56 protein-coding genes and 1 pseudogene (1 of these 57 only partly in view) are annotated in these 55,395 nt (G+C 71.7%); 36 read left to right on the forward strand and 21 right to left on the reverse strand.

Annotated features, from left to right (window positions below; genetic code table 11):
• The 3 genes from ccrA to H4N64_RS15865 form a co-directional block, all read right to left on the reverse strand.
• The coding region (gene ccrA / locus H4N64_RS15855; RefSeq protein WP_186283115.1) for a crotonyl-CoA carboxylase/reductase at positions 1 to 1,025 on the reverse strand (1,025 nt) is incomplete at its 3' end.
• 403 nt (positions 1,026 to 1,428) lie between these two features.
• The gene (locus H4N64_RS15860; RefSeq protein ID WP_186282946.1) at positions 1,429 to 2,238 is read right to left on the reverse strand and encodes a TetR family transcriptional regulator; all 810 of its coding nucleotides are present in this window, start codon (positions 2,236 to 2,238) and stop codon (positions 1,429 to 1,431) included.
• A gap of 136 nt (positions 2,239 to 2,374) precedes the next feature.
• Complete coding sequence (locus H4N64_RS15865; RefSeq protein ID WP_186282947.1) at positions 2,375 to 4,180, reverse strand: 3-hydroxyacyl-CoA dehydrogenase family protein; 1,806 nt, start codon at positions 4,178 to 4,180, stop codon at positions 2,375 to 2,377.
• A 380-nt stretch (positions 4,181 to 4,560) separates the two neighbouring features.
• On the opposite strand from H4N64_RS15865, the gene H4N64_RS15870 reads away from it, so the two are divergent.
• Positions 4,561 to 5,136, forward strand: a complete 576-nt coding sequence (locus H4N64_RS15870) for an adenylosuccinate lyase (RefSeq protein WP_186282948.1) — start codon at positions 4,561 to 4,563, stop codon at positions 5,134 to 5,136.
• Here H4N64_RS15870 and H4N64_RS15875 read toward each other — a convergent pair.
• The 4 genes from H4N64_RS15875 to H4N64_RS15890 form a co-directional block, all read right to left on the reverse strand.
• Positions 5,123 to 5,656 (reverse strand): GNAT family N-acetyltransferase, encoded by a 534-nt coding sequence (locus tag H4N64_RS15875; RefSeq protein WP_186282949.1) that lies wholly within the window; start codon positions 5,654 to 5,656, stop codon positions 5,123 to 5,125. The genes H4N64_RS15870 and H4N64_RS15875 overlap by 14 nt on opposite strands.
• A 40-nt stretch (positions 5,657 to 5,696) precedes the next feature.
• The gene (locus tag H4N64_RS15880; RefSeq protein WP_186282950.1) at positions 5,697 to 6,125 is read right to left on the reverse strand and encodes a RidA family protein; all 429 of its coding nucleotides are present in this window, start codon (positions 6,123 to 6,125) and stop codon (positions 5,697 to 5,699) included.
• Positions 6,126 to 6,174: 49 nt separating this feature from the next.
• A complete protein-coding gene (locus H4N64_RS15885) occupies positions 6,175 to 7,731 on the reverse strand; it encodes an alpha/beta hydrolase (RefSeq protein WP_186282951.1) in 1,557 nt (518 codons plus the stop codon).
• Between the two features lie 136 nt (positions 7,732 to 7,867).
• On the reverse strand, positions 7,868 to 8,917 hold the full coding sequence (locus H4N64_RS15890; protein ID WP_186282952.1) for an Rv2578c family radical SAM protein: 1,050 nt from the start codon (positions 8,915 to 8,917) through the stop codon (positions 7,868 to 7,870).
• Positions 8,918 to 9,052: 135 nt separating this feature from the next.
• Here H4N64_RS15890 and H4N64_RS15895 point away from each other — a divergent pair, with 135 nt between their 5' ends.
• The 10 genes from H4N64_RS15895 (at position 9,053) to H4N64_RS15940 (ending at position 21,662) form a co-directional block, all read left to right on the forward strand.
• Positions 9,053 to 9,496, forward strand: coding sequence for an SRPBCC family protein (locus tag H4N64_RS15895; protein WP_186282953.1), 444 nt, complete (start codon positions 9,053 to 9,055; stop codon positions 9,494 to 9,496).
• 148 nt (positions 9,497 to 9,644) lie between these two features.
• The gene (locus H4N64_RS15900) at positions 9,645 to 12,017 is read left to right on the forward strand and encodes a DHA2 family efflux MFS transporter permease subunit (protein ID WP_186282954.1); all 2,373 of its coding nucleotides are present in this window, start codon (positions 9,645 to 9,647) and stop codon (positions 12,015 to 12,017) included.
• Between the two features lie 135 nt (positions 12,018 to 12,152).
• Positions 12,153 to 14,606, forward strand: a complete 2,454-nt coding sequence (locus H4N64_RS15905) for an ATP-binding SpoIIE family protein phosphatase (protein WP_186282955.1) — start codon at positions 12,153 to 12,155, stop codon at positions 14,604 to 14,606.
• A 166-nt stretch (positions 14,607 to 14,772) separates the two neighbouring features.
• On the forward strand, positions 14,773 to 15,495 hold the full coding sequence (locus tag H4N64_RS15910) for a class I SAM-dependent methyltransferase (protein WP_186282956.1): 723 nt from the start codon (positions 14,773 to 14,775) through the stop codon (positions 15,493 to 15,495).
• A 176-nt stretch (positions 15,496 to 15,671) separates the two neighbouring features.
• The gene (locus H4N64_RS15915) at positions 15,672 to 16,505 is read left to right on the forward strand and encodes a M55 family metallopeptidase (RefSeq protein ID WP_186282957.1); all 834 of its coding nucleotides are present in this window, start codon (positions 15,672 to 15,674) and stop codon (positions 16,503 to 16,505) included.
• On the forward strand, positions 16,498 to 17,802 hold the full coding sequence (locus H4N64_RS15920; protein WP_186282958.1) for a M20/M25/M40 family metallo-hydrolase: 1,305 nt from the start codon (positions 16,498 to 16,500) through the stop codon (positions 17,800 to 17,802). Before H4N64_RS15915 ends, H4N64_RS15920 begins: the two co-directional genes overlap by 8 nt.
• A gap of 17 nt (positions 17,803 to 17,819) precedes the next feature.
• Positions 17,820 to 19,802: a S9 family peptidase gene (locus tag H4N64_RS15925; protein WP_336246711.1), complete on the forward strand. Its 1,983-nt coding sequence runs from the start codon at positions 17,820 to 17,822 to the stop codon at positions 19,800 to 19,802.
• Complete coding sequence (locus H4N64_RS15930) at positions 19,799 to 20,722, forward strand: LD-carboxypeptidase (RefSeq protein WP_186282960.1); 924 nt, start codon at positions 19,799 to 19,801, stop codon at positions 20,720 to 20,722. Before H4N64_RS15925 ends, H4N64_RS15930 begins: the two co-directional genes overlap by 4 nt.
• Positions 20,723 to 20,818: 96 nt before the next feature.
• Positions 20,819 to 21,076 carry a LapA family protein gene (locus H4N64_RS15935; protein ID WP_186282961.1) on the forward strand — a complete coding sequence of 86 codons (258 nt, stop codon included), beginning with the start codon at positions 20,819 to 20,821 and terminating at the stop codon, positions 21,074 to 21,076.
• 19 nt (positions 21,077 to 21,095) lie between these two features.
• Positions 21,096 to 21,662, forward strand: a complete 567-nt coding sequence (locus tag H4N64_RS15940; RefSeq protein WP_186282962.1) for a GNAT family N-acetyltransferase — start codon at positions 21,096 to 21,098, stop codon at positions 21,660 to 21,662.
• Here the strand turns inward: H4N64_RS15940 and H4N64_RS15945 are convergent.
• On the reverse strand, positions 21,653 to 22,000 hold the full coding sequence (locus tag H4N64_RS15945) for a VOC family protein (protein ID WP_186282963.1): 348 nt from the start codon (positions 21,998 to 22,000) through the stop codon (positions 21,653 to 21,655). The two genes, H4N64_RS15940 and H4N64_RS15945, sit on opposite strands and share 10 nt — an antisense overlap.
• A 100-nt stretch (positions 22,001 to 22,100) precedes the next feature.
• Here H4N64_RS15945 and H4N64_RS15950 point away from each other — a divergent pair, with 100 nt between their 5' ends.
• A complete protein-coding gene (locus tag H4N64_RS15950; RefSeq protein WP_186282964.1) occupies positions 22,101 to 22,577 on the forward strand; it encodes a phage holin family protein in 477 nt (158 codons plus the stop codon).
• Positions 22,578 to 22,583: 6 nt separating this feature from the next.
• Entirely contained in the window at positions 22,584 to 23,627 is a 1,044-nt protein-coding gene (locus tag H4N64_RS15955; RefSeq protein WP_186282965.1) for an SDR family oxidoreductase, read from the forward strand.
• Here H4N64_RS15955 and H4N64_RS15960 read toward each other — a convergent pair.
• Positions 23,624 to 24,715, reverse strand: coding sequence for an enolase C-terminal domain-like protein (locus H4N64_RS15960; RefSeq protein ID WP_186282966.1), 1,092 nt, complete (start codon positions 24,713 to 24,715; stop codon positions 23,624 to 23,626). The genes H4N64_RS15955 and H4N64_RS15960 overlap by 4 nt on opposite strands.
• 3 nt (positions 24,716 to 24,718) lie before the next feature.
• Positions 24,719 to 25,678, reverse strand: a complete 960-nt coding sequence (locus tag H4N64_RS15965; protein WP_186282967.1) for a TIGR03557 family F420-dependent LLM class oxidoreductase — start codon at positions 25,676 to 25,678, stop codon at positions 24,719 to 24,721.
• A gap of 165 nt (positions 25,679 to 25,843) precedes the next feature.
• Between H4N64_RS15965 and H4N64_RS15970 the strand changes: the two genes are divergently transcribed.
• The 12 genes from H4N64_RS15970 to H4N64_RS16025 are packed head-to-tail and all read left to right on the forward strand — an operon-like array spanning position 25,844 to position 33,750.
• Positions 25,844 to 27,388, forward strand: a complete 1,545-nt coding sequence (locus tag H4N64_RS15970) for an FAD-dependent oxidoreductase (RefSeq protein WP_186282968.1) — start codon at positions 25,844 to 25,846, stop codon at positions 27,386 to 27,388.
• On the forward strand, positions 27,385 to 29,232 hold the full coding sequence (locus H4N64_RS15975; protein WP_186282969.1) for a transketolase: 1,848 nt from the start codon (positions 27,385 to 27,387) through the stop codon (positions 29,230 to 29,232). The genes H4N64_RS15970 and H4N64_RS15975 overlap by 4 nt, the downstream gene beginning before the upstream one ends.
• The gene (ligD, locus tag H4N64_RS15980) at positions 29,229 to 30,167 is read left to right on the forward strand and encodes a non-homologous end-joining DNA ligase (protein ID WP_186282970.1); all 939 of its coding nucleotides are present in this window, start codon (positions 29,229 to 29,231) and stop codon (positions 30,165 to 30,167) included. Before H4N64_RS15975 ends, ligD begins: the two co-directional genes overlap by 4 nt.
• 52 nt (positions 30,168 to 30,219) lie before the next feature.
• Positions 30,220 to 30,552 (forward strand): gas vesicle protein GvpO, encoded by a 333-nt coding sequence (locus H4N64_RS15985; protein ID WP_186282971.1) that lies wholly within the window; start codon positions 30,220 to 30,222, stop codon positions 30,550 to 30,552.
• A 45-nt stretch (positions 30,553 to 30,597) separates the two neighbouring features.
• Positions 30,598 to 31,023: a gas vesicle structural protein GvpA gene (locus tag H4N64_RS15990; RefSeq protein ID WP_186282972.1), complete on the forward strand. Its 426-nt coding sequence runs from the start codon at positions 30,598 to 30,600 to the stop codon at positions 31,021 to 31,023.
• Positions 31,020 to 31,781: a GvpL/GvpF family gas vesicle protein gene (locus tag H4N64_RS15995; RefSeq protein ID WP_186282973.1), complete on the forward strand. Its 762-nt coding sequence runs from the start codon at positions 31,020 to 31,022 to the stop codon at positions 31,779 to 31,781. The genes H4N64_RS15990 and H4N64_RS15995 overlap by 4 nt, the downstream gene beginning before the upstream one ends.
• 3 nt (positions 31,782 to 31,784) lie before the next feature.
• On the forward strand, positions 31,785 to 32,012 hold the full coding sequence (locus H4N64_RS16000; protein WP_186282974.1) for a gas vesicle protein GvpG: 228 nt from the start codon (positions 31,785 to 31,787) through the stop codon (positions 32,010 to 32,012).
• Positions 32,009 to 32,173 (forward strand): hypothetical protein, encoded by a 165-nt coding sequence (locus H4N64_RS16005; RefSeq protein ID WP_186282975.1) that lies wholly within the window; start codon positions 32,009 to 32,011, stop codon positions 32,171 to 32,173. The genes H4N64_RS16000 and H4N64_RS16005 overlap by 4 nt, the downstream gene beginning before the upstream one ends.
• Positions 32,170 to 32,493 carry a gas vesicle protein gene (locus H4N64_RS16010; protein ID WP_186282976.1) on the forward strand — a complete coding sequence of 108 codons (324 nt, stop codon included), beginning with the start codon at positions 32,170 to 32,172 and terminating at the stop codon, positions 32,491 to 32,493. The genes H4N64_RS16005 and H4N64_RS16010 overlap by 4 nt, the downstream gene beginning before the upstream one ends.
• A complete protein-coding gene (locus H4N64_RS16015; RefSeq protein ID WP_186282977.1) occupies positions 32,493 to 33,287 on the forward strand; it encodes a GvpL/GvpF family gas vesicle protein in 795 nt (264 codons plus the stop codon). The genes H4N64_RS16010 and H4N64_RS16015 overlap by 1 nt, the downstream gene beginning before the upstream one ends.
• The gene (locus H4N64_RS16020) at positions 33,284 to 33,472 is read left to right on the forward strand and encodes a gas vesicle protein GvpJ (RefSeq protein WP_186282978.1); all 189 of its coding nucleotides are present in this window, start codon (positions 33,284 to 33,286) and stop codon (positions 33,470 to 33,472) included. The genes H4N64_RS16015 and H4N64_RS16020 overlap by 4 nt, the downstream gene beginning before the upstream one ends.
• Positions 33,469 to 33,750 carry a gas vesicle protein GvpK gene (locus tag H4N64_RS16025; protein WP_186282979.1) on the forward strand — a complete coding sequence of 94 codons (282 nt, stop codon included), beginning with the start codon at positions 33,469 to 33,471 and terminating at the stop codon, positions 33,748 to 33,750. Before H4N64_RS16020 ends, H4N64_RS16025 begins: the two co-directional genes overlap by 4 nt.
• Before the next feature lie 15 nt (positions 33,751 to 33,765).
• Here H4N64_RS16025 and H4N64_RS16030 read toward each other — a convergent pair whose 3' ends face one another.
• From H4N64_RS16030 to H4N64_RS16040, 3 genes are all read right to left on the reverse strand, one after another.
• Positions 33,766 to 33,936 carry a hydrophobic protein gene (locus H4N64_RS16030; RefSeq protein WP_186282980.1) on the reverse strand — a complete coding sequence of 57 codons (171 nt, stop codon included), beginning with the start codon at positions 33,934 to 33,936 and terminating at the stop codon, positions 33,766 to 33,768.
• A 43-nt stretch (positions 33,937 to 33,979) separates the two neighbouring features.
• Positions 33,980 to 34,801 carry a class I SAM-dependent methyltransferase gene (locus H4N64_RS16035; RefSeq protein WP_186282981.1) on the reverse strand — a complete coding sequence of 274 codons (822 nt, stop codon included), beginning with the start codon at positions 34,799 to 34,801 and terminating at the stop codon, positions 33,980 to 33,982.
• A 91-nt stretch (positions 34,802 to 34,892) separates the two neighbouring features.
• Positions 34,893 to 36,386, reverse strand: coding sequence for a bifunctional phosphatase PAP2/diacylglycerol kinase family protein (locus H4N64_RS16040; RefSeq protein WP_186282982.1), 1,494 nt, complete (start codon positions 36,384 to 36,386; stop codon positions 34,893 to 34,895).
• Positions 36,387 to 36,446: 60 nt separating this feature from the next.
• Between H4N64_RS16040 and H4N64_RS16045 the strand changes: the two genes are divergently transcribed.
• Positions 36,447 to 37,103: a histidine phosphatase family protein gene (locus H4N64_RS16045; RefSeq protein ID WP_186282983.1), complete on the forward strand. Its 657-nt coding sequence runs from the start codon at positions 36,447 to 36,449 to the stop codon at positions 37,101 to 37,103.
• Positions 37,104 to 37,145: 42 nt separating this feature from the next.
• The gene (locus H4N64_RS16050) at positions 37,146 to 38,765 is read left to right on the forward strand and encodes an ABC-F family ATP-binding cassette domain-containing protein (RefSeq protein WP_186282984.1); all 1,620 of its coding nucleotides are present in this window, start codon (positions 37,146 to 37,148) and stop codon (positions 38,763 to 38,765) included.
• A 47-nt stretch (positions 38,766 to 38,812) separates the two neighbouring features.
• Here H4N64_RS16050 and H4N64_RS16055 read toward each other — a convergent pair whose 3' ends face one another.
• Positions 38,813 to 39,910 (reverse strand): baeRF2 domain-containing protein, encoded by a 1,098-nt coding sequence (locus H4N64_RS16055; RefSeq protein WP_186282985.1) that lies wholly within the window; start codon positions 39,908 to 39,910, stop codon positions 38,813 to 38,815.
• 64 nt (positions 39,911 to 39,974) lie between these two features.
• Between H4N64_RS16055 and H4N64_RS16060 the strand changes: the two are divergent.
• Positions 39,975 to 40,249, forward strand: a pseudogene (locus H4N64_RS16060) (DUF6158 family protein); the annotation flags it as partial.
• 24 nt (positions 40,250 to 40,273) lie between these two features.
• On the opposite strand, the gene H4N64_RS16065 reads toward H4N64_RS16060, so the two are convergent.
• The 5 genes from H4N64_RS16065 to H4N64_RS16085 all read right to left on the reverse strand — a co-directional run bounded on the left by H4N64_RS16065 (position 40,274) and on the right by H4N64_RS16085 (position 44,291).
• Positions 40,274 to 40,816: a type 1 glutamine amidotransferase domain-containing protein gene (locus tag H4N64_RS16065; protein WP_186282987.1), complete on the reverse strand. Its 543-nt coding sequence runs from the start codon at positions 40,814 to 40,816 to the stop codon at positions 40,274 to 40,276.
• Positions 40,817 to 40,819: 3 nt separating this feature from the next.
• On the reverse strand, positions 40,820 to 41,440 hold the full coding sequence (locus H4N64_RS16070; RefSeq protein WP_186282988.1) for a diguanylate cyclase: 621 nt from the start codon (positions 41,438 to 41,440) through the stop codon (positions 40,820 to 40,822).
• A 4-nt stretch (positions 41,441 to 41,444) separates the two neighbouring features.
• Positions 41,445 to 41,864, reverse strand: a complete 420-nt coding sequence (locus H4N64_RS16075) for a CBS domain-containing protein (RefSeq protein ID WP_186282989.1) — start codon at positions 41,862 to 41,864, stop codon at positions 41,445 to 41,447.
• Positions 41,865 to 41,881: 17 nt separating this feature from the next.
• Positions 41,882 to 42,256, reverse strand: a complete 375-nt coding sequence (locus H4N64_RS16080; protein WP_186282990.1) for a DUF2795 domain-containing protein — start codon at positions 42,254 to 42,256, stop codon at positions 41,882 to 41,884.
• A 241-nt stretch (positions 42,257 to 42,497) separates the two neighbouring features.
• Complete coding sequence (locus H4N64_RS16085) at positions 42,498 to 44,291, reverse strand: thiamine pyrophosphate-requiring protein (RefSeq protein ID WP_186282991.1); 1,794 nt, start codon at positions 44,289 to 44,291, stop codon at positions 42,498 to 42,500.
• 242 nt (positions 44,292 to 44,533) lie between these two features.
• Here H4N64_RS16085 and H4N64_RS16090 point away from each other — a divergent pair, with 242 nt between their 5' ends.
• From H4N64_RS16090 to H4N64_RS16105, 4 genes are all read left to right on the forward strand, one after another.
• Positions 44,534 to 45,325 carry an RNA polymerase sigma factor SigF gene (locus H4N64_RS16090; RefSeq protein WP_186282992.1) on the forward strand — a complete coding sequence of 264 codons (792 nt, stop codon included), beginning with the start codon at positions 44,534 to 44,536 and terminating at the stop codon, positions 45,323 to 45,325.
• Between the two features lie 164 nt (positions 45,326 to 45,489).
• Complete coding sequence (locus H4N64_RS16095) at positions 45,490 to 46,122, forward strand: hypothetical protein (RefSeq protein ID WP_186282993.1); 633 nt, start codon at positions 45,490 to 45,492, stop codon at positions 46,120 to 46,122.
• Between the two features lie 32 nt (positions 46,123 to 46,154).
• Entirely contained in the window at positions 46,155 to 47,402 is a 1,248-nt protein-coding gene (locus H4N64_RS16100; RefSeq protein WP_186282994.1) for an aminotransferase class I/II-fold pyridoxal phosphate-dependent enzyme, read from the forward strand.
• Positions 47,399 to 48,442, forward strand: a complete 1,044-nt coding sequence (locus H4N64_RS16105) for an MBL fold metallo-hydrolase (RefSeq protein WP_186282995.1) — start codon at positions 47,399 to 47,401, stop codon at positions 48,440 to 48,442. Before H4N64_RS16100 ends, H4N64_RS16105 begins: the two co-directional genes overlap by 4 nt.
• Here H4N64_RS16105 and H4N64_RS16110 read toward each other — a convergent pair.
• Both H4N64_RS16110 and H4N64_RS16115 read right to left on the reverse strand, forming a co-directional pair.
• Positions 48,435 to 49,055, reverse strand: coding sequence for a VTT domain-containing protein (locus tag H4N64_RS16110; protein WP_186282996.1), 621 nt, complete (start codon positions 49,053 to 49,055; stop codon positions 48,435 to 48,437). The genes H4N64_RS16105 and H4N64_RS16110 overlap by 8 nt on opposite strands.
• Positions 49,052 to 49,825 (reverse strand): MBL fold metallo-hydrolase, encoded by a 774-nt coding sequence (locus tag H4N64_RS16115; RefSeq protein WP_186282997.1) that lies wholly within the window; start codon positions 49,823 to 49,825, stop codon positions 49,052 to 49,054. Before H4N64_RS16115 ends, H4N64_RS16110 begins: the two co-directional genes overlap by 4 nt.
• A gap of 85 nt (positions 49,826 to 49,910) precedes the next feature.
• Between H4N64_RS16115 and H4N64_RS16120 the strand changes: the two genes are divergently transcribed.
• The 4 genes from H4N64_RS16120 to H4N64_RS16135 form a co-directional block, all read left to right on the forward strand.
• The gene (locus H4N64_RS16120) at positions 49,911 to 50,312 is read left to right on the forward strand and encodes a hypothetical protein (protein WP_186282998.1); all 402 of its coding nucleotides are present in this window, start codon (positions 49,911 to 49,913) and stop codon (positions 50,310 to 50,312) included.
• Positions 50,313 to 50,392: 80 nt separating this feature from the next.
• Entirely contained in the window at positions 50,393 to 52,459 is a 2,067-nt protein-coding gene (locus H4N64_RS16125) for an alkaline phosphatase family protein (protein WP_336246712.1), read from the forward strand.
• Positions 52,460 to 52,568: 109 nt separating this feature from the next.
• Positions 52,569 to 53,630 carry an ATP-binding protein gene (locus H4N64_RS16130; protein ID WP_186283000.1) on the forward strand — a complete coding sequence of 354 codons (1,062 nt, stop codon included), beginning with the start codon at positions 52,569 to 52,571 and terminating at the stop codon, positions 53,628 to 53,630.
• Between the two features lie 53 nt (positions 53,631 to 53,683).
• Positions 53,684 to 55,395, forward strand: the 5' portion of a protein-coding gene (locus H4N64_RS16135; RefSeq protein WP_222109036.1) for a vWA domain-containing protein. It continues 22 nt past the right edge of the window; only the first 1,712 of its 1,734 coding nucleotides appear in the window; the start codon lies at positions 53,684 to 53,686; its stop codon lies off the right edge, out of view.

Below are 55,395 nucleotides of genomic sequence, written 5' to 3' on the forward strand. Positions count from 1 at the left end.
GTCGAGGCGCAGGTGGTGATGGTGCCGCCCTTGCGGGTGACGAAGACGGAGGCGCCGAAGGTCTCGCGGCCGGGGTGCTCGAAGACGATGTCGATGTCCTCGCCGCCGGTGAGTTCGCGGATGCGCTTGCCGAAGCGCTTCCACTCCTTCGGGTCCTGGGTGGTCTCGTCCTTCCAGAACTTGTAGCCCTCGGCGTTGCGGTCGATGATCGCCTCGGCGCCCATCGAGCGGCAGATCTCCGCCTTCTGAGGGCTGCTCACCACACAGATCGGGTTGGCGCCACCGGCCAGCGCGAACTGCGTGGCGTAGCTGCCGAGTCCGCCGCTCGCGCCCCAGATCAGGACGTTGTCGCCCTGCTTCATGCCGGCGCCGTTGCGGGAGACCAGCTGGCGGTAGGCGGTGGAGTTGACCAGGCCCGGGGCCGCGGCCTCCTCCCAGCTGAGGTGCTTGGGCTTCGGCATCAGCTGGTTGGACTTGACGAGCGCGATCTCGGCGAGGCCGCCGAAGTTCGTCTCGAAGCCCCAGATCCGCTGCTCCGGGTCGAGCATCGTGTCGTTGTGGCCGTCCGAGGACTCCAGTTCGACGGAGAGGCAGTGCGCGACGACCTCGTCACCGGGGTTCCAGGCGTTGACGCCCGGTCCGGTGCGCAGGACGACGCCCGCGAGGTCGGAGCCGATGATGTGGTACGGCAGGTCGTGGCGCTTGGTGAGCTCGCTGAGCCGGCCGTAGCGCTCCAGGAATCCGAAGGTCGACAGCGGCTCGAAGATCGAGGTCCAGACCGAGTTGTAGTTCACCGAGGAGGCCATGACGGCCACCAGGGCCTCGCCCGGGCCGAGCTCCGGCACCGGCACGTCGTCCAGGTGGATCGACTTGCGGGGGTCCTTGTCGCGGGTTTCGAGGCCCGCGAACATCTCCGTCTCGTCCTTGTGCACGGTGATCGCGCGGTACGACTCGGGGAGCGGCAGAGCGGCGAAGTCGGCCGGCGTCGAGTCCGGCGACTGGATCGCGTCCAGGATGTCCTTCACGGTCACGGTGTTGCCTCCGGCGATACGCGTCCTGAGGGGGACGCTGAGGGTTACGTCGGTGCTGCTGAGGGTGTGTTGCGGTTGCCGTCGGTTCGGCGTGTGGTGCTGTTCGGCAGCGCTTTGTGGCGCGGAGGGTGCCTGTGACGCAGGCGTCCGGCGCGCGAGCCGTTGGGCTCGTCGGGACAGGCCGGACACCATCAACGTATGACACCGCGTGTCAGGTGACAAGGCACTGAGTGCCAGAAGTTGCTCTCAGGTGAAATCTTTACGTAACAAATGAGCGATGATCGATCGAACGGCTCCTGAAAGATGCCGGAAAACCTGCCCTGACATGCCAAAACGGCCACCCCGTGGGGTGGCCGTCATCACAGTGGCGAAGAGTCTCGGCGGGCCCTTCGGGTCCTCAGCGCTCCTTCAGTGCCTCTTCGATGGTCCGCATCACCTGGTCCAGCGGTGCGTCCGTACGGGCGACCGTCACCAGGACCTCGCCATGGGCGGAGACCGTCGCCGCGGCCGGCTGGGGCGTGGTCGTCCGGCCGGCTCCTATGCCGGTGCCGAACGTCTTGCGGACGATGGCGAAGGCATGGTCCAGCTGCGTCTCCACATCGCCCTGGCCGCCCGCCCGCAGCCAGCGCCGCAGCACATGGTTGTGGGCGGTGACCACGGCGGAGGCGGCGACCTCCGCCAGCAGCGGATCGTCGTTGGCGTCGTCGTCGTGCGCGTGCTCGTCGAAGTGGCCGAGGAGATAACGCGTGAAGAGGCGTTCGTAGCGGGCCACCGACGCGATCTCCGCCTCGCGCAGGGTCGGCACCTCGCGCGTGAGCTTGTAGCGGGCGACCGAGATCTCCGGGCGGGCCGCGTACATCCGCATGACTTCCTTGATACCGCGGCACACCGTGTCGAGCGGATGCTCGTGCGCGGGGGCGGCGTTGAGCACCGCCTCGGCACGGATCAGGGTGTCGTCGTGATCGGGGAAGATCGCCTCTTCCTTGGAGCGGAAGTGGCGGAAGAAGGTGCGGCGGGCGACCCCGGCCGCGGCCGCGATCTCGTCGACGGTGGTCGCCTCGTACCCCTTCGTGGCGAACAGCTCCATCGCCGCGGCCGCCAGTTCTCGGCGCATCTTGAGCCGCTGGGCGGCCGCGCGAGTGCCCGCGGCACTCTCCGGCGCGTCGGGCGTGGCTGGTGTACGTGAGGACTTGGCGGGCTGGGACATGACCCGAACGTACTGCATCTGTGCAGGATGGTGCGCATGTCCCAGGGTTCCCCCGCCCTGGAGGGGCGGGGGTGAGGCCGCGGGGTCGAGCAGTCCGCCCCAGTCCTCGCCTACGCGGAACCAGTCGCCTGGACGGTCACCGCCGGGCATGTTCGCGGAAGCCGCGGCCCGTCTTACGGCCGAGGCAGCCCGCGGCCACCAGGTGCTCCAGCAGGGGCGCCGGAGCCAGGCCCGGGTCACGGAACTCGCGGTGCAGGACCTTCTCGATGGCCAGCGACACATCGAGCCCGACCACGTCCAGCAGCTCGAACGGGCCCATCGGGTAGCCGCCGCCCAGCTTCATCGCCGCGTCGATGTCGTCGAGCGAGGCGTAGTGCTCCTGCACCATCTTGATCGCGTTGTTCAGGTATGGGAACAGTAGGGCGTTGACGATGAATCCGGCCCGGTCGCCGCAGTCCACGGCGTGCTTCTTGACCCGGCCGCAGACCTCACGGACCGTGGCGTGCACGTCGTCCGCGGTCAGGACGGTACGGACGACCTCGACCAGCTTCATGGCCGGGGCCGGGTTGAAGAAGTGCATGCCGATCACGTCCTGCGGACGCGAGGTGGCGCGGGCACAGGCGACGACGGGCAGCGAGGAGGTGGTGGTCGCCAGCACCGCGCCCGGCTTGCAGACCTTGTCCAGCGTGGCGAACAGCTGCTGCTTGATCTCCAGGTCCTCGGCGACGGCCTCGACTGCCAGGTCGACCTCGGCGAAGGAGTCGTAGGAGCCCGCCGGGGTGATCCGCTCCAGGGTCTGGGCCGCGGCCTCCGCGGTCATCCGGCCCTTGTCGACGGAGCGCGCGAGCGACTTGCCGATGCGGGCCTTCGCGGCCTGCGCCTTCTCCTCGCTGCGGGCGGCGAGGACGACCTCGTAGCCGGCCTTGGCGAAGACCTCGGCGATACCGGAGGCCATGGTGCCGGAACCGGCGACGCCGACCGAGCGGACCTCACGGCCCGGGACCGGGACGGAGCCCTCCAGCGGCGTCAGGGCGTCCCGCACGACGACCGCGCTGCCCGGGGCCTCGTAGCTGTAGAAACCACGGCCCGACTTACGGCCCGTCAGGCCCGCCTCGCTGAGCTGCTTGAGGATCGGCGCGGGGGCGTGCAGCCGGTCGTGGGACTCGGCGTACATGGCGTCCAGGACCGTGCGCGCGGTGTCGATGCCGATGAGGTCGAGCAGCGCGAGCGGGCCCATGGGCAGTCCGCAGCCGAGCCGCATCGCGGCGTCGATGTCCTCACGGGATGCGTACTTGGCCTCGTACATCGCGGCGGCCTGGTTGAGGTAGCCGAACAGCAGTCCGTCGGCGACGAATCCGGGCCGGTCGCCCACCGCGACGGGCTCCTTGCCGAGGTCCAGGGCGAGGTCGGTGACGGCGGCGACGGCCGCGGGCGCGGTCAGCACCGAGGAGACGACCTCGACAAGACGCATCGCCGGGGCCGGGTTGAAGAAGTGCAGGCCCAGCACCCGCTCGGGGCGCGCCGAGTCGGCGGCGAGCCGGGTGACGGACAGGGCGTTGGTCCCGGTGGCCAGGATCGCCTCGGGGCGCACGATCCCGTCCAGCGCGCGGAAGATCTGCTGCTTGATCTCGTACGACTCCGGCGCCACCTCGATGACCAGGTCGGCGTCGGCCGCCGCGGCCAGGTCGGTGGTGGTGCGGACCCGGGCGAGGGCCTCGGCGCGCTCCTGCTCGGTGAGCTTGCCGCGCTCCACGGCGCGGGCGGTGGAGGCCTCCAGGGCGGCGACCGACTGGCCTGCCGCGGCCTCGCTGATGTCGATTCCGACGACCTCGCGGCCGGCCTTGGCGAGGACCTCGGTGATGCCGGTGCCCATGGTGCCGAGGCCGATGACGGCGACGGTCCTGATCGGGGACGCGGGAGTGTCGGACAGGGGAGTGGCCATCGCGGGACTCCAGAAATGAGGGTGACGACTGGGAGTGCGCCCGGGTGCGCCTGAGGGGCGCACCGGGTGCCTGAGAAATGCGGGTGTCTGCCGGGCTGCGAGCGCACACGCCCGGTGCCGTCGACGCGGACGTGCACACGTCCGGTGAACGGTGATGGCCGACCGGCCCTGTCCCGTGGCCGAGTCGTACTGCGGTACCTGAGGTACCGAACCGACTGCTCCTGCGATGGCTGCGTCACCAGGCCATCGCGGGTGGATCGCGAGGGGGTACCTCGCTCGTCTGAGCTTAACCCGCGGGTAACGAGCGCGCCAGTCCCCGTCCTTCACCGTCTTTGTGATGTAGGTCCCGAGGCGGCGGGCCCGCCCATAGGCTCCATGCCATGGACGAAGAGTTGCGATCACTCACGGAGCGCTTACGGCGGGAGTCGGGCGGGGGTGCGGGCTTCGAGCGGCTCGTGGGGACCGGGGACCTGGACGAGCTGGCCGATGTCCTCACCGCGCCGGGGCAGTCACTGTGGGCCCGGGAGCTGGCCGCGTTCCGGCTCGGACTCGCGGGGGACCGGCGGGCGTTCGAAGCTCTGGTCCTGCTGCTGAACCACCGTGACCCAGAGCGTTGCGTGTCCGCCGCGTACGCCCTGGCCCGGCTCGGCGATCCTCGTACGGCCCGAGCGGCGGCGGCGCTCGCCACGAACGAACTGCGCGTCGCGTACGCGCTGCACCCGGTCCGGCTGCTGGTCGAACTGCGGGCCCCCGAGGCCGTACCCGCGCTGATCACGACCCTGGAGCGGCGACTGCGCCCGCACGATCCCTACCGCCGGGTCGCGCTCGCCTGTGTCGAGGGGCTCGGCACCCTGGGCGACGCCCGCGCCCGGACCGTGCTGAACGAGGCGCTGGCCCATCCGGCGCTCGCCCAGGCCGCGGTGCGGGCGCTCGCGCGGATCCCTAGGCAGCGATGAGTTCTCTGACGTACCGCACCTCCGGCACCGCCACGCCGTCCACCTCGAAGGGCTCCTCGGCGCCGTCGGGGAGGAAGCCGGCCCGTTCGTAGAAGCGGCGGGCGTCGGCGTTCTCCTTCAGGACCCAGAGCAGCATGCGCGGGTGTCCGTCGGCCGTGCACCGGCGGATCGACTCCTTCAGCAGGGCCCGGCCGATCCCGGCGCCGTACTGCCCGGGGTCCACGTAGATGGCGTACAGCTCGGCGTCCTCGGTGCGGGTGTCGCCCTCGCGGTACGGACCATGGCAGGCCCAGCCGACCGCCTTGCCCTCCCGCTCGGCGATGAGGTCCACCCGCAGGCCGTCGCCCTGGGCGAGACGGGCGCGATGACGGTCGGCGTCCTCGGAGACGCTGAGGCCGTCGAGGTACGGCTGCGGCATCAGCCCCCGGTACGCGGTACGCCAGCCGCCGACGCGGATCTCGGCGACGCGGCCGCAGTCGGCCACCGTCATCTCGCGGATGCGAAGGTGATCGTCGTCCATGACCGCACCCTAGGGCGCGGCCGGCCAGGCGGGCGTCCGATTATTCGGGGAGCAGGATGGGGTGCGCGGGCTGTTCCGGCACCACCGCGAACGCCTCGATCTCCATCCGGAACTCCGGTCGCACCAGCGCCGCCACCTGCACCGCCGACGCGGCCGGCAGGCGGTCGTCCGGTATGTGCTCGGCGCGGGCCGCGCGGATCGCGGGCAGGTCCGCCATGTCCGTGACGAAGTAGGTGAGTTTGACGACGTCGTCGAAGGTCGCCCCGGCCGCGGCGAGGCAGCGCCTCAGGTTCTCGAAGACCTGGCGGGCCTGGGCGGCCGGGTCGTCCTCGCCGACCGGCTCGCCCTTCTCGTCGAGCGGGAGCTGGCCGGCGATGGCCACGAAGCGGCCCGTGCCCAGGACCACATGGCTGTACTGCGCGGCGGCGGCCACGCCGTCGGGGGCGGGAATCCTGGTCAGCTCACTCATGCGTCCATGGTGGACCATGGGTCTGACAACGCCCGCCCCCGAGGGGGGCTCAGCCGCGGAAGCCGAGCAGACCGTGCAGCGTCGCGCCGTGTGAGGACGTCGATGTCGAGCTCAGCGGTTTCGGGTTGGGCAGCGCCTCGCACACCGCGTCGACCTCACCGCCGCTGCGCGGCACCGTGCCGTCGGTCAGATACTTCGCCAGGTGCTTGTCCAGGCAGGCGTTCCCGCTCAGCGAGATGCCGTGGTTCTGACCGCCCTGCTCGACCACCAGGCTGGAGCCGTGCAGCAGACGGTGGACCGTCACGGCGCCGTGGTACGGCGTGGCCGCGTCCTCGGTCGCCTGGAGGAGCAGTACCGGCGGCAGCTCGCCGTTGGCGACGTCCACCGGCTCCAGGGAGTCGGTCGGCCAGAACGCGCAGGGCGCGTTGTACCAGGCGTTGTTCCAGGTCATGAACGGCGCCTTCGCGTACACCGCCCAGTTGTCGTCACGCCACTGCTCCCAGTCGCGCGGCCAGCCCGCGTCCCGGCACTGCACGGACGTATAGATGCTGTAGCCGTTGTCGCCCGCGGCGTCCACGGCGGCGAAGTTGTCGTACGCCTCCACCAGCGGCTCGGTGTTCTTGTCGCCCACGTACGCCGCGAACGCCTCCGCGAGATAGGGCCAGTAGCCGTTGTAGTAGCCGCCGGGCAGGAAGGTGTCCTCCAGTTCGGCGGCGCCCACCTTGCCGCCGGCCGGGTTCTTCGCCAGCGCGGCCCGCATCGCGTACCACTCGTCCTCGATCTTCGCCGGGTCGGTGCCCAGCTTGTAGGTCGCGTCGTGCTTGGCGACCCATGCCATGAAGGCGAGGTGACGGTCGTTGAAGGCGTAGTCCTGCGCGAGGTTGTCCTCGTACCAGACGCCCGTGGGGTCCACGACCGAGTCCAGGACCAGGCGTCGCACCCGCTCCGGGAAGAGTTTGGCGTAGACCGCGCCGAGATAGGTGCCGTACGAGTAACCGAAGTAATTGATCCGCTTCGCGCCCACCGCGTGCCGGATCCGGTCCATGTCCTGCACGGCGCTGATCGTGTTGATGTACGGCAACAGATGCGCGTACTTGTCGCCGCACGCCTTCGCGAACGACTTCGCCCGCAGGAGGTTGGCTCCATCGATCGCCGGGGAGCTCGGCACCGAGTCCGGGCGCACCGGGTTGAAGTACCCGGGCTTGCAGTCGAGCGCGGGCTTGCTCTTGCCGACCCCGCGCGGGTCGAAGCCGATCACGTCGTACTGCGCCGCCACCGACTTGGGCAGCGTGGACGCGACGAAGCCGGCCAGCGTGAGGCCGCTGCCGCCCGGTCCGCCGGGGTTGACCAGCAGCGGGCCCTGGTACTTCTTCGCGGTGTGCGGCACGCGCGAGAGGGCGAGCGTGATCTGCTCCCCGTGCGGATTCGCGTGGTCGAGCGGCACCTTGAGGGAAGCGCACTGGAGCGTCGGATAGGTGGTGGTGCCGCAGTTCTTCCAGGTGAGCTTCGGAGCCGAGTGCGGCGCCCTCGCCTCGGCGGGGACTGCCGTGAACGTTCCGGCCACGACGACGGCGGCAGCGCACAGCACGGCTGCGCGTTTTCTCATCGAGTCCTCCCAGGACGGAGGGGGTTCGGACCGCGAGGGTCACGGTCCACGCCGCATCGTCCCGGAAAGCCCGCCCGGAAGAACGTGTTCTGGCAATACTTGACCCAATTGGGTCGTCTGTTGCGCTCGGATGCTCTCAGATAAGCGAGAGTTGAACCGGCTCGGTCATCTGAGGCTCGGTCAGCTGCTCGGCGGCCTCCGGCTCACGGATCCGGCGCGGCATCCCCGCGCGCGTGGGGCCGATGCCGTACTCCTCGGCCAGCTCGTGCACCTGACGGGTGATCCGGCGCTGGTACCACTTCGGGGCGTAGGCGCCATCGGCGTACAGCCGCTCGTAGCGGCGCACCAGATACGAGTGGTGGCGCTCCAGCCAGGCCATGAACCACTCCCGGGCGCCGGGGCGCAGATGCAGCACCAGCGGGGTCACCGAGGTCGCGCCGGCCGCCGCTATCGCCCGTACCGTGGCCCGCAGTTGGGCCGGGGAGTCGCTCAGGAACGGGATCACCGGCGCCATCAGCACCCCGCACCCGATGCCGTGCTCACCGAGGGTGCGTACGACCTCCAGACGCCGCTCGGGAGCGGGCGTGCCCGGCTCGACGGTGCGCCACAGCTCGGCGTCGGTGAAGCCGACCGAGACGGAGATGCCGACGTCGGTCACCGCGGCCGCCTGCTTCAGCAGCTCCAGGTCGCGCAGGATGAGCGTGCCCTTGGTGAGGATCGAGAAGGGGTTGGCGTGGTCGCGCAGGGCGCCGATGATGCCCGGCATCAGCCGGTAGCGGCCCTCCGCCCGCTGATAGCAGTCGACGTTCGTGCCCATCGCGATGTGCTCGCCCAGCCAGCGCCGGGAGCCGAGCTGGCGGCGCAGCAGCTCCGGCGCGTTCACCTTGACCACGATCTGGGAGTCGAAGCCGAGCCCGGTGTCGAGGTCCAGATAACTGTGGGTCTTCCTCGCGAAGCAGTACACGCACGCGTGCGAGCAGCCGCGGTACGGATTGACCGTCCACTCGAAGGGCATGCGGGAGGCCCCCGGCACCCGGTTGATGATCGAGCGGGCCCGGATCTCGTGGAAGGTGATCCCACGGAACTCGGGGGTGTCGAAGGTGCGGGTGGTCACCGCGTCGGCGCCGAACAGCGCGGCGTCGGCCCGGCTGTGTTCGGACTCCAGGGCGAGGTTCTCCCAGCGCATGAGGCCTCCTCGGTAGCACTGGGCACAGAATAGAACACATGTTCCCTTGATCGTGCGACCTCGATTTGGGCGGCCGGGCCGCCGGGTGGTTGGCTTGCCCCGATCCCCGAGCAATTCACCTCCTGGAGGAAGTCAATGGCGCAGGTCGAGGCCACTACGGAGCGGGTCGTCGCGGCGGACGCGGAGAAGGTGTTCGACGCCCTCGCCGACTACAGCGGCACCCGCGAGAAGCTGCTGCCCGAGCACTTCAGCGAGTACGAGGTGCGCGAGGGCGGCGACGGCGAGGGCACCCTCGTCCACTGGAAGCTCCAGGCCACCAGCAAGCGGGTGCGCGACTGTCTGCTGGAGGTCAGCGAGCCCACCGACGGCGAGCTCGTCGAGAAGGACCGCAACTCCTCCATGGTCACCGTCTGGCGCGTCACCCCGGCCGGCGAGGGCAGGTCCCGGGTCGTCGTCACCACCACCTGGCAGGGCGCCGGCGGCATCGGCGGCTTCTTCGAGAAGACCTTCGCCCCCAAGGGCCTCGGGCGGATCTACGACGCGCTGCTCGCCAAGCTCGCCGCCGAGGTCGAGGGTTAAGTCCCAGGTGTCCGTGGGTCGTTGATCCCTCTCACTGGATCGAGTGGATCTCCACGCGCCGCACCGATCTGCCGTAACTCGTCGTGCTTGCTCGTAGTTGTCGCATTAAGCGGGAATTGCGTGGCAGGCGCGACGAGGGGAGCGGTACGTGGGCGGGACGACTCCGGTGAAGGACCGACCGGTCGCACCACCCCCCGACGCTCCCGCGCCGCAACCGGCCGTCGACGCCGAACTCGGCCCGCGCCGGGTGCGGTTGGTCTTCTTCGGGCTGATGCTCGCGCTGCTGCTGGCCGCGCTGGAGCAGATGATCGTCGCCACCGCGCTCCCGAAGATCGTCGGCGAGCTGCACGGCCTGGACAAGATGTCCTGGGCGATCACCGCCTACCTGCTCACCTCCACCATCGGCCTGCCGATCTACGGCAAGCTCGGCGACCTCCTCGGCCGCAAAGGCGTCTTCCAGTTCGCGATCGTCGTCTTCGTCGTCGGCTCCGCGCTCGCCGGGCGGGCCGAGACCATGGACCAGCTCATCGCCTACCGGGCCGTGCAGGGCGTCGGCGCGGGCGGGCTCATGATCGGTGTGCAGGCGATCATCGCCGACATCGTGCCGCCGAGGCAGCGCGGCCGCTACATGGGCCTGATCGGCGCCGCCTTCGGCCTCGCCTCGGTCGCCGGGCCCCTGCTCGGCGGCTACTTCACCGACCATCTCTCCTGGCGCTGGTGCTTCTACATCAACGTCCCCTTCGGCATCGTCACCCTCGCCGTCGTCGCCGTCGTACTGAAGCTGCCGAAGCCCGAGACCAAACCCCGGCTCGACATCCTCGGCTCGCTGCTGCTCGCCGCCGCCTCCACCTGCCTGGTCCTGCTGACCAGTTGGGGCGGCACCGAGTACGCCTGGGACTCCCGGGTCATCCTCGGCCTCGGCGCGGGCGCGGCCCTGGCCACCGTGCTCTTCCTCGTCGCCGAGCACTTCGCCCCCGAACCCCTCATCCCGCTCCGGCTGTTCAGGGACTCCGTCTTCACCATCACCGGCCTGGTGGGCCTGGTGATCGGCGTCGCGCTGTTCGGCGCCGCCAGCTATCTGCCGACCTTCCTCCAGATGGTCGACGGGGCCTCCGCCACCGAGTCCGGGCTGCTGATGCTGCCCATGATGGGCGGCATCGTCGGCGCCTCCATCGTCTCCGGACAGCTCATCAGCCACACCGGGCGCTACAGGATCTACCCCGTCCTCGGCAGCGCCCTCTCCGTAGTCGGCATGTGGCTGCTGTCCCGGCTCGACGCCGACACGCCCCGGCTGCACTACAGCATCTGGATGGCCGTCCTCGGCGCCGGTATCGGCATGGTGATGCCGGTCCTGATCCTCGCCGTGCAGAACTCCGTGCGCCCCGCCGATCTCGGCGCCGCGACCAGCGCCAACAACTACTTCCGGCAGATCGGCGGCAGCGTCGGCGCCGCCGTCTTCGGCACCCTCTTCGCCGACCGGCTCACCGACGCGCTCGCCGACCGGCTGCCCGCACGCGCGGGTGCCGAGCTTCCCGACGCCGAGTCCATCACCCCGCAGGTCGTCCACGCGCTGCCCCCGGGCCTGCGCGACGACTACATCCAGGCCTACGCCGACGCCATGCCGAGGATCTTCCTCTACCTCGTGCCGGTGCTCGTCCTCGGCCTGCTCATCGCTTTCTTCCTCAAGGAGAAACCACTGGTGTCCCACTACACCGCCGAAACCGAGCCCGTCCCCCTCCCGCACGCCCGTTCGCCCCACGCGGCCGGAATCCCCGTCTGCGGCACCGTGCAGCACCCCGACGGAACCGTCGTCCCGCGCGCGGCGCTCACCCTCATCGACGCCGTCGGACAGCAGATCGGCCGGGGCGCCAGCGGTGAGGACGGACGGTACGCGCTGTCCACGCCAGGGTCGGGGGCGTACGTCCTTATCGCCGCGGCGGGCGGACACCAGCCGCAGGCAGTCTCCGTGACCGTCGGCGAACGCCCGGTGGAGCTGGACGTGGTGCTCGGCGGTGCCGGGCGCCTGGCGGGCACCGTGGTGACCGCCGACGGCACCTCCGTACGCGACGCGACCATCACCCTCACCAACGTCCACGGCGAGGTCGTCGCCAGCACCCGCAGCGGACGCGAGGGCGGTTACGTCATCACCGAGTTGGTGGCCGGCGAGTACACCCTCGCCGCCAGCGCGCCCGCGTTCCGTCCGGCCGCGCTGCCCGTCTCCGTGCAGGCCGCCCGGGAGACCCGGCAGGACATCGAACTCGCCGGGGGCGCCGTACTGCGCGGGACGGTCCGGGCGAGCGGCGGCAGGCCCGTGGAGGACGCGCGCGTGACGCTGCTGGACGCGGCGGGCAATGTCGTCGACACGCTCACCACGGGGCCGGACGGGACGTTCCGCTTCGTCGATCTGTCCTCCGGCGAGTACACCGTGATCGCCGCGGGCTATCCGCCGGTCGCCACCGTGCTCCAGATGGCCGGCGGCGGCCGTACGGAACGCGATCTTCAACTGGGGCACGAGGACTGAGGGCGCGCGGGTGCGTGCGCCGGGGCGCCCGCACCGGCCAATTCCCGTATTGCCGCACATCACCACTGGCCCTCGCCGTACGGTGGTGTCGGCGGCAACAGATCTTGCCAAGCCGTGGGGAGAGAGGCCTTGGCCATGGACCGTGGCACCGCGGGGGACACACCTCCCGGCCCCGGAGCTGGGAACGGCGCGACGGAACACGTCGCGACCGGCCGTGTGGCCCTTGCCGTCGTCGTGGTGGACCGCGAGGGCCTGGTGTCCCACTGGAGCACCGGCGCCCGACGGCTGTTCGGCGTCGGCAAGGACGAGGCGATCGGACGGCCCGCCGCCGACCTGCTGCCCGTCTCCGGAGCGCTCTCCGAGGAGCCGGACGCCATCTCCTACGGGGAGTACGCGGCCTTCGACGGCCTCGGCCCCGACCTCGAATCCTCCCTCGACGGACGGCTCAGCTTCCCCGCGGCGGGCCGCGCCCGCCTCACCGTGACCGGCGACGACCGCTCCGACGTCCTGTGGTGGGCGTATCCGCTGGTCGGCCCGGGGCGCGAGCGGTTACTGGTGCTGGCGGCCGATGCGGACGGACTCCAGCAGCGCGAGCCCGACGGCCTGGGCTTCGAGCGGATCGCGCCCGGGTTCGCCCTGCACACCGACTTCCCCGGTGCCGAGGAGCTGGCCCGCCGACTGCCCGAGATCCTGCCCAGCATGAGCGTCGGCGAGAGCTCCCGCATCGTCGCGCAGATCCTCGAACTGGGCTATCCGGTCCTGGAGTTCAGCCAGAACGACCGGGTGCCCGTCACCCCCGACTGGGGCGTGCCGAGGCGTGCCGAGCGCAGGGCCCGCCGGGAGCGCGCCGCCCGTGCGGCGGTGCTCGGGGTGCCGGTGCCCGCGGAGGACGCCGAGGACAGTGAGGACCTCGAATACGCCGCCGTCCGCGAACGACTTGAGTTCCTCAACGAGGTCAGCGGCCGCATCGGCTCCTCCCTCGATCTGTCCCGGACCATCGTCGAGGTCAGCAAGGCCGTCGTGCCCCGCTTCACCGATGTCGCCGGCACCTATCTGCGCGAACAGGTCGTCGCGGGCGAGGGGTTCCCGGAGGGTGTGCCGGACACCACCACCATGTGGCACCGGGTCGCCGTCGAGCACACCGACGAACCCGGCCGCTGGGACGACGTCGTGCCGGTCGGCGAGGCCATGCCCTTCCCGGCGCACACGCCGTTCTTCCAGTGCATGACCACCGGCGAGCCCGTGCTGGTGCCGCGGATCAGCGAGGAGATGGGCCACGCCATCGCCTCCCAGTTCGAGAAGCGCGACATCCGGCCGCTCATCACGGGCCGCTCCATGCTGGTCGTACCGCTCAAGGCGCGCAATGTGGTCCTCGGCTTCATGATCCTGCTGCGCCATCCCGAGCGGCCTGTCTTCAACGACATGGACCGGGTCACCGGCGCCGAACTCGCCGCCCGCGCGGGCCTCGTGCTCGACAACGCCCGCATGTACACCTTCCAGGAGAGCGTCGCCGAGACCCTCCAGGACAGCATGCTGCCGCACATCCCGCCGCGCATGGCGGGCTGCGACATCGCCACCCGCTATCTCCCCGGCACCCTGCTCGGCCGGGTCGGCGGTGACTGGTTCGACTCCGTCAAGCTCCCCGGCGCCCGCACCGCCCTGGTCGTCGGCGACGTCATGGGCCACGGCCTCAACTCGGCCGCGATGATGGGCCAGTTGCGTACGGCCGTACAGACCATGGCCGCCCTCGACCTGCCGCCCGCCCAGCTCCTGCGCAACCTCGACGACCTCGCCCAGCGCCTCGGCGACACCTACCTCGCGACCTGTCTCTACGCCGTCTACGACCCGATCGCCGGCAAGCTGCAGATCGCCAACGCGGGCCATATCCCTCCGGTGCTGGTGCGCGCGGACGGGCGCAGCGAGCTGCTCGATCTGCCGACGGGCGCGCCCATAGGAGTCGGCGGGGTGCCCTTCGAGGCGGTACGCGTGCGCGTGGAGCCCGGCGACCGTCTGGTGATGTGCACCGACGGTCTGGTCGAGGTGCGCGGCGAGGACATCGGCGTAGGACTGGCGACGCTGTGCGAGTCCGCCGCGCATCCGGCCGCCTCCATGGACGACGCCTGCGACACGATCATCCGGGCGCTCAACACCCGTGGCGGCCGCAAGGACGACGTCGCCCTGCTGATGGCCCGGCTCAACGGCATCGAGCCGGAGGACGTCGCCGAGTGGCGGATCGCCCTCGACCCCGTCGAGGTCGGCCGGGCCCGCGCGGTGGTCCGCGAGCAGTTGCACGACTGGGGGCTCGCCCGGCACATCGAGGTCGCCGAGCTGCTGGTCAGCGAGCTGGTCACCAACGCCCTGCGGCATTCGCACAGCCGTCCCGTCGATCTGCGTCTGGTCCGGGGTGACACCCTGCTGTGCGAGGTGGACGACGACGACCATGAGCTGCCGACCCTGATGAACGCCGGACCCGATGACGAACTCGGCCGGGGGCTGCGGCTGGTGAGCACGCTCGCTCGCGAGTGGGGCACCAGTCGTACGAGTGCCGGAAAGACCGTCTGGTTCGAACTGACGCTCCCGCGACGCTGACCGGTCCCCGCGTTTCCAGGGGCGCACGAGGCGCTCGGGGGCGTACACCGATCGAATGCGGCGTGAAGGAATGCGCGACGCGCTTGTAGAGCCGTGCGGGGCACGATAGACCGTACTCGCCCGCCACTTAGTGGCGGGATGTCCGTCACATCCTGGGGAGTTGGGCATGAGCGTGACGAGTCGGTACCGGGCGGCCTGGGAGGGCTTCTGGCGGGAGGCGCCCGAGGAACAGGGGGCGGTGTTCTGGGACGCGGAGCCGGCGCTCACTGTCGGCCCCCATCTGGCTCTGTTCGAACCGCACTTGACCGCGCCGACGCTGCCGCTGGTGGACCTCGGCTGCGGCAACGGCACCCAGACCCGTTTCCTGGCCGGCCGTTTCCCGCATGTCGTCGGGGCCGACCTGTCCGATGCGGCGATCGACCACGCCCGCCAGGCCGACCCCGCGGGCCTGGCCACCTACCGGGTCCTGGACGGGAGCGAGAAGGACGAGGCGCAGACGCTGCACGCGGAACTCGGCGACGCCAACGTCTATATGAGGGGCGTACTGCACCAGGCGGAGCCCGACGACCGGCAGGCGCTGGTGGACGGCATCGCCACCCTCGTCGGCACCACCGGCCGGGCCTTCCTGGTCGAACTGGCCGAGGCCGCCAAGTCCGTCCTGATGGGCCTCGCCCAGAGCCCCTCGGGCCCGCCGCCGAAGCTGGCCTCCGTCTTCCGGCACGGCATCGCGCCCGGCGAGATCGCCGACGACGCGGTGCTGGAGTACCTGCGTACGGCCGGGCTCCGCGTGGTGGCTTCGGGCGAAATGCCCCTCACCACCGCGGAGTACACCCCCGACGGCACCCGGATCGAGCTGCCTTCGAAGTGGGTCGTCGTGGCCCGCGGCTAGTTCACGGTACGGCCGCGGCGGTACGCCACCCAGCCCGTCGCCGTCAGTGCCGCCGCCGGCGCGGCGACGGTCCCGACGGCGACGCCGGTCGAGGCACAGCCGGATTTGGACCGGCTGCACAAGAGCTGACGGCGCTTCCTGGCCGGGCCCGCTCCCGGCGCGTAACGTGACGGGGCATGAAGATCCTCATCAGCGCCGACATGGAGGGCGCCACAGGGGTGACCTGGCCGGCCGACGTGCTGCCGGGCACCCCGCAGTGGGAGCGCTGCCGCTCGATGTTCACCTCGGACGTCAACGCCGCCGTCCTGGGGTTCTACGACGGTGGCGCCGACGAGGTCCTGATCAACGAGGCGCACTGGACCATGCGCAACCTCCTCCTCGAAAAGCTCGACGAGCGGGCCGAGATGCTCACCGGCCGGCACAAGTCCCTGTCCATGGTGGAAGGCGTGCAGCACGGCGATGTCGACGGCATCGCCTTCATCGGCTACCACGCGGGCGCCGGAATGGAGGGCGTCCTCGCCCACACCTACCTCGCCAACTCCATCACCGGGGTGTGGGTCAACGACGTACGGGCCAGCGAGGGGCTGCTCAACGCCCATGTGGTGGCCGAGTACGGGGTGCCCGTCGTGCTGTTCACCGGCGACGACCTGGCCTGCGAGGACGCGCTCGGCTATGCGCCGGAGGCGCCCAAGGTCGCCGTCAAGGACCATGTCTCGCGGTACGCCGCCGTCTGCCGTACGCCGAACCGGACCTTCGCCGACATCCGCGCCGCCGCCAAGGAGGCCGCGTCCCTGGCGGTCCGTCACGAGCCCGTCAGGGGCGGGCCGTTCACCGTCGCCGTGGAGTTCGACGCCGAGCATCTGTCGATGGCCGCGACCGTCGTGCCCGGTGTGGAGCGGATCGGGGAGCGGAAGGTGGCGTACACCAGCGGGACCATGTACGAGGGGATCCGGACCTTCAAGGCGGTCACCACGATCGTCTCGGCGGCGGTGGAGGAGCAGTATGGCTGACCGGCAGGCACTGGATGAGGTCGTGACGTTCACGTCCGACCTCATCCGGATCGACACCACCAACCGGGGCGGGGGCGACTGCCAGGAGCGGCCCGCCGCCGAATACGCCGCCGCCCGGCTCGCGGAGGCGGGGCTCGCCCCCACCCTGCTGGAACGCACCAAGGGCCGCACCAACGTCGTCGCCCGGATCGAGGGCAGCGACCCCTCGGCGGACGCGCTGCTGCTGCACGGTCATCTGGACGTGGTGCCCGCCGAGGCACGGGACTGGAGCGTGCACCCCTTCTCCGGGGAGATCCGCGACGGGGTCGTGTGGGGGCGCGGGGCCGTCGACATGAAGAACATGGACGCGATGATCCTCGCCGTCGTCCGCTTCTGGGCCCGCCAGGGGGTCAAGCCGCGGCGGGACATCGTGATCGCGTTCACCGCGGACGAGGAGGCCAGCGCCGAGGACGGGTCCGGGTTCCTCGCCGACCGGCACGCCTCGCTGTTCGAGGGCTGCACCGAGGGCGTCAGCGAGTCCGGGGCGTTCACCTTTCACGACGGCTCCGGGCGGGAGCTGTACCCGATCGCGGCCGGTGAGCGGGGCACCGGCTGGCTGAAGCTCACCGCGCGCGGGCGGGCCGGGCACGGCTCCAAGGTCAACCGGGACAACGCGGTGACCCGGCTCGCCGCCGCCGTCGCCCGGATCGGCGACCACGAGTGGCCGCTCAGGCTCACCCCGACCGTGCGCGCGGCCCTCACCGAACTCGCCGCCGTGTACCGCGTCGCGCCCGACCTGGACGACGTGGACGGGCTGCTGAAGAAGCTCGGCCCGGCCGCCGCGCTGGTGGAGGCCACCGTCCGCAACAGCGCCAACCCGACGATGATGGACGCCGGTTACAAGGTGAACGTCATCCCGGGGGAGGCCGTCGCCTATGTCGACGGACGGTATCTGCCCGGCGCCGAGGAGGAGTTCCGCACGACCCTTGACCTGCTCACCGGACCTGACGTGGAGTGGGAGTTCCACCATCGGGAGGTGGCCCTCCAGGCGCCGGTCGACTCACCGACGTTCGCGAGTATGCGGGCCGCCGTCGAGGAGTTCGCGCCGCAGGGGCACGTCGTGCAGTACTGCATGTCCGGCGGCACCGACGCCAAGCAGTTTTCGCGCCTCGGCATCACGGGGTACGGGTTCGCGCCGCTGAAGCTGCCGGAGGGCTTCGACTACCAGGCCCTCTTCCACGGCGTCGACGAACGCGTCCCGGTCGAGGCGCTGCACTTCGGCGTCCGGGTCCTGGACCGCTTCCTGCGGACGGCCTAGGCGAGTTGGGGGAGAACGTGCAGACGCTGCCGTACGGTACCTGGCCCTCGCCCATCGACGCGGCCCTCGCCGCCGCGCACGACGGGCACCCCGAGTACGTGGGCTTCGTCGGCGCCGAGACCTGGTGGACCGAGCCACGCCCCACCGAGGGCGGCCGCCGCACCCTGGTCCGCCGCCGCGTCGACGGCACCCAGGAGTCGGTGCTGCCGGCGCCCTGGAACGTGCGCAGCCGGGTCATCGAGTACGGCGGTCAGCCCTGGGCCGGGGCCCTGGTGGAGGGCGAACCGCTCGTGGTGTTCGTCCACTTCGCCGACCAGCGGCTGTACCGGTACGTGCCCGGCGGCGAACCTCTCCCGCTCACCCCGCTCTCCCCGGTGGGCGGCGGACTGCGCTGGGCCGACCCGCGGTTGGTGCTCGGCCGTGGTGAAGTGTGGTGCGTGCTGGAGGAGTTCACCGGAGACGGGCCCACCGACGTGCGGCGCGTCCTGGCCGCCGTACCGCTGGACGGGTCGGCCGCGCAGGAGCGGGACGCCGTGCGTGAACTCAGTGACGGCGCCCACCGGTTCGTCACCGGGCCGCGGCTCTCGCCCGACGGGCGGCGCGCGGCCTGGCTGGCCTGGGACCATCCGCGGATGCCGTGGGACGGGACCGAGCTGGTCGTGGCGGACGTCGCGGACGGACTGACCGGGGCGCGGACCGTCGCGGGCGGGCCCGAGGAGTCGATCGCCCAGGTCGACTGGGCGCCCGATGGATCCCTGCTGTACGCGAGCGACCGCACCGGCTGGTGGAACCTGTACCGCGACGGCACGCCCCTGTGCCCGCGCGAGGAGGAGTTCGGCGGGCCGCTGTGGAAGCTCGGCCACCGCTGGTTCGCCCCGCTGGACAGCGGTCTGATCGCCGTCGTGCACGGCCGGGGCGCCACCGCGCTCGGGATACTGGACCCCGAGACCGGTGAGGTCGTCGACGCGGCCGGACCCTGGACCGAGTTCGCGCCCACCCTCGCGGTGCACGGTGAGCGGGTCGTGGCCGTAGGAGCCAGTCCGCGCAGCGCCCACGAGGTGGTCGAGCTGGACACCCTCCCCCACGCTCGAACAGACTCGCGCGGGGGCGCCCCCATCGGCCGGGCCCGGGTGATCGGCGCCGAGCACGACGATCCGGTGGACCCGGCGTACTACCCCGAGCCGCAGATCCGCACGTTCACCGGACCGGCCGGACGTGAGATCCACGCGCACGTCTACCCGCCGCACAACCCCGGCTGCGTCGCCCCCGGCGGCCGGCCGGCGCCGTACGTCGTCTGGGCGCACGGCGGCCCCACCGGGCGGGCGCCCCTGGTGCTGGACCTGGAGATCGCCTACTTCACCTCGCGAGGCATCGGCGTCGCCGAGGTCAACTACGGCGGCTCCACCGGATACGGCCGGGAGTACCGCGACCGGCTGCGCGAGCAGTGGGGGCTGGTCGACGTCGAGGACTGTGCGGCCGTCGCGCTGGCCCTCGCCGACGAGGGCACCGCCGACCGGGACCGGCTCGCCGTGCGCGGCGGCAGCGCGGGCGGCTGGACCGCGGCGGCCTCGCTCGCCACCACCGACGTCTATGCCTGCGGCACGATCATCTATCCCATCCTCGACCTCGCCGCCTGGGCCGACGGGGAGACCCACGACTTCGAGTCGCGGTATCTGGAGAGCCTGGTCGGGCCGCGCGCGGAGGTGCCCGGACGGTACGCGGAGCGCTCGCCCACCGAGCACGCCGAGCGGATCACCGTGCCGTTCCTGCTGCTTCAGGGCCTGGACGACGTGATCTGCCCGCCCGCGCAGTGCGAACGGTTCCTGGCCCGGATGGAGGGGCGGCGGGTGCCGCACGCGTACATCGCCTTCGAGGGGGAGGGGCACGGCTTCCGCCGGGCGGAGACCATGGTGCGCGTCCTGGAGTCCGAGCTGTCCCTCTACGCTCAGGTGTTCGGCATCGACCCGCCCGGCATCCCGACCCTGGAGCTCGCCAAGTGAAGCAACACGTCCGTCCGTCCCGGCTCGCCCCCGGCGCCCGTGTCGCCGTCGTCGCCACCAGCGGGCCCGTGCCCGAGGAGCGGCTCCAGGCCGGGCTCGACGTGCTGCGCGGCTGGGACCTGGACCCGGTGGTGGCACCCCATGTGCTGGACCGGCACCCCGAGTTCGGCTACCTCGCCGGGACGGATGCCGACCGGGCCGCCGACCTCCAGAACGCCTGGTGCGACCCGTCCGTAGACGCCGTGCTGTGCGCCCGCGGAGGCTACGGCGTGCAGCGCGTGATCGATCTGCTCGACTGGGAGGCGATGCGGGCGGCCGGGCCGAAGGTATTCGTGGGGTTCAGCGATCTGACCGTGCTCCACGAGTCGTTCGCGCGGCGGCTCGGACTCGCCACGCTGTACGGGCCGATGGCGGCGGGCATCGACTTCATCAAGAGCGCACGGGCCCAGGAACACCTGAGGGCCACGCTGTTCGCCCCGGAGACGGTCACCGAGATCGTCTCCGGCGGGCGGACCCTGGTGCCGGGCCGGGCGCGCGGGGTCACTCTCGGTGGCTGTCTGTGCCTGCTCGCCGCCGAGTTGGGCACCCCGGACGCCCGTCCGTCCGCGCGGGGTGGGCTGCTGTGCCTGGAGGACGTGGGGGAGGAGACGTACCGCATCGACCGGTACCTCACCCAACTCCTGCGCGCGGGCTGGTTCGACGGGGTGAGCGGCCTGCTGCTCGGGTCGTGGGAGGAGTGCGAGCCCTACGACCGGCTGCGCCCGCTGCTCGTCGACCGGCTCGGCGGGCTCGGGGTCCCGGTGGTGGAGGAGTTCGGGTTCGGGCACTGCTCGGACGCGCTGACGATCCCCTTCGGGGTGACGGCCGAACTTGACGCCGACGCGGGCACGTTGACCCTGGACGAGCCCGCGCTGCGCTGAACGGGTCGTTACCGGCCAGTACCTACTGGTCGGTAAGCGCACCCGGAGAACCGGCCTCACCGTGCGTGACGAGGTCTTCGGGCGCACCCTGGTGGTATGAGTCCGAAGACCTCCGAGAAGAGCGGCAGCAGGGCCCGCGGGAAGGGCGGTGGCCGGTACCCGGCGTTCACGCCCGCGCGGATCACCGTACTGGTGCTGGCCGTCCTCGCCCTGATCTTCATCTTCGAGAACACCCGCCAGACCAAGATCCGCCTGCTGATCCCCGAAGTGACGATGCCCCTGTGGACAGCGCTGCTGGCCACCGGCCTCATCGGGGCGCTGTGCGGGGCGTACTTCATGAGGCGGCGCCAGTAGACCGCCGTAGGCTGGCCGGATGCCGCACATCGCATCCCGCTATCTCGCCGAAGGCCCGCGCGTGGCCATACGTCACTTCAGCCACGACGACTCCGCCGAGTTCACCGCCCGGGTCCGGGAGAGCAAGGAGCTGCACCAGCCCTGGCTCTTTCCGCCGGACACCGCCTCCGCCTACGCCGCCTATGCGGGGCGGCTGATCGAGGACCCGACCAAGGCGGGCTTCCTGGTGTGCGAGAAGGACGACGGCGGCTCGATCGCCGGATACATCAACATCAACAACATCGTCCGGGGCGCCTTCCAGTCGGGCGCCCTCGGCTACGGCGCCTTCGCGCACGCCGCCGGGCGGGGGCTGATGCGGGAGGGGCTCGGGCTCGTGGTGGATCACGCGTTCGGCCCGCTCGGGCTGCACCGGCTGGAGATCAACGCGCAGCCCGCCAACACCGCCTCCCTCGCCCTGGCCCGCTCCTGCGGCTTCCGGCTGGAGGGATTCTCCCCGGCGATGCTGCATATCGACGGCGCCTGGCGCGACCACGAACGCTGGGCGCTCACCGCAGAGATGCGCGCCCGCGCACCGCGTCAGGACTGACGGTCCACGTACTCGTACACCGCGCCGTCCGGGTGCATCGCGATCAGATTGCGGCCCGCCGGGGTGGGCACCGGGCCCGCGATCACCCGGGCACCGAGCTCGACGAGCACGTCCCGGGCCTCCTCGACGTCCTTCACGGCGATGGTCGCGGCGACCTTGCGCAGCACCTCCAGCTCCGCCTCCGGGCCGCTCATCAGCAGGAAGCAGCCGACCGCGGCCACCTGCACCCCGCCGCGCTCGAAGCGGAGGGCCCGGCCGCCCGCCAGGCGCTCGTAGAAGGGGACCGCGGTCTCCAGGTCGTCGACGCAGACGCGCAGCGTGGCTCCCAGAATCTCCATGGGGACGAGCCTAGTTGGGGCGAGCCGGGTGCGGAGATCGTTTCGCCCGATCTCCACAGGGCCCGCGTTACGCGCACCCCGGCCGGGGTACCCGGCGGCCATGGAGCGCTTGGATCACCTTGAACATCTCGACAAGCATCTGGTCGACGAGCTGGCGCAGGTGGCGCGCGAGACGATCCGCGACGAGCTGCGCGAGCAGACCCGCAGGCAGCGCCGTACGGCGATGCTGTACGCCGCCTCCGGAACCGTCGCCCTGTACGCGGGCGCGGCCCTCGCGCTCGCCCTCGGCCTGGCCCTGGCCGTCGCCCTGCCCGACTGGGCGGCGGCGCTGATCACCGCGGTCGTCCTCGGCGTGGTGGCGTACGCGCTGCGAGGGGCGGCCCGGCCCGGGCATGCCGCCGCGCCGCCGGAGCACGTGGTCGGCGGCAGCCCGCCGGTCGCGCCGCCGAGCGGGCTCGGCATGCCGTATCCGCCGATGCCGTCCGCCACGCCCGGCGTGCCCGGCGCCCCCGCGGCGCCCGAGACGCCGCCGCGCCCCGACGACATCGACCCCGAGCAGCCGCACCACCGGGCCTGACGCGCGGTGGCCAGGCCGTGGGAGGTCACCCTGTCGGGACGGCGCAGAGCCGTCGTGGTCACCGGGGCCAGCGGCGGCGTCGGCCGGGCCACGGCGGTGGCCTTCGCCGCGCGCGGCGACCGGGTCGCCCTGCTGGCCCGGGGACGCGAGGGCCTCGCCGCGGCGGCGGACGAGGTGCAGCGGGCGGGCGGTGAGGCGCTCGTCGTCAGCGTCGACATGGCCGACGCCAAGGCCGTCGACGACGCGGCGCAGCGGGTCGCCGACGCGTTCGGGCGGATCGACGTGTGGGTCAACAACGCCTTCGCCGGGATCTACGCCCCGTTCACCGAGATCACCCCGGACGAGTTCCGGCGGGTGACGGAAGTGACGTACCTGGGCTATGTGTTCGGCACCCGGGCCGCGCTGCACCATATGCTGCCGCGCGACCGGGGCACGATCGTGCAGGTCGGGTCCGCGCTCGCCTACCGGGGAATTCCGCTGCAGTCCGCGTACTGCGGGGCCAAGCACGCGATCCAGGGGTTCAACGAGTCGCTGCGCTGCGAGCTGCTGCGCGAGGGGAGCCGGGTCCGTACGACGATGGTGCAGCTGCCCGCGGTCAACACCCCGCAGTTCGACTGGGTGTTGAACAGGCTGCCCGGACGGGCCCGGCCGGTGGCGCCGGTGTACCAGCCGGAGGTGGCGGCGCGGGCGATCGTGCATGCGGCGGGGCACGGGCGGCGCAGGGAGTACTGGGTGGGCGGCTCCACGGCGGCGACCCTGATCGCCAACGCGGTCGCTCCCGGGTTCCTGGACCGCTACCTGGCGCGAACCGCCTTCGAGGCACAGCAGGACGAGGACGAGGGGGAGCAGGCCGGGCCCGGCAACCTCTGGACCCCGGCGGACGGACCGCACGGCCGGGACTTCGGGGCGCACGGACGTTTCGACGAGGAGTCCCACGCGGGCAGTTCGCAGGAGTGGGTCTCCCGCAACCGGGCGAGGATGGGCCGCGCGCTCACGGTCGGCGCGGGAGTGCTGGCCGCACGCCGGCTGACCCGGCTTGCTCGGCGCTAACCGATCCGGAACTCCTCCACCTCCTCCGTCCTCAGCGTCAGGCCGTGTCCCACGCCGCTGAGGGGGCGTACCGTGCCGCCCGTCGGGTCCAGGGCGCCGTCGAAGAACATGTCCTCCAGGCGGACGTGGTCGTGGAACCACTCGATGTGGCGGAGGTTGGGGATCGCCGCGGCGGCGGCCGCGTGGGCGTGGGGCGCGCAGTGGGCGGAGACCTCAAGGCCGTGGGCCTGGGCCAGGGCCGCCGCGCGCAGGAACTCGGTCAGGCCGCCGCAGCGGGTGGCGTCGATCTGCAGGCAGTCGACCGCGCCGGCCGTGATCATGCGGGCGAAGTAGGGGAGGTCGTAGCCGTATTCGCCCGCCGTGACGTCGCACATCAGCGCGTCGCGGACCAGGCGCAGGCCCGTCAGGTCGTCGGACGACACCGGCTCCTCGAACCAGCCCACCCCGTGCTCGGCGAGAGCGTGGCCCACCCGGATCGCCTGTTTGCGGGTGTAGGCGCCATTGGCGTCGACGTACAACTCCGCCTCGGGGCCGATCACTTGACGTGCCGCCTGGACGCGGGACAGATCGCGCGGCACCGCGCGGCCCCGGTCCTCGCCGATCTTCATCTTCACGCGCGGGATGTGCTGTCCGTGCACCCATCCGTTCAACTGCGCGGCCAGATGGGTGGTGTGGTACGTCGTGAAGCCTCCGCTGCCGTACACCGGGACGCGTTCGCGGCAGGTGCCCAGCAGCCGGGCCAGGGGGAGTTCCAGGAGGCGCGCCTTCAGGTCCCACAGGGCGATGTCCAGCGCGGAGATCGCGCACGCGGTGACTCCTGGGCGGCCCGCGTTGCGGATCGCCCGGCACATCGCCTCGTGCGCGCCGGGGATGTCCAGCGCGTTCCGGCCCTCGACCTGACCCGCGAGCTGGTCGCGCAGGAAGTCGCCGATCGTGGCCGGGCCGTACGTCCAGCCGGTGCCGGTCGCGTCGCCCGCCGTCACCTCGGCGATCACTATCGTCGTGGCGTTCCAGGTCAGCGTCCCGTCCGCTTCCGGGGCGTCGGTCGGCACCGTGTAGACCGAGACGACAGGCCGCTGGAGTTTCATCGCTCACCCCTGCTGGAGCTGCGGCAGCACCTTCGAGCGGTAGAAATCGAAGAAGCCGCGCTGGTCGGGGCCGATCTGGTTGACGTAGACCCGGTCGAAGCCGGCGTCGGCGAACGCCAACAGCGCCGCCAGATGCTCCTCGACGTCGTCCCCGCACACCGAGCCCTCGCTCACCGTCTCCTCGGTGACCAGCGGCTCCAACTGCTCGAAGTGCTTCGGCGAGGGCAGGATCTGGCCCATCTCACCGGGCAGGAACTGGTTGGACCACAGCCGGTGCACCGTCTTCACCGCCTCGTCGCGGTCCGTGCCCCAGCAGACCTTCGTCCCGCCGCTGACGGGCTTCGCGCCCCCGCCGCCCTTGCGGAACTGGGCCACCATCTCCTCGTCCGGGGCCATCGTGATGTACCCGTCGCCCACCCGGGCCGCGAGCGCCGTCGCCGCCGGGCCGAAGCCGGAGATGTCGATCGGGACGGGCTCGTCGGGGACCGTGTAGAGGCGGGCGTTCTCGACCTGGTAGTGCGTGCCGTAGTGGCTGACCTCCTCGCCGGAGAACAGCCGGCGCATCACCTGGATCGACTCCTCCAGCATCTCCAGACGCACCCGCGCGGGCGGCCAGACATGGCCGAGGATGTGTTCGTTGAGGGCCTCGCCGGTGCCGACACCGAGCCGGAAGCCTCCGTTCGACATCACCGCGGCGGTCGCCGCGGCCTGGGCTGTCACCGCCGGATGGATCCGTACGGTCGGGCAGGTCACGGCCGTCTCGACGGGCAGTGACACCGCCTCCGAGATCGCGCCGATCACCGACCACACGAACGGGCTCTCGCCCTGCGCGTCGTTCCACGGGTGGTAGTGGTCCGAGATCCACAGCGACTGGAATCCGGCCTGCTCCGCCATCCTCGCCTGCTCGACGAGTTCGGCCGGCCGGAACTCCTCGCACGACAGGAAGTAGCCGTACTCGGGCATGGGGGGACACCTCCGGGACTGCCGCGTGGGCGGCGGGACGGGTCGCGGTCCGGGTACCCGGCGGCGGGACCGGAAACCGGGCTGCCCGAGGTGACGTTTGGCGGCCCTGACCAGGGGGACGCGGAAGGCTCCCGAGCGAGACGTCGACAAGCGCCGGAGGCAAACGTGAGTCGTCCCCGCATCGTGATCGTCGGCGCCGGATTCGCCGGGTACCGGACGGCCCGTGTGCTGTCCCGGCTCACCCGGCACCAGGCGCGGATCACCCTGCTGAACCCGACCGACTACTTCCTGTATCTGCCCCTGCTGCCCCAGGTCGCCGCCGGCATCCTGGAACCGCGCCGGGTCACCGTCTCGCTCTCCGCCACCCTGCGCGACGTACGGCTGGTGCTCGGTGAGGCGGACGCCGTCGACCTCGACGGGCGCACCGTGCACTACAGCGGCCCCGAGGGCGATCCCGGCACGCTCCACTTCGACCGGCTGGTGCTGGCCGCCGGCAGCGTCAACAAGCTGCTGCCCGTCCCCGGAGTCGCCGAGCACGCGCACGGCTTCCGCGGACTGCCCGAGGCGCTGTATCTGCGCGACCAAGTGACCCGGCAGATGGAGCTGGCCGCCGCCGAGGACGATCCGAAGAGCTGCTCCGCTCGCTGTACGTTCGTCGTGGTCGGCGCCGGGTACACCGGCACGGAGGTCGCCGCCCAGGGACAGCTCTTCACCGCCGCGCAGGCCCGGGGCCGCCCCCTCAAGCCACGCTGGCTGCTGCTCGACATCGCCGACCGTGTCCTGCCCGAACTGGACGAACGGCTCTCCCGCACCGCCGACAAGGTGCTGCGCGAGCGGGGCGTCGACGTACGGACGGGCACCTCCGTTAAGGAGGCCACGCACGCCGGAGTGCTGCTGAGCGACGGCGAGTTCATCGACACCCGCACGCTGGTGTGGTGCGTGGGCGTACGCCCCGACCCGCTCGCCGAGTCGCTCGGGCTGCCCATGGAGCGCGGCCGGCTGCTGGTCGACCCGCACCTCCAGGTCCCGGGCCGCCCCGAGCTGTTCGCCTGCGGGGACGCGGCGGCCGTACCGGACCTGGAGCGGCCCGGCTCGTACACCCCGATGACCGCGCAGCACGCCTGGCGGCAGGGCAAGGTCGCCGCCCGCAATGTGGCCGCCTCGCTCGGGGTCGGGGAACGCCGTGCCTACCGTCATCGCGACATGGGCTTCGCCGTCGACCTCGGCGGGGTCAAGGCCGCCGCCAACCCGCTCGGCCTGCCCCTGTCCGGCGTGGCCGCCGGCGCGGTCACCCGCGGATATCACCTCGCGGCGATGCCCGGCAACCGCGTCCGTGTCGCCGCCGACTGGCTCCTGGACGCCGTACTTCCGCGCCAGGCCGTCCAGTTGGGGCTCGTACGGTCCTGGTCGGTGCCGCTGGACACGGCGTCGCCGGAGCTGGCACGGGTGCCGGGCAAGCCGGAGAAACCGGTGGAGGACCAGATGAACGAGCCTGCCAAGAACCAGCCCGGCGGCGAGCCTGCCAAGAACCAGCCCGGCGGCGAGCCTGCCAAGAACCAGCCCGGTGGTGAACCCGCCAAGAACCAGCCCGGTGGTGAACCGGCGAAGAACCAGCCCGGCGGGGAGCACACCGAGGCCCCCGGCCCCGTCAAGCAAGAGGACATCCCGCCCGACCCGCGTCCCGGCCGCCCCGCGGAAGGAGACTCATGAACACCGCCGAACTCGTCGAACTGGGACAGCAGTTGCGGGTGGACAGCGTGCGCGCCTCGGACGCCGCGGGGTCGGGGCATCCCACCTCGTCCATGTCAGCCGCCGATCTGATGGCCGTACTCCTCGCGAACCACTTCCGTTACGACTTCGACCGTCCCGCCCACCCCGGCAACGACCGTTTCGTGCTGTCCAAGGGACACGCCTCGCCCCTGCTGTACTCCGCCTTCAAGGCGGCCGGTGTCGTCGAGGACGCCGAACTGCTCACCTTCCGCAAGCTGGGCAGCGCCCTGGAGGGGCATCCCACGCCACGGCGGCTGCCGTGGGTCGAGACGGCCACCGGGTCGCTCGGGCAGGGGCTGCCGGTCGGCGTCGGGATCGCGCTCGCGGGCAAGCGTCTGGACCGTACCGGCTATCGGGTGTGGGTGCTGTGCGGGGACAGCGAGCTGGCCGAGGGCTCGGTGTGGGAGGCCGCCGAGCACGCGTCGTACGAGCATCTCGACAACCTCACCGCCATCGTCGACGTCAACCGGCTCGGCCAGCGCGGGCCGACCCGGCACGGCCACGCCCTGGACGCCTACGCACGGCGCCTGCAGGCGTTCGGCTGGCACACCGTCGAGATCGACGGACACGACGTCGACGCGATCGACCGCGCCTACGGCGAGGCCAGGTCCACCATCGGACAGCCCACCGCGATCCTCGCCCGCACCCTCAAGGGCAAGGGCGTCGAATCCGTCCAGGACCGTGAGGGCCTGCACGGCAAGCCCCTCAAGGACGCCGAGGAGGCCGTCGCCGAACTCGGCGGGCGGCGCGACAGCGTGATCCGGGTGCATGAACCGCCCGTCGCGCGCATGCTGCATGCGGTACACGCCGGGCACTTCGAACTGCCCCGCTTCGACAAGGGCGACGAGATCGCCACCCGGGACGCCTACGGCAAGGCGCTCACCGCGCTCGGCTCCGGACGCGGCGATGTCGTCGCCCTGGACGGCGAGGTCGGCGACTCCACCCGTGCGGAGCTGTTCGCCAAGGAACACCCCGACCGGTACTTCGAGTGCTACATCGCCGAGCAGCAGATGGTCGCCGCCGCGGTGGGGCTCGCCGCGCGCGGCTGGGTGCCCTACGCCGCCACCTTCGCGGCCTTCCTCACGCGGGCGTACGACTTCGTGCGCATGGCCTCGATCAGCGGCTCCGGGATCAACCTCGTCGGCTCCCACGCGGGCGTCGCGATCGGGCAGGACGGGCCCTCGCAGATGGGCCTGGAGGATCTGGCGATGATGCGCGCGGTGTACGGCTCGACCGTGCTGTACCCGTGCGATGCCAACCAGACGGCCCGGCTCGTCGCCACGATGGCCGGTCTGGAGGGCATCCGCTATCTGCGCACCTCGCGCGGCGCGAGCCCGGTGATCTACGGCCCCGACGAGGAGTTCCCGATCGGCGGCAGCAAGGTGCTGCGCGCCTCCGGCGCCGACCGGATGACCCTCGTCGCCGCGGGCGTCACCGTGCACGAGGCGCTGGTCGCCGCCGACGCGCTGGAGCGCGAGGGCATCCAGGCCCGGGTGATCGACCTGTACTCGGTCAAGCCCGTCGACCGGATCACGTTGCGCCGGGCCGCCGAGGAGACCGGCTGTCTGATCACGGTGGAGGACCACCACGAGGAGGGCGGCCTCGGCGACGCCGTCCTGGACGCCTTCCTCGACGGCCGCCCGGTGCCCCGGCTGGTACGGCTCGCGGTCCGTACGATGCCCGGCTCGGCCTCCTCCGACGAGCAACTGCACTCCGCGGGCATCGACGCCGAGTCGATCGCGGCGGCCGGCCGGCTGCTGGTGGCGGAGGCGATCGTGCCATGAGCGGCGAGGACGACGTACGGACCGTGCGGGCCGGGCGGCGCACGGTCGAGGTGCACCGCTCCGCGAAGGTGCTCTTCCCCGGCGACGGCGACACCAAGGAGTACACCAAGGGCGACCTGGTCGACTACTACCGGTCCGTCGCCCCCTTCATGCTGCCGCATCTGCGCGGCCGCCCCCTGATGCTGGAACGGCACCCCGACGGGCTCGGCGGGCCCAAGTTCATGCAGAAGAACACCCCGGACAGCTATCCGGACTGGGTCACCCGCGTCGAAGTGCCCAAGGAGGGCGGCACCGTATGTCACACCGTCTGCGACGACACCGCCACCCTCGTCCTCCTCGCCGACCAGGCCTCCCTCACCCTGCACCGCTGGCTCTCCCGCGTCGGCCGTCTCGACCGGCCCGACCGGATGGTCTTCGACCTGGACCCGGCCGAGGAGGACTTCGGGCAGGTGCGCGAGGCGGCCTGGCTGCTGGGCGAGCTGCTGGACGAACTGAAGCTGCCCTCGGCCCTCATGACGACCGGCTCGCGCGGAGTGCATGTGATCGTCCCGCTGAACGGCCATCACGACTTCGACGAGGTACGGGAGTTCGCCCGGGACGTCGCCGACACCCTCGCCGCCGCCCACCCGGACCGGCTCACCACCGCGGCCCGCAAGAAGGACCGCGGCGACCGCCTCTATCTCGACGTGCAGCGCAACGCCTACGCGCAGACCGCCGTCGTGCCCCTCACGGTCCGGGCCCGGCCCGGCGCCCCCGTGGCCGTCCCCATCGACTGGACCGCACTGGACGACCCGGATCTGGACGCCCGGCGGTGGACCATCGCCGACGCCGTGGACCAGGCCCGCACCAACCCCTGGGCCGGGGTGCTGAACCGGGGCCGGGCCCTCGGACCCGCCCGGCGCAGGCTCAACGCCCTCGGTGGCAACGGCACGTAAAGCCGCGGGTTTGGCCAAGTTCCCTCGGGCCACTCGGAGTTCGAGGGGAGCCATGACTGATTCACACCACGCGCACAGCAAATCCCAACAGGAAAGGGGCGGATCGGATGTCGGGCCGACCCCGACGGAAGTACTGCGCCAGGCGCGCGCCCAGCTGACCGAACTCACCGGCATGACCGCCGAGACGGTCTCGTCCTTCGAACGGAGCGAGGACGGCTGGACATTGGAGATCGAAGTCCTGGAGCTGGCCCGGGTGCCCGACACGATGAGCCTGCTCGCCGGCTACCGGGTCGACCTCGACCGGCAGGGACAGCTCACCGGCTACCGGCGCGTCCGGCGCTACGAACGCGGGCGATCCGACGCGCGCACGCCCGGCGGCCGTTAGGCCGCCCGCCCCAACTCACCATTCAGACAAGGAGGAACGGTCGGCATGACCGTTGTCCCGGCGCAACAGACCGGCGGATCGGGCGGTACCAGCGGCCTCTACGACGTCCTGGAGCTCGTCCTCGACCGGGGGCTCGTCATCGACGCGTTCGTGCGTGTCTCCCTGGTCGGCATCGAAATCCTCAAGATCGACGTCCGGGTCGTCGTCGCCAGCGTCGACACCTATCTCCGCTTCGCCGAAGCCTGCAACCGGCTCGACCTGGAGGCCGGTCCGCGCAAGAGCCCGGGCCTGCCCGACGTGGTCGGCCAGATCACCGAGTCCGGCGCCCGCGGCAAGTCCAAGGGGGCGCTGTCCGGCGCCGCGCAGACCGTGTCCGACGCATTCCGGCAGGCCCGCGGGGAGGGCGAGGCCGAACCCAAGCCGCGCACCCGCAAGTCCACCGCGGCGCGCAGGAAGGAGGAGCAGGAGTGAGCACGTATGTGTACGGCATCACCGCGAGCTCGCATCCCGCACTCCCCAAGGACATGACCGGCGTCGGCGAACCGCCGCGCCCGGTGCGCGTGCTGGCGGAGGGTGACCTGGCCGCCCTGGTCAGCGAGGCGCCCGAGGGGCTGCGCCCCAAGCGCAGGGACCTGCTCGCCCACCAGAACGTCCTCGCCGAGACCGGCGCGGCCGGATGTGTGCTGCCCATGCGGTTCGGCAGCGTCGCCCCTGACGACGACACCGTCACCGCGGTGCTCGCCGAGCGCGCCGACCACTACAAGGAACGGCTGCGCACGCTGGACGGCAAGGTCGAGTACAACGTCAAGGCCACGCACGACGAAGAGGCCGTGCTGCACCGGGTGCTGTCGCAGAGCCCGGAGATCCGCTCCCTGACTGAGGCCAACCAGGAGGCGGGCGGCGGGAGTTACGAGCAGAAGCTCCAGCTCGGCGAGATGGTGGTGGCCGCCGTCAAGGCCCGTGAGGCCGAGGACGCCGCCGATGTCCTGCGGGTCCTGCAACCCGAGGCGGCGGCGGTGAGCGTGGGCCCCGAGTCCACCGGCTGGCTCGCCAATGTCTCCTTCCTGGTGCACCGGGACACCGCCCAGGTGTTCCTGGCCGCCGTCGATGAACTCCGCAAGTCCCGGCCGCACCTGGAGATCCGCGTCAACGGCCCGCTGCCGCCGTACAGCTTCGTCGATCCGGGCCCGTCGGAGCCTGCGAGCTCCGTCAGCGTTGGCGAGGAGTGAGGCGTGGGACTGGTCGGGGAGGTACTGCTGCTGCCTTTCGCCCCGGTGCGCGGCAGCGGGTGGGTGATCGGACAGGTACTGCGCGAGGCGGAGCGCGTCTATCGCGACCCGGTCACGGTGCGGGCCCAACTCGCCCGCCTGGAAGAGCAGTTGGAGACCGGAGAGATCGACGAGGAGGAGTTCGACCGGCGTGAGGACGAACTCCTAGACAGGCTGGAGGGCACACGATGAGGAGTCCATCCCCAGGGGGCGGATACCTGCGTGAGGAAGAGGAGGAGGCGGACGGCGGCTACGAGGGCGACAATGAGGGAGAGGCCCAGGTGGAAGACGGAGAGGAAGGGTACGAGAGCGAGCCGGAGGACTCCTGCGCCGGGACCGGGGACCGCAGATGACGACCCCCGGTCGGCTTCCCGAGCCCTACGGCCAGGGTGGCGGCGCCAATCTCGCCGACATCCTGGAGCGCGTCCTCGACAAGGGCGTGATCATCGCGGGTGATATAAGGATCAACCTTCTCGACATCGAACTGCTCACCGTCAAGCTGCGTCTGATCGTCGCCTCCGTCGACAAGGCGCGGGAGATGGGCATCGACTGGTGGGAGGACGATCCGGCGCTGTCCTCGCGGGCCCGGCGCGACGAACTCGCCCGGGAGAACGCCGAGTTGCGCGAGCGGCTGGCCCGACTGGAGCCCGGTCGCTCACAGGAGGAGGCCTGATGTCCGGACTGCGCTATGTGTACGCCGTCTGCCGGCCCTTCCGGTCGGCCCTCCAGTCCCAGCTCACCGGGGTCGCCGGACAGCCGCCGCGGCAGCTGACGCACCACGGTCTGATAGCCGTCTACAGCGTCGTGCCGGAACGGGACTTCGCCGAGGAGCCGCTGCGCGCCCATCTGGAGGACCTGAATTGGCTCGCCGAGACGGCCAGGGCCCACCAGGGCGTCATCGACGCCCTCACCGTCGTCACCACTCCGCTTCCGCTGCGGCTCGCCACCGTGTTCCGGGACGACAGCGCCCTGCGCACGATGATGGAGTCCCGCGAGGAGTACTTCCTGCGCACCCTCGACCGGCTGGAGGGCCGGGTGGAGTGGGGTGTGAAGGTCTACGTCGAACCACGGCCCGAGGACACCGAGGCCCCCGCCGGGAAACCCGAGTCGGGCCGGGACTACCTGCGCCGACGGCGCCTGAGCGCCCGCGATCATGAGTACATCTGGCAGGAGGCGACAGAATTCGCCGGCCGTCTGCACGCCACGCTTTCCTCCTACGCGGAGGATTCCCGGCTGCACAATCCGCAGAGCAGGGCGCTTTCCGGTGCCGCCGGACAGAACGTGCTCAACGCCGCCTATCTGGTGCCGCGCGGCGATTCCGAGGAATTCGTGGAACTGGTGGACCGCACGAAGGACGAGGCCCCGGGAATGCGTGTGGAACTCACCGGACCCTGGGCGGCCTACTCCTTCACCGGCGAGGAAACGAACGAGGAGACGGACGAGGAGACGGGGGACGAGGGCCCGTGACCGTCATAGAACGCCGAGAGGTCGCCCTGGTGGACCTCCTGGACCGGCTGCTGGCCGGCGGGGTCGTCATCACCGGCGACATCACCTTGCGCATCGCCGACGTCGACCTCGTTCGCATCGACCTCAACGCCCTGATCAGCTCGGTGAACGACAATGTCCCCTCGCCCTTCGGGGAGCTGACGTGAGCCCCCGCAACCGGCTCGACCTCGACCCCGACACCGTGGAACGCGACCTCGTCAAGCTGGTGCTCACCGTCGTTGAACTGCTGCGCCAGCTCATGGAGCGGCAGGCGCTGCGCCGCTGCGACGAGGGCGGTCTCAGCGAGGAGCAGGAGGAGCGGATCGGGCTCACGCTGATGCTGCTGGACGACCGGATGGCCGAGCTGCGCGAGCGCTACGGACTGCGGCCCGAGGACCTCAATCTGGACCTCGGGCCGCTCGGACCGCTGCTGCCCCGGGATTGACTCTCCCGGGCGCTCTCACCACCTGTACCAGCGGCCCCTGCCCCCGGCGGCCGTCGTGCCACGCACCAGGAATCCCAGCAGCCACAGAACGAGAACTATGACCGCAATCCACCAGAGCAGATCCACTGCGAATCCGGCACCGAACAGAATCAGCGCCAAAAGCAGCACCACCAGCAAAGGAACCATAATGTGAACCTCCTGGCGGTCCGGGTTACCAGAAATCCGAATGTCAGCCGTCTTTACGGCACAGAATTTCTCCGTGCAGCACGCTGAACCAGCCGTCCTCGCGCTCCCCCCACGCCCGCCACGCGTCCGCCACCGCACGCAGCTGCTCCTCGGAGGCGTGACCGCCCTCGGTGGCCCGGTCGGCGTACGCCGAGGCGAGAGTGCGGTCCGCCCACAGCCCGCTCCACCAGGCCCGCTCCTCGGCGGTCGCGAAGGTCCAGGTGGCCGAGGTGGCGGTGATGTCGGTCAGGCCCGCTCGCAGCGCCCAGGACTTCAGCCGCCGCCCGGCGTCCGGCTCACCGCCGTTGGCACGGGCCACCCGCCGGTACAGGTCCAGCCAGTCGTCCATCCCGGGGGACGCCGGGTACCAGGTCATGGCCGCGTAGTCCGAGTCGCGGACCGCGATGAACCCGCCCGGCCTCGTCACCCGCTTCATCTCGCGCAGCGCCCGCACCGGGTCGCCGACGTGCTGGAGCACCTGGTGGGCGTGGACCACACAGAAGGTGTCGTCCGGGAAGTCCAGCGCGTGCACGTCGGCGACCGCGAAGTCGACGTTGGCCAGGCCCCGTTCGGCGGCCGTGGCGCGGGCCTGCTCAAGGATGCCCGGCGCGTTGTCGACGCCGGTGACCCGGCCGTCCGGCACCAGCGCCGCCAGATCGGCGGTGATCGTGCCGGGCCCGCAGCCGATGTCCAGGATCCTCATGTGCGGCTTGAGTGAATCCAGCAGGTAGGCCGCGGAGTTGGCGGCGGTGCGCCAGGTGTGCGAGCGCAGCACCGACTCATGGTGCCCATGCGTGTACACGGCGGTCTCACGCGGCTTCGGCATGGCGTTCCCCTCGTCTTGTCGTGGTGGCGCCACCGTACGCCCGCATGTCGAATAATGAGACCTGCGTTTTGCATTCTGGACTGACGAGGCGTCAGTGCCCCGGCAGTGGCCGGTAGACGGTCAGTGCTTCCGGTAGCTTCTCCAGCGTCACCTCGCCCTCCACCTCGGTGACTTCGCCGTCGTAGGCGAGAAGCGAGTGCGGGGCGACTCCGGTCAGGCGCAAGCGGCCGACCTGGACCGCCGCGTGGGCGGGGGAGCGGGTCAGCGGTCCCGCGACGGCAGCCGCCAGCAGCCGGACCGTGGGACGCCGGCCGCCGTGCACGACCCGTACGTCCAGTACGCCGTCGGCGAGGTCGACCCGGCGGCCGGGGGTCAGGCCCATCCGGTGGTAGGTGCCGTTCCCGGCGAACAGCAGCCACAGCGGCCGGGTGGAGGAGCCCAGCCTGGCCTCCAGAGGATGCCCGTCGGTGCGCAGGACGCGCAGGGTGGCGAGCACGCCGGCCGGCCAAGCGCCGATCCGGTGCGACCAGCGGTCCCGCTCACGCACCAGCTCCGGATACATGCCCAGGCTGCAGGTGTTGAGGAACACGCCCCGCCGCACGCCGCAGCGGAACTGGCCCACGTCCACCCGCACGGCCTGACCGCGCACCAGCGCCCGGGTCAGATCGCGTACGTCCTCCACGCCCAGGTCGTAGGCGAAGTGGTTGAGCGTGCCGCCGGGCAGGACCGCGAGCGGCAGCCCGTGCCGCAGGGCGACCTCGGCGGCGGTGTTCACCGTGCCGTCGCCGCCGCACACCCCGAGCACCCGCGCGTGGTCCGCCGCCTTCTCCAACTCCGCCCGCACCTGACCGGGTTGGCACTGCACGACCTCGGCCTGCGGCAGTACGTCCAGCAGTGTGCGCACCCGGTCGGCGGTGCCCGAGGCGGTGTTCGCCACCAGGACCAGACCCTCGCCCTCGGTCAGCACCGGGACCTCGGCGCGCGGCCGGGCCGGCGGGCGCAGCTGGGCCCGGGTCGGCACCAGGCCCCGTACGGCGTACGCGGCGCACGCTCCGAGGGCCGCGCCCGCCAGCACATCGCTCGGGAAGTGGACTCCGGTGTAGACCCGGGACAGCGCCACCGACCAGGCCACCGGGGCCACCACGGCCCCCCAGGCCGGTGACTCCAGCGCGACTCCGGTCAAGAACGCGGCCGCCGACGCGGAGTGACCGGACGGGAACGAGGTGGTGATCGGCTGCCGCTTCAGCTGCCGCACCAGCGGTACCGGGTCCAGCAGCGGCCGGGGCCGCCGCACCGAGCGCTTGCCGAGCGTGTTGATCGTCAGCGAGGCGAGGCTCAGCGAGGCGAGACCGCGCACCGCGGCCCGCCGGGCCCGCGGGGTGCGGCTCGCCGCCATGAAGGCGCCCGTAGCGAACCACAGCACACCGTGGTTCGCGCTCCGGCTCAGCCGGGGCAGCACCCCCTCGGCGCCGGGCCAGTGCTGCTCGGCGGCGAACTCGAAGAGCCGGGAGTCGAGAGCGAGGAGCCGGTCCCGCACCAGATGGCGGCCCGGCTTCGGCAGAGTGAGGTCCACATCAGGGCTCATGGGGTCACGGGTACCCTGAAGTGGCTGTTTCTTGTCCGGTCCCGTCCCGAAGGGCCCTTGATGCGTCTGCTCCTCGTCCGTCACGGCCAGACCCCCACGAACGTCGACTACCTGCTGGACACCGCCGTCCCGGGACCAGGTCTGACCGAACTCGGCGAGGCCCAGGCGGTCGCGCTCCCCGAGGCGCTCACCGGCGAGGACATCGAGGCCCTGTACGTCTCCACCCTCCTTCGCACCCAGCTCACCGCCGCCCCGCTGGCCGCGACGCGCGGACTCGAGGTGATCGTGCGGGACGGCATCCGGGAGATCTCCGCCGGGGACCTGGAGATGCTGCCCGGCGACACGGAACAGGGCGAGCTGTACATGCGTACGGCGTTCGCCTGGGCGGCCGGTGACACGGACCTGCGGATGCCCGGTGGGGAGAGTGGCGCGGAGTTCCTCGGCCGGTACGACGCCGTGATCGCGGAGGCCGCGCAGAGCGGCCTCGGCACGGTCGCGATGGTCAGCCACGGTGCGGCCATCCGTACCTGGACGGCGGCCCGCGCGGACAACGTGGACATCGCCTTCGCCGCCGCGCACCGGCTGGACAACACCGGTGTGGTGGTCCTGGAGGGCTCGCCGTCCGACGGCTTCAAGGCGCTGTCGTGGGCGGGCGCGAGCGTGGCACCGGCGGGCGAGGGCGGCCCGGCGGGAGAGCCGCTGGAGGACGCCGGATAACGGTTTGCCGGTTTCGGCGGCCGACCCGCAGAATGCCACCTCATGGGACATCTGGAAGCCGCGCACCTGGAGTACTACCTCCCCGACGGGAGGCCGCTGCTGGGCGATGTGTCCTTCCGGGTGGGCGAAGGGGCCGTGATGGCCCTGGTCGGCCCGAACGGCGCGGGCAAGACGACCCTGCTGCGGCTGATCTCCGGCGAACTGAAACCGCACGGCGGGTCGGTCACGGTCGGTGGCGGCCTGGGCGTGATGCGCCAGTTCGTGGGATCCGTACGGGACGAGACGACCGTACGGGATTTGTTGGTGTCGGTCGCGCCGCCGCGCATCCAGGAGGCCGCGCGGGCCGTCGACGCCGCCGAGCACGGGATCATGACGGTCGACGACGAGGCGGCCCAGCTGAAGTACGCGCAGGCGCTCGCCGACTGGGCCGAGGTGCGCGGGTACGAGGCGGAGACGCTGTGGGACATGTGCACCATGGCCGCGCTGGGCGTGCCGTACGAGAAGGCGCAGTGGCGGCAGGTGCGGACGCTGTCCGGCGGTGAGCAGAAGCGGCTGGTGCTGGAGGCGCTGCTGCGCGGCACCGACGAGGTGCTGCTGCTCGACGAGCCGGACAACTATCTGGACGTGCCCGGAAAGCGCTGGCTGGAAGAGCGACTGAAGGAAACCCGCAAGACGGTCCTCTTCGTCTCCCACGACCGTGAACTCCTGGCCCGCGCCGCCGAGAAGATCGTCTCCGTCGAACCCTCGCCGACGGGCGCGGACGCCTGGGTGCACGGCGGCGGCTTCTCGACGTACCACGAGGCCCGGCGCGAACGCTTCGCCCGCTTCGAGGAGTTGCGCCGCCGCTGGGACGAGAAGCACGCGCAGCTGAAGAAGCTGGTCCTGACACTCCGTCAAGCGGCGGCCGTCAGCCATGAGATGGCGTCGCGCTACGCCGCGGCCCAGACCCGCCTGCGCAAGTTCGAGGAGGCCGGCCCACCGCCGGAGCCGCCGCGGGAGCAGGACATCAGGATGCGCCTGAAGGGCGGCCGGACGGGGGTCCGCGCGGTCACCTGCGAGGGCCTGGAGCTGACGGGTCTGATGAAGGCGTTCTCCCTGGAGGTCTTCTACGGCGAGCGGGTGGCGGTCCTGGGCTCGAACGGCTCGGGGAAGTCGCACTTCCTGAGGCTGCTGGCCGGGGAGGAGGTGGCGCACACGGGTGCGTGGAAACTGGGCGCGCGCGTGGTGCCGGGCCACTTCGCCCAGACGCACGCCCACCCGGAACTGGCGGGCCGCACCCTGCTCGACATCCTGTGGAAGGAACACGCCCAGGACAAGGGCGCGGCCATGTCCCGCCTGCGCCGCTACGAGCTGACCCAACAGGCCGAACAGACCTTCGACCGCCTCTCGGGCGGCCAGCAGGCCCGTTTCCAGATCCTCCTGCTGGAACTGGAGGGCGCCACGGCCCTCCTCCTGGACGAGCCGACGGACAACCTCGACCTGGAGTCGGCGGAAGCGCTCCAGGAGGGCCTGGAGGCCTTCGAGGGCACGGTCCTGGCGGTCACCCACGACCGCTGGTTCGCGCGCGCGTTCGACCGCTACCTGGTCTTCGGCACGGACGGCCGAGTACGGGAGACGGCGGAGCCGGTGTGGGACGAACGGAGGGTGGAACGGGCGCGGTAGTTCCAAGCGCCGGGTGTCTCAGCCCGTCCGGCGCTTGTGGACGAGGGCTACGGCCACCGCAACAGCGCCCCCAGGCCGCCGGACGGCGCCTCCCCCGCCCGCACCGACACCGCAGCCGCCCCTGTGGCCACCGCCGACCGCATCAATGCGTCATCCGCCCGCGCGGCCCACGACCGCTGCTCACCGAGCGCCTTCAGATCCGTACGCCGTACCGCCACCTGGTCCGGATCCTCCCCGATCCACACCTCCCGGTGCGTGTCCGGCGCATCCAGCCGGATCAGCAGCTCATCGATCCGATGCTCGCGCGCCGCCTCGACCAGCGCCGGCACCCCCTCCACGGCCGCCGCCCGGCCGCCCTCCGCCGGCTCCCGGGCCGCCAGGAACCGCGACAGCTCCCGCTCCGCACGCTGCCGTACATGCTCCTCACGGATCGACTCCACATCCTCGTCCAGCAGCCTGCTCCCGTCGCCGTGCGGCGCCTCGACCACCAGATCGTGCAGCCGCCGCGGCAGCCGTTCGTGCACGGCCCGCCGCTCCCGGTCCTCACCGACCAGAATCAGCAGGTCGGCCTGGGTCTCCTCCTGGCAGACGGTGAGCGCGTCGGCGATCTCGGCCGCGTTGTGCTCCCAGGTGTTCTCCACCTTCAGCTGGAAGTGCCGCTCAGACCAGTCGGACGTGCTCGTCCGGTGCACCGGCCACTGCCGCCCGGTGACCCCACCGGCGTCCTGCCGCCCCAGCGCGGTGCGCAGCACGAAGTGGGCGCCCCTGCGGTCGACGTACGCCACCACGCACACGGGATCCTCCCCTGCCAGCTCCAGCAGCGGCGCGGTGTGCGGCAGCGGAGCCCAGTCGGCGCTGTCCCGCAGCGGGGACTGGGCGAGCGGCGGATCCAGTACGACCTCGCCGGCCCGCGCGAACAGGGCGCGGCCGTGCGGCTCCGAGGAATGCTCCAGCTCCTCCAGCGCATGCCGCACCGCCCGGCAGGTCGCCTCGTCGGCGCCCTGGTCGGCGAGCTCGCGGGAGAGCGCCTGTGCCGTCAGGTGCCGCTCGTGAGGGGTGTCCTCCGTGTGGCGGGAGGTGTCGACGTACACGGAGGCCCACGGCCCCGGATGTTCGTAGAGTGGATGCAGGAAGGCGAGATCCATGGTCTCTCCCGGATGTCGCTCGGAGTAGTGCTCACAGGGCGGGTACCCGGACCGCGGACTCGGACACCGACACGACGAGCGGGGCACACGATGACCGGAGTCGACCCCAGCCGGCTGGACGACCAGCAGCTCATGAAGGAGCTGGAGACCATCCACCGCACGCGCCACGACGCCCTCCTGTACGGCTCGAACGACGCACTGCGGGCCCACAACGAACGCATGGCCCAGCTGGAGGGCGAGTACCTCCGCCGCAACCCACGCCGCCCGGTGGCCTCGGGCCGCACCCGCGAAGGCGCCCGCGAACGCGGCTCCGGCGAAGCCGCGACCCCGGGCACCTGACCGGCCCGCGCTGCTTGCGGTCCGTCAGCCGGCCTCCTTCGCGAACACGTCCAGGAAGGTCTCGCAGAACGCCTTCAGATCGGCCGGCTTGCGGCTGGTCACCAGCTTGTTGGGCCCGTGGTCGCAGACCTTCACCTGCTCGTCGACCCACGTGCCGCCCGCGTTGCGGATGTCGGTGCGCAGGCTCGGCCATGAGGTGAGCACCCGACCGCGCACCACGTCCGCCTCCACCAGCGTCCACGGCGCGTGACAGATCGCGGCGACCGGACGTCCCTGCTCGAAGAAGGAGCCGACGAAAGAGACGGCCGCCTCGTCCAGCCGTAGGAAGTCCGGGTTGGCCACGCCGCCGGGCAGGACGAGTCCGTCGTAGGAGTCGGCCGACGTCTCGCCGACGACCTCCTGCACCGGGAAGGAGTCGGCCTTGTCGAGGTGGTGGAACGCCTGGATCTTCCCCGGCTTCGTCGACACCAGCACCGGTTCGTGACCGGCGTCCACCGCCGCCTGCCAGGGATCGGTGAGTTCGACCTGCTCGACGCCCTGAGGTGCGGTGAGAAATGCGATGCGCATGGTTCAGCTTCCCTTCTTCCTCGTGCGTCGCGCGGCCCGCCGGCACCGCAGCAGCTCCTCGCCGTACGGCAGCAGCACACAGGTGCCGATCGCCGCCGCGATGCCCGCGAGATAGACGCGGGACAGCGGGCGCCGGCGCGGCACCAGACGCCAGGCGTCCGGATCGCCCCCGCCGCCGCGCAGCAGGGACTTGACCTGGTCGGCGTGCAGACACATCAGCGAGGCCAGCGCCCCGAACGGCAGCGACTCCAGAAAGCTGTGGATGTGCTGCTCGATCGGCTTGACCTCACGGCCGCTGTGCTCGGCCGTGCGCACGTCCCACAGCGCGGTCGCCTCATGGGCGGCGGTGCTGGAGAGCTGCACGGCGAGCAGCATCGGGTTGACCTCGTAGCGCAGGGTCAGCGCGATGGGCACGCCGACCTCGGCCATCATCAGGGAGTGGATGAGTGATTCCTTGGTGCCGGCCGTCTCCTCGATGCGGGTGCGCCGGTGCATCGCCCAGTCGGCGAGGCCGGGCAGAAACCAGCTGGGCAGCAGTCCGTACAGCAGATAGCGGACGGTCGCGTCACCGACGTCGACGCTGACGCCGGTGGCGTTGATCTCCGCGGCCTGGTCCCGGCCCATGCGCTCACCCGTCCGGCGCGGCCCGGCTGATGTCGGCCAGCGCCGACTCCGGATCCTGGGCCTCGGCCAGATCGCCGAGGCTCACCACGCCCACCGGCAGGCCGTCCTCGACGACCGGCAGCCGCCGTATCGCGTGCTGCCGCATCAGGGCCACGGCGGCCGCGACCGGGTCCCGCGGGGCGACCGTCACCGGATCGGGCGTGCACACCGACTCGGCGCTGACCGTCAGCGGGTCGGCGCCCTCCGCGACCGCGCGCACCGCGATGTCACGGTCGGTGAGCATGCCGACGATCCGCTGGCCGTCGGCCACCAGCACATCGCCGATGTCCTGGGCACGCATCAGCTGCGCCGCCTCGACCAGCGAGGCGTCCGGGCGGACGGCGACCACGCCCGCGGTCATCACATCCCTCACAAAGTCAGCCATCACGGTCCTCTCCATGGCTACCGTCGGGTGAGCGCTTCGGCGAGTTCCTGGACGGTGGCGTAGCGCGCCGAGCGGGGGAGGCGCTCCAGCGGCTCCACCAGGGCGTCGGGCGCGTATCCGCGGCGCATGGCGCCCGCCAGCTCGCGCGGGCCCGCCGGGAACACGCTGCGGCTGAGGTACCGGGCCAGCGCCTGGCGCACCGCCGCCAGCGAGGCCGTACCCCCGCCGGGTGCCACCGGACCGCCCGCGACCTGCGGGTCGTCGTCGGCGCTCGGCTCGGGGTCGTGCCACTCCTCGGTCCGGGTGGGGTGACCCGACCTGAGCAGGCCCTGGAGTTCGTGCTTCATCTCGTCGTCGCGATGGACGTTCAGCCGGTCGCTGCCTCGCTGCATGACTCCCTCCAGATCTTCGGGGGTGGGGCTCCGCGTACCCGAAGACCGGCCGCCGACACCGCCCCGGGCGGGGTTTGCCCCGCGTGCGGAGGGAGACCCGGTCCGCACCCCCCGCGCTTCATCTCCGGGGAAGGACAGACCATGGTGTTGCTCGCGTTGATCATTCCGTTGCTCATGCTCGGCGTACTGCTGGCTCTGGGCCGTTACGAGGAGCTCCTGCTCCCCAAGGAGCCGAGCGAGGCTACTTCTTCTCGCGCCCCGGCAGGAACTCCTGCATCTTCGCCTTGAAGCCCTGCTTGATCATGGAGCCGCGGTCCGCGTCGCCCTTGAGGATCGAGGCGGCCGTGGCCTCCAGCTGCTCCCAGGTGGCGTGCGGCGGGATCGGCGGGACCGCCGGATCGGTGAGGAACTCGATCACGGCGGGACCGTCCGCCTCCAGGCCGGCCCGCCAGCCCGCCTCCACGTCCTCCGGCTTCTCCACCCGGATACCGGTCAGGCCCAGCGAGCGGGCGAAGGCGGCGTACTGCACATCCGGGATCTCCTGCGAGGGCAGGAACGACGGGGCGCCCTCCATGGCCCGCATCTCCCAGGTGACCTGGTTGAGGTCGTGGTTGTTCCAGACGCCGACCACCAGCCTCGGATCCTCCCACTGATCGCGGTACTTCGCCGCCGTGATCAGCTCCGCCATCCCGTTCATCTGCATCGCCCCGTCCCCGACCAGCGCGATCGCCGGCCGGTCCGGATGCGCGAACTTCGCGCCGATGGCGTACGGCACCCCGCACCCCATCGTGGCGAGCGTGCCGGAGAGCGAGCCGCGCATGCCGGGCCGCATCGTCAGATGCCGCGCGTACCAGTTCGCCGCCGAGCCCGAGTCGGAGCTGATGATCGCGTCGGCGGGCAGCAGCGGGTCCAGGACATGGGCGACGTACTCCGGATTGATCGGGTCCGCCGACAGGTTCGCCCGCCGCTCCATCACGTCACGCCAGCGCATCACGTTGTCGCACACCGTGTCGTACCACTCCCGCCCGCGCTCCGGGTCGATCATCGGGATCAGGCGTTCCAGGGTTGCCCGCGCGTCGCCGACGAGATTGACCTCGTACGGATAACGCATCCCGACCATGTGCGGATCGAGGTCGATCTGCACCCCCCGCGCCTTGCCGAAGTCCGGCAGGAACTGCGTGTACGGGAAGGAGGATCCGATGGTCAGCAGCGTGTCGCAGTCCCGCATCAGCTCGTACGAGGCACGCGTGCCCAGCAGCCCGATCGCGCCCGTGACGTACGGGAGTTCATCGCTGAGGACGTCCTTGCCGAGCAGCGCCTTGGCGACGCCCGCGCCGAGCACCTCGGCCATCCGCTCCACCTCGGCCCGCGCCCCGGCGGCGCCCTGGCCGACGAGAATCGCCACCTTGTCACCGGTGTTGAGGATCTCCGCGGCCCGTTCGATCGACTCCTGCGAGGGAATCGCCGTCCAGGAACTGCGGTCCAGGCTGGACGGCACCATCTTGAACTCGTGCGTGGGCGGCGCGTAGTCCAGCTCCTGCACATCGCCGGGGATGATGACCGCGGTGGGGCAGCGTCGGGCGTATGCGGTGCGGATCGCCCGGTCGAGCACGTTCGGCAGCTGCTCGGGGACCGTCACCGTCTCCACGAAGTCCGAGGCGACATCCTTGAACAGGGTGTGCAGATCGACTTCCTGCTGGTACGAGCCGCCCATCGCCGTCCGGTGCGTCTGACCGACGATCGCCAGCACCGGCACATGGTCCAGCTTGGCGTCGTACAGGCCGTTCAGGACATGGATCGCGCCAGGACCGGAGGTCGCCGCGCACACTCCGACACGGCCGCTGAACTTGGCGTAACCGACGGCCTGGAACGCCGACATCTCCTCGTGCCGGGACTGGATGAACTGCGGCCGATTCTCCGCCCGGCCCCAGGCCGCGAGCAGGCCGTTGATGCCATCGCCGGGATAGCCGAAGACATGCTCGACCCCCCACTCGCGCAGCCGCTGCAGTACGTGATCGGAGACCTTGGTGCTCATGCGGAACCTCCCGGACGAGATGGACGGACAGCAGCACTCCGAGTCACCCTGCGCGCCTGCCGAAAACCTGAGCCGGTGTTTGCGGCGCGGGGCCAGGGGCAGGCGAACTCTCAGTGCTTCGGACAGGAGGCACGTCCGTGGGAGCGGCACACCGTCGACACGGCTGCGTTCCGTCCGGTTCCGCTGCGCGCTCCCACGGTGACCGTCCAACCCAGAGCACAACCAAGGGAGTTGCGACGCACATGCCCACACGAGTGAGCGCGAAGCACCACCCGCACGATGACGCCCCCGATACCACGGAGGCGTTCCGCAAGCTCAACACTCTGTCGCCGGGCCCGCGGCGCGACGCGCTGCGCGAGGAGATCATCGAGGCCTGGCTACCGATGGCGGACCGGCTCGCGGGACGCTTCCGCAGCCGCGGCGAGAGTTTCGAGGACCTCCGTCAGGTGGCGGCCCTCGGCCTGGTCAAGGCCGTCGACCGATTCGACCCCGAGCGCGGCAACGCGTTCGAGAGCTACGCCGTACCGACCATCACCGGCGAGATCAAGCGGCACTTCCGGGACCACATGTGGACGCTGCATGTGCCGCGCCGTGTGCAGGATCTGCGCAACCGTGTCCGCTTCGCCGTGCAGGACCTCCAGACCGTCTCCGGGCGCAGGCCCACGGTCGCGGAGATCGCCGAGCACGCGGACATGAGTGAGGCCGACGTCCGGGTCGGTCTTGAGGCGCTGGAGAGTTTCACGGCGCTGTCCCTGGACGCGGAGCTGCCCGGCAGTGAGGACGGGTACTCCTTGAGCGACGCGCTGGGGTCCGCGGATCCCGCGCTGGACACGGTGGTGGACCGGGAGGCCGTGAAGCCACGGATCGCCGCGCTGCCCGAGCGGGAGCGGCGGATTCTGTACATGCGGTTCTTCGGGGACATGACGCAGAGCCGGATCGCCGAGCAGTTGGGGATCTCGCAGATGCATGTGTCCCGGCTGATCAGCCGGTGCTGCGGACGGGTTCGGGAGCAGGTGCTGCGGGACGTGGCGTAGGCCTTCTGACGGGGCAAGCCCCTGTCCCGGACTTTCACCCGCACGGCCGCCTTCCGTCCCGCTAATGGTGTCCGGCCGCGCGCGGGTCCTCGCCGGGCGGGCTGTGATGGCTGCGGGGCGCGTGTCTGCGCGTCCCGCAGCCGTCGGTCCAAGGAGCCCGCACGATGCGCCGCAGAGTCCGTGTCCTGTCCGCTCTTGCCCTTGCGGGTGTCCTCCTGGGGTTCGCCGCCTCGTCGGCTTTTGCGGAGCCGGCCGCGGAGGCCAGTCCCAGCAGTACTCATCCGGGCGGGAGCGTCACGGTCTCGGTCACCTGTGATCCCACCGGTGGCCCCGCGCCCTCCACCCTGGACGCCACCTCGCAGGCATTCGAGGAGGGCACCGTCGCCCTGCACAAGGTCGCCGGCAACGACGAGGGTGCCGCCGGGCCCGCCTACCGGGGCACCGCCCGGATCGCCTCCGCCGCGGAGCTCGAAGGCGGTGTCGAACCCGTGGGGCCCGACACCGCGTGGACCGTCGACGGGACCTGTCCCGCCGCTCCCGGCGGTCAGGGCAAGCAGTGGAGCGCGACCTTGACCGTCGCCAAGGGCGGCGCCGGCACCGGCCCGCGGCCGTGCCCGGCCGAGGAGCATCGGGAGCCCTGCCCGCCGGCCGTCGTCCAGAAGGGAGTACGGGCCGGTGAGGGGGGTTCGTTCACCGACTCCGTGCCCGTCCTGGTCGCCGGCGGGGTGTGCATCGCGGCGGCGCTGGGCGGTGCCGTGTACCGGCTGCGGCGCAAGGGAAGAGCTGCCGACATCTGATCTCGTACCGTACGTACCAGGAGGGAGTCAGGGTGGCGCGGAGGGTTCCCGAGAGCCATGGCCCCGTCCGGTACGGGCCGCCGCTGCCCGGGGACGGGCTGCCCGTGCTGCCCGAGCTGTCCGCCGTCCTCGCCGCTGCCGCCGCCCGCGCCGAGAGCGAGCCCGTCGGCGGCGGTGGGGCCCTGCTCGACGCCGCCTGCGGCCACTGGGACCGGCGTGGACTGCCCGCCGTGCCCGACCGGGTGGTCGCCGCCCCCGGCGCCGCCGCGCTGCTGCTCGCCCTGACCGCGGCCCTCGGCGGCGACGTCCTGGTGCCCCGGCCCTGTGCGGCCTGGTGGGCGCCGTACGCACGCCTGTTGGGAAGACCGCTCTTCCATGTCGCCACCCCGGCCGAATGCGGCGGGGTGCCCGATCCGTACGCCCTGCTGGAGACCGTGCGCCGGGTCCGCGCCGAGGGCGGTGACCCGCGGCTGCTGGTGCTGTCGGTCGCCGACGACCCCACCGCCACCGTGGCGCCGCCCGAGGTGCTGCACGAGACCGTCGAGGCGGCCGCCGGCGAGGGCCTGCACCTGGTCAGCGACGAGACCTGGCGCGACACCCGGCACGCCCCGCACGACTCCGTGCTGCTCAGCCCCGCCGAGATGCTGCCGGAACGGGTCACCGTCGTCACCGACCTGGCCGGCGCCCTGCTCCCGCCGGGCTGGCCGGCCGCGATCGCCCGGTTCCCCCTGGGCGATGTCGGAGAGGGCCTGCACGCGCGGGTGCTCGACGTGCTCACCGCGCTCGGCGCCCACGTCGCGGGCCCGGTCGCCGCCGCGGCCCGATACGCCCTCACCGAACCCGAGCCGGTCACCGCCCGCCGGGCGGCCGTCGTACGCCTGCACGCGCGCCTGGCCGCCGCCCTGTACGCGGCCGTCGTCGAGGCGGGAGCCGTGGCCCGCCCCCCGCAGGCCGGCCGCCATCTCTACGTCGATCTGGGCCCCCTGCGCACCGCGCTCGGCGCGCAGGGGGCCGGCGACGCCCAGGATCTGGAGGACTTCCTCACCGCCCGGCTCGGCATGCCCGCGCCCGGCGGCCACCGCTTCGGCGACGACCTCGCCGCACCGCGCGTACGGCTGTCCACCGGGGACCTGCTGGGCGGCACGGACGAGGAGCGCGCGGAATGCCTCGATTCACCCGCGCCGTTGGAACTGCCACATGTGCAACGCGCGTTGATCCATGTGAAGTCGGTCTTCGACGATCTCCGCGACGAAGCTCAGCGATGGGAGCCTCCTCGATGACGCAGCAGTCCGAGCCGACCACGAAGGACAAGGAACTCGACAGCCCCGCCCCCACGTCACCGTTTCCACCGCTCGCCGAACCCCGCCCGCTGGACGAGCGGCGGGTGTGGCCGCGTACCTTCCACGACCGGTTGACCGCCCCGCTGCCCGGCCTGAAGGCCATGGCCCGGTTCGCCCGCGAGGGCGCCGTGCGCCCCGGCCGCGAGGGCCTCGCCGACATCCCCCTGCTGCCCTTCGAACCCGGCCCGCTGCCCCGCGTCGACGCCCGCACGGTCGCCGTCTCCTGGGCGGGACACGCCAGTTGGGTGGTCCGGATCGGCGGACTCACCGTCCTCACCGACCCGGTCTGGTCCCGCCGCATCATCGGCACCCCGGCCCGGATCACCCCGGTCGGCATCGACTGGGAGGTGCTCCCGCGCGTGGACGCGGTCGTCATCAGCCACAACCACTACGACCATCTGGACGCCCCCACCCTGCGCCGACTCCCGTGCGACACCCCGGTGTTCGTGCCGGCCGGTCTCGCCCGCTGGTTCCGCCGTCGACGCTTCACCTCGGTCACCGAGCTGGACTGGTGGGAGGCGGCCGAACTGGACGGCGTCCGCTTCGACTTCGTCCCCGCCCACCACTGGTCCAAGCGCAGCCTCACCGACACCTGCCGCAGCCTGTGGGGCGGCTGGGTCCTCACGGCGGCCGACGGCCAACGCGTCTACTTCGCGGGCGACACGGGCTACGGCCACTGGTTCGCCCGCATAGGCCGCCGCTACCCCGGAATCGACCTCGCCCTGATGCCGATCGGCGCCTACGACCCCCGCTGGTGGCTCAGCGACGTCCACTGCGACCCGGAGGAGGCGGTCCGGGCCACGCTGGACCTGGGCGCGCGCAGGATGGCCCCCATGCACTGGGGGACGTTCATCCTGTCGGCGGAGCCGGTACTGGAGCCGCTGCGGAGGGTGCGGGAGGCGTGGGAGAAGGAGGGGCTTGAGCGCGGGGACTTGTGGGACCTGCCGGTGGGCGGCTCACGGGTACTGGGACTCACCTAGGAGCCCGAACCCGCCTCCACAAACTGGGCGTCACACTGATGACCAGCGTCAGCGCCACCGCCGCGACCACGCCCTCCCACGGCTCAGGGAAGAGCGACCCACCCAGAATCCCGATCAGCTGATACGTCACGACCCACGCCAGACAAGCCGGCAGATTCCCCCGGGCGAAGCGCCGCATCGGCCACTTGGCGATGAGGCACGCCAGCATCACCGGAAGCCGCCCCGCCGGCATCAGCCGGGACAGCACCAGCACCGCCACGTCATGTTCCGCGAGCTTTCGCTGGGCGTGCTCCAGTCGCTCCTGCGGCGCCCGGGACCGAATCGCCTCCAGCCACCGCGACCCGTTCTTCGACCCCATTCCGCGCCGCCCGAGCCAGTACAGCGTGGCGTCACCGAGAAACGCAGCCAGCGAGGCCGTGACGAACACCAACGCGAGAGCAAACGGAGCCGTCTGATGAAATGCCACCACCGCCGCGGAACTGACGAGAGCGCCGGTCGGCACGACCGGCACCAGCGCCCCGAGCAGCACCAGGACGAACAGCGTCGGATAGCCGATCGCCTGCTGCGTGGACTCGGTGGGCACCGTCGTCGAGGCGGCGGCGAGCCAGGTCACGCGGTCACCCCCAGCCGTACGCTCTCGCCGTGCCCGAGCCGGTGCACGGCGACGCCCGGGGCGCGTTCGGCGGCGATCCGGACGAACTCGTCGCCGGGCGCGTGGAACTCGTGGGGGCGCACGGCGTCCATGCCGATCGGCCAGTACGTGCCGTAGTGCACGGGCACGGCGCTGCGGGGCGCCAGCCGGGCCAGGGCCTCCGCCGCGCGCCCCGCGTCCAGGTGGCCCTCGCCGAGATACGGCCCCCATCCGCCCACCGGCAGCAGAGCCACGTCCACGGGCCCGACTTCCTGCGCCATCTCGTCGAACAGGCCGGTGTCCCCGGCGAAGTAGGTGCGGGCCTCGCCCTCGATGACGTAGCCGAGGGCGGGGGAGTGGTGCCGTCCGACGGGCAGGCGGCGTCCGTCGTGGCGGGCGGGCACGGCACGTATGCGCACGGCACCCAGTTCTGTCACGTCTCCGGGCTGTACCTCGGTGACCTGGAGATGAGTGAGCCGGCGCAGCCCCGGTACGGCTCGGGGTGCGCCCCGGGGCACAAGCAGGCGCGTGCCCTCGGGCAGCCGCCCCAGGGAGGGAACATGCAGGTGGTCGGCGTGCAGATGGGAGACGAGCGCGACGTCTGCGCGCCAGGCGTCGGGCGGGGGGAGCGCGCCCCGGCGCCGGCGCAGATGCGCGAGCCGGCGTGCGAACAGAGGGTCGGTGAGGACGCGTACGTCCGAGTCGGCGACCGTGCAGGTGGCATGACCCCACCAGGTGATCTCCACGGGCACCTCTTTGCCTCCTTCGCGCGACTCCCCTGAAGCCTACGGGCAGGAGTAGTGTCGGCGCCTGAAACCCGGAGGTGAGGGGGACGCCATGGGACCGGTGCGGGTCACGGCGATCGCGAGTCTGACACCGCTTGAGGAACTGGACGCCGATCCCTTTCTGGTGGACTCCCGCAGCCAGCACGCGATGTGCGCGCGGTGGGCGGCGGAGCGGGGATACACCGTGAGCCGGGAGCTGGTGGTCCGGGGGCTGCGGCCCGACCACTGTGCGCTGTGGGACGGGGTGCGGTCCGGCGTCGACCTTTTCGTGGTGCCGAGCCGACGTGTGCTGGAGAGCGCCCTGTCCTCCGTCGAGGAGTTCACCGCGGAGTGCGCGCGGCGCGGGGTGCGAGTGGAGACGGTGGGCTGCGAGGAGCCCCGGTACGACTCCCAGATGAAGGCCCGGGTGCACCGCCGGCTGTCGCTGCCGACAGCGGGGTACGACGGGCGGTGACCGAGGTTCCCGCACGTCTGTATGACAAGGTGGAGGCAGGCCCGGCTGGGTGTCGGGTCCGGACGTGAGGTGTGCGGGGCGTGCTTGGACGGCGTTGGCGGCGGGTCGCCAGTCAGGTCGGGCGCAGCGTCGCGGTGTGGGCGGTGTCGACGCTCACCATGCTGGTGCTCGCCGGGATCCTGCCGGACTTCCAGCTCCAGTCCGCCGACGGTGACAGCGCGACCCGGATCGCCGTCACCGCCGCGTTCGGCGCCGGTGCCTTCGGTGTGCTGTCGGCCCTCGTCTGGCCGCTGCTGGTCCGGCTGCTGCTGCTCGTGCCCGCGCTCGTCCTCGGCCTGCTGGTCTTCTTCCTCAACGGCGCCCTCCTGCTGGTCGCCCTGCGGCTGAACCCCGCCGAGCGCGGCGGCGCCGCCTGGGAGACGGCCGTGGTGGTCGCCGCCGTGATGTCCGCGGTCGCCTCCGCCACCGGCGCCGCCCTCGCCGTACGCGACGACGACGCCTACCGGCGCCGGCTGTACCGCCTGGCCGACCGCCGGCGTGGCACCGGGCCGCCGTGTCCGTCCACTCCGGGCACCGTCTTCGTCCAGCTCGACGGCGTCGGGCACGACGTGCTGCGCAGCGCCGTCGGCACGGGACTGATGCCGACCCTCGCCCGCTGGACCGGCGGGGACCGCCCCACCCACCGGCTGACCCCCTGGCGCACCGACTGGTCCAGCCAGACCGGCGCCAGCCAGCTCGGCATCCTGCACGGCAGCAACCACGATGTCCCGGCCTTCCGCTGGTACGACAAGGACAGCCGGGAGGTGATGGTCTGCAACCGCCCGACCAGTGCCGCCGAACTCCAGCGCCGCGCCGTCGAGACGTCCGGCGACGGCGGACTCCTCACCGTCGACGGTGCCAGCCGGGGCAACCTGTTCAGCGGCGGCGCCGAGGAACAGGCCCTGGTGCTCTCCATCGCGACCCGGCGCCGCAGCCGCGAGAACCGCTCCCGCGCGGGCTACTTCGCCTACTTCTCCGACCCGGCGAACGCCGTGCGCACCGCGCTGTCGTTCATCGCCGAGGTCGGCCGGGAGATCGGCCAGTCCACCCGGGCCCGGCTGCGCAAGGCCCGCCCCCGGGTCTCGCGCGGCGGCCTCTACCCCTTCGTACGGGCCTTCGCGACCGTCGTCGAACGGGACGTCGTCGTCGCCGCGGTGATGGGCGACATGCTCGCCGGACGCACCGCCGTCTACGCCGACCTCGTCGCCTACGACGAGGTGGCCCACCACTCAGGACCGGTGAGCCGGGACGCCGACAAGGTCCTCGAACGCCTCGACCGCGCGCTGGAACTCATCGAGAACGTCGCCGAGCACGCCCCGCGCCCGTACCGGATCGTCGTGCTCTCCGACCACGGGCAGAGCCCCGGCGAGACCTTCCGCTCCCGCTACGGCCTCCCCCTCGGCGACCTGGTGCGGGCCGGCTGCGGGCTGCCCGTGCCGCGCAGGGCCCGCCGGACCCACAGCGGCGCCGAGGCCCGTACGGCGGTGCGGGCCGCGCTGCGCATCCCCGTCGAGGAGCGCGGCGAGAGGCACCGCCCCACCCGCCGTTCGGAGCCGATCGTGCTGGCCTCCGGCAACCTCGGCCTGATCTCCTTCCCGGACGTCCCCCACCGGATGACCAAGGAGGAGATCGACGCCCGCCACCCCGCGCTGCTGACCACCCTCGCCAACCACCCCGGCATCGGCTTCCTCCTGGTCCGCAGCGAGCGGCACGGCGGCGTCGTGCTCGGCCCGTTCGGCGCCGAGATCCCGCTGGACCGCCTCGACCAGGAGCCGGGCCCGCTCGCCCCCTTCGGGCCGGGCGCCGCGGACGCCGTGCGGCGCACGCACTCCTTCCCGCACACCGCCGACATCATGGTCAACTCCATGTACGACCCCGCCGACGGCGAAGTCCTCGCCTTCGAGGAGCAGATCGGCTCGCACGGCGGACTCGGCGGCGCCCAGGGCAGGCCCTTCCTGCTCTCCCCCCTCGCCCTGTCCGCGCCGGTCGAGGACGGGGCGGACCTCGTCGGCGCCGAGCACCTCCACCGTGTGCTGCGCCGCTGGCTCGAGGAGTCCGGCGGGCCACAGGTGCCGGTGGAACCCGAGGCCGAGGAGCGGGCGGCCTGAGCCGGATAAATCGGGTGACTACGCCAGCTGTCAATTGAGAACCTCGACGGCGAGCAACCACCTACGCGAGAGCGGCGCCGGTTTAGGCGCAAAGAAGGGAGCCCCTGCTTTGCAGGCTGCCGTCACCGTCACCCCTGCCCGTCTTCCCGAACTCCTCCTCGGTCTCGCCACCGTGCGGCCCGTGTTCGTCTGGGGTGCCCCCGGCATCGGAAAGTCCTCCCTGGTGCGGGACTTCGCCGAGTCGCTGGGCCTTGAGTGCGTGAGCCTGCTCGGCACCCAGCTCGCGCCCGAGGACCTGATCGGCGTGCCGCAGATCCGTGACGGGCGGTCGGTGTTCTGCCCGCCGGAGACGATCGCCCGCGACGAGCCGTACTGTCTGTTCCTGGACGAGCTGAACGCGGCCACGCCGGATGTGCAGAAGGCGTTCTACTCGCTGATCCTGGACCGCCGTATCGGCAACTACGAGCTGCCAAAGGGATCGATCGTCATCGGGGCCGGCAACCGTGCCACCGACAACGCGCTCGCCCGCCCGATCGCCTCCGCGCTGGTCAACCGCCTCACCCATGTGCATCTGGAGGCGTCCCCCAAGGACTGGCTGGTCTGGGCCGCGAACAACGGCGTCCACCCCTGGGTGGTGGACCATCTCACCGACCGGCCCGACCATCTGTGGTCCAAGCCGCCCAAGACCGAGGAGCCGTTCTCCACGCCCCGTTCCTGGCACATGCTCTCCGACGCGCTGCACTCGTTCGGGCGTGACCTGGACGAGGAGACCCTGAAGGTCCTCGCGCACGGCACGCTGACGCCCGCCCACGCGACCGCGTTCTGCGGCTACGTCAAGATCGTCCGCAGCCGGTTCGGCATCGAGGCGATCATCAAGGGCGACGCCCGCTGGCCGAACCGTCCGGAGGACCGCGATCTGCTCTACTACCTCGCCGACTCCTTCCGCGGCCGGCTGATCAAGGAACTGCCCGCGGGCAAGGAGCACATGTCGGCGAACGGCCGTCAGACCGCCTACCGCGCCAAGTCGTTGCTCGTACAGCTCGCGGAGATCTCCGTCGAGGTCGCCCAGACCGTCATCGCCTCCGACGCCGACGGCAATCCCGTACTGCCCTCGTGGTTCCTCGTCGAGGCGGCCCGGGACATGCCGCGTCTGGTGGAGGCGCGCCGGTGAGCCGTAACCGGCCGAAGAAGCGGGACCTCGCGGCGGAGGCCTTCGGCGAGGGGATGCGCCTGGTGAAGGCCAACCCGGCGCTGGCGGCCGTGGAGTTCGACGTGTGCCGCCAGGAGAACTGCGTGCTGGCCCCGCGCGAAGGGCTCGTACGCGTCTGCTCCTCCGCCACCCTGCACATCCACCCTGATCGCCTGGCCGACCCGGCCGCCTGGGCATGGGCCCTCGCCCACGCGATCCTCCACCTCGGCTTCGGTCATGTGCCGGCGGCCAAGGGCGAGCGCGTGCAGCCCGACGCCTGCGACCTCGCCGCCCGTTGCGTCGTCGTCAACCGCTTCCTGCTCGGCTTCACCATCGGCAGGACCCCGGAGGGCCTTCCGGCCTCCTATCCCGACGGCGACGAGGAACAGCTCGCCGCGCGCTGGCGTCGCGACGGCATCCCGGCCGTGTACGAGCGCTGCGGCACCGCGGGCGACGAGCCGGACCTGCGCCTCGTGGAGTGGCACGGCTGGTACGGGCAGCCGCCCGACCACCAGCTCGCCTTCGCCACCGCGCTGACCCGGACCGTGTCCGCGGCGATGGACATGGCGGGCGGCCGCCGCGACAGCCTGGCCGACGAACCGGCCCGGCAGCGCCCCTGGCAACGCGCCCTGAGCTGGTTCATCGCCTCCTACCCGCTGCTCGCCGGGATCGCGGCCGGCATCAAGCTGGTCGCCGACGCCGAACTCGCCCGCGCACACGGCATCTCCGTCGCCGCGGTCAACGCCGAGGCGGGCGAGATCTACATCAACCCGCTCAGCGTCTTCGAGGACGAGGAGTGGCGGTTCGTCCTCGCCCACGAGATGCTGCACGCCGCCCTGCGCCACAGCGACCGCTGCGGCACCCGTGACCCCTACCTCTTCAACATCGCCTGCGACTACGTCATCAACGGCTGGCTGAAGGAGATGGACGTCGGCACCATGCCCGAGGGCCTGCTGTACGACGCCCAGCTCGCCGGGCTGTCCGCCGAGGAGGTCTACGACCGCCTCGCCGGCGACCTGCGCCGGATGCGGCGCCTTTCCACCCCGCGCGGCAAGGGCGTCGGCGACATCCTCGGCGCCCCGCTGTGCCCGCCCGGCGACTACGTCGACCTCGACGAGTTCTACCGGCGCGGCCTCTACCAGGGCCTGGATCTGCATCAGCGGCAGGAACGCGGCTTCCTGCCCGGCGGCCTGGTCGAGGAGATCCGCGCACTCAGCCATCCGCCGCTGCCCTGGGACGCGCAACTGGCCCGCTGGTTCGACGAGTTCGTGCCCCGTCCGGAGCCGGTACGGACGTACGCCCGCCCGGCGCGCCGCCAGGCCTCCACGCCCGACATCCCGCGCGCGGGACGCTACTTCCCGCCGGAGGAGATCGCCCGCTGCACCTTCGGCGTGGTGCTGGACACCTCCGGCTCCATGAACCGGGTCCTGCTGGGCAAGGCGCTGGGCGCCATCGCCTCCTACGCCGAGGCCCGGGACGTGCCCGCCGCGCGGGTGGTGTTCTGCGACGCGGCCCCGCACGACGCGGGCTATGTGCCGGTCACGGAGATCGCCGGGCGGGTGCGGGTGCACGGCCGGGGCGGCACGGTGCTCCAGCCGGGCATCGATCTGCTGCACCGCGCGGACGACTTCCCGCCCGGCGCGCCGATCCTGGTCATCACCGACGGCTGGTGCGACGTCCTCAGGGTGCGGCGCGAACACGCCTACCTGATCCCGCAGGGAGCCCGGCTGCCGTTCTCCGCACGCGG

Origin of the sequence: Streptomyces cupreus, from assembly GCF_014257025.1 — a bacterium.
GTDB lineage: Bacteria > Actinomycetota > Actinomycetes > Streptomycetales > Streptomycetaceae > Streptomyces > Streptomyces cupreus.

Coding starts and splice junctions, on each gene's coding strand:
- H4N64_RS15860 (WP_186282946.1), bottom strand. CDS start 2,238: ATGTCCCAGCCCGCCAAGTCCTCACGTACACCAGCCACGCCCGACGCG.
- H4N64_RS15865 (WP_186282947.1), bottom strand. CDS start 4,180: ATGGCCACTCCCCTGTCCGACACTCCCGCGTCCCCGATCAGGACCGTC.
- H4N64_RS15870 (WP_186282948.1), top strand. CDS start 4,561: ATGGACGAAGAGTTGCGATCACTCACGGAGCGCTTACGGCGGGAGTCG.
- H4N64_RS15875 (WP_186282949.1), bottom strand. CDS start 5,656: ATGGACGACGATCACCTTCGCATCCGCGAGATGACGGTGGCCGACTGC.
- H4N64_RS15880 (WP_186282950.1), bottom strand. CDS start 6,125: ATGAGTGAGCTGACCAGGATTCCCGCCCCCGACGGCGTGGCCGCCGCC.
- H4N64_RS15885 (WP_186282951.1), bottom strand. CDS start 7,731: ATGAGAAAACGCGCAGCCGTGCTGTGCGCTGCCGCCGTCGTCGTGGCC.
- H4N64_RS15890 (WP_186282952.1), bottom strand. CDS start 8,917: ATGCGCTGGGAGAACCTCGCCCTGGAGTCCGAACACAGCCGGGCCGAC.
- H4N64_RS15895 (WP_186282953.1), top strand. CDS start 9,053: ATGGCGCAGGTCGAGGCCACTACGGAGCGGGTCGTCGCGGCGGACGCG.
- H4N64_RS15905 (WP_186282955.1), top strand. CDS start 12,153: ATGGACCGTGGCACCGCGGGGGACACACCTCCCGGCCCCGGAGCTGGG.
- H4N64_RS15910 (WP_186282956.1), top strand. CDS start 14,773: ATGAGCGTGACGAGTCGGTACCGGGCGGCCTGGGAGGGCTTCTGGCGG.
- H4N64_RS15915 (WP_186282957.1), top strand. CDS start 15,672: ATGAAGATCCTCATCAGCGCCGACATGGAGGGCGCCACAGGGGTGACC.
- H4N64_RS15920 (WP_186282958.1), top strand. CDS start 16,498: ATGGCTGACCGGCAGGCACTGGATGAGGTCGTGACGTTCACGTCCGAC.
- H4N64_RS15935 (WP_186282961.1), top strand. CDS start 20,819: ATGAGTCCGAAGACCTCCGAGAAGAGCGGCAGCAGGGCCCGCGGGAAG.
- H4N64_RS15940 (WP_186282962.1), top strand. CDS start 21,096: ATGCCGCACATCGCATCCCGCTATCTCGCCGAAGGCCCGCGCGTGGCC.
- H4N64_RS15945 (WP_186282963.1), bottom strand. CDS start 22,000: ATGGAGATTCTGGGAGCCACGCTGCGCGTCTGCGTCGACGACCTGGAG.
- H4N64_RS15950 (WP_186282964.1), top strand. CDS start 22,101: ATGGAGCGCTTGGATCACCTTGAACATCTCGACAAGCATCTGGTCGAC.
- H4N64_RS15960 (WP_186282966.1), bottom strand. CDS start 24,715: ATGAAACTCCAGCGGCCTGTCGTCTCGGTCTACACGGTGCCGACCGAC.
- H4N64_RS15965 (WP_186282967.1), bottom strand. CDS start 25,678: ATGCCCGAGTACGGCTACTTCCTGTCGTGCGAGGAGTTCCGGCCGGCC.
- H4N64_RS15975 (WP_186282969.1), top strand. CDS start 27,385: ATGAACACCGCCGAACTCGTCGAACTGGGACAGCAGTTGCGGGTGGAC.
- ligD (WP_186282970.1), top strand. CDS start 29,229: ATGAGCGGCGAGGACGACGTACGGACCGTGCGGGCCGGGCGGCGCACG.
- H4N64_RS15985 (WP_186282971.1), top strand. CDS start 30,220: ATGACTGATTCACACCACGCGCACAGCAAATCCCAACAGGAAAGGGGC.
- H4N64_RS15990 (WP_186282972.1), top strand. CDS start 30,598: ATGACCGTTGTCCCGGCGCAACAGACCGGCGGATCGGGCGGTACCAGC.
- H4N64_RS16005 (WP_186282975.1), top strand. CDS start 32,009: ATGAGGAGTCCATCCCCAGGGGGCGGATACCTGCGTGAGGAAGAGGAG.
- H4N64_RS16010 (WP_186282976.1), top strand. CDS start 32,170: ATGACGACCCCCGGTCGGCTTCCCGAGCCCTACGGCCAGGGTGGCGGC.
- H4N64_RS16015 (WP_186282977.1), top strand. CDS start 32,493: ATGTCCGGACTGCGCTATGTGTACGCCGTCTGCCGGCCCTTCCGGTCG.
- H4N64_RS16030 (WP_186282980.1), bottom strand. CDS start 33,936: ATGGTTCCTTTGCTGGTGGTGCTGCTTTTGGCGCTGATTCTGTTCGGT.
- H4N64_RS16035 (WP_186282981.1), bottom strand. CDS start 34,801: ATGCCGAAGCCGCGTGAGACCGCCGTGTACACGCATGGGCACCATGAG.
- H4N64_RS16040 (WP_186282982.1), bottom strand. CDS start 36,386: ATGAGCCCTGATGTGGACCTCACTCTGCCGAAGCCGGGCCGCCATCTG.
- H4N64_RS16045 (WP_186282983.1), top strand. CDS start 36,447: ATGCGTCTGCTCCTCGTCCGTCACGGCCAGACCCCCACGAACGTCGAC.
- H4N64_RS16050 (WP_186282984.1), top strand. CDS start 37,146: ATGGGACATCTGGAAGCCGCGCACCTGGAGTACTACCTCCCCGACGGG.
- H4N64_RS16055 (WP_186282985.1), bottom strand. CDS start 39,910: ATGGATCTCGCCTTCCTGCATCCACTCTACGAACATCCGGGGCCGTGG.
- H4N64_RS16065 (WP_186282987.1), bottom strand. CDS start 40,816: ATGCGCATCGCATTTCTCACCGCACCTCAGGGCGTCGAGCAGGTCGAA.
- H4N64_RS16070 (WP_186282988.1), bottom strand. CDS start 41,440: ATGGGCCGGGACCAGGCCGCGGAGATCAACGCCACCGGCGTCAGCGTC.
- H4N64_RS16075 (WP_186282989.1), bottom strand. CDS start 41,864: ATGGCTGACTTTGTGAGGGATGTGATGACCGCGGGCGTGGTCGCCGTC.
- H4N64_RS16080 (WP_186282990.1), bottom strand. CDS start 42,256: ATGCAGCGAGGCAGCGACCGGCTGAACGTCCATCGCGACGACGAGATG.
- H4N64_RS16085 (WP_186282991.1), bottom strand. CDS start 44,291: ATGAGCACCAAGGTCTCCGATCACGTACTGCAGCGGCTGCGCGAGTGG.
- H4N64_RS16090 (WP_186282992.1), top strand. CDS start 44,534: ATGCCCACACGAGTGAGCGCGAAGCACCACCCGCACGATGACGCCCCC.
- H4N64_RS16095 (WP_186282993.1), top strand. CDS start 45,490: ATGCGCCGCAGAGTCCGTGTCCTGTCCGCTCTTGCCCTTGCGGGTGTC.
- H4N64_RS16105 (WP_186282995.1), top strand. CDS start 47,399: ATGACGCAGCAGTCCGAGCCGACCACGAAGGACAAGGAACTCGACAGC.
- H4N64_RS16120 (WP_186282998.1), top strand. CDS start 49,911: ATGGGACCGGTGCGGGTCACGGCGATCGCGAGTCTGACACCGCTTGAG.